This window comes from Rhizobium sp. BK008 (assembly GCF_014197345.1).
GTDB classification, from domain to species: Bacteria; Pseudomonadota; Alphaproteobacteria; order Rhizobiales; family Rhizobiaceae; genus Rhizobium; species Rhizobium anhuiense.
On record NZ_JACIFK010000006.1, the window covers coordinates 32,730 to 90,400 of the forward strand.

Sequence of the window (57,671 nt, forward strand, 5' to 3'; positions counted from 1 at the left end):
CGTGGATGGTGACGGTCAGGTTGGCCGTGGCGGTGGCGCCGCCAGTGTCCCGCATCGTATAGCTGAAGACATCGCTCAGCGTGTTGGTCGACTGGCGCAATGCCTGGACGGCCGCATTGGTCTCGTTGACGGTATAGCTATAGACGCCCGATGCGTTGAGCACGAGACTGCCATAGGTGCCGTTCAGCGCCGAACCAAGCGTGCCTGATGTCGCGCCGAAAACGACCGCCGTGACCGTCTTGGTATCACCGGCATCCGGATCGGTGTCGTTGGTCAGCACGTTGCCGCTCGCAACCACACCACCCGAACCATTGGCGACACCACCCTTCTCGGTCGCATCCCCCGCATCGGCAACCGCCGTCGGCGCCCTGTTGCCAGCCGTCGATACGGCGATGCTGAAGGTCTCGTTGGCAGCAAGGCCGCCGAGGTCGGTTGCCGTCACCCTGACGCCGTAGGTGCCGGTTGCCGTCGGCGTGCCGGAGAAGGTCCGCGTCGAGGCGTTGAAGGCCAACCAGGCGGGCAGCGCCGTGCCATCGGCAGCCGTTGCCGTATAGGCCAGCGTCTCGGTGCTGTCGACATCGGTGAAGGTGGTGGTCGGCAGCACGAAGGAGAAGGCCGAGCCGACGGTGGCGTTCTGGGCCACCGTCTGGACGGCCAGCACCGGCGCGTCGTTGGCGCCATGGATGGTGACGGTGAGGTTGGCCGTGGCCGTGGCGCCGGCAGTGTCGCGCATCGTGTAGCTGAAGACATCGCTCAGCGTGTTGGTCGACTGGCGCAGCGCCTGCACGGCGGCATTGCTCTCGTTGACGGCATAGCTATAGGCGCCCGATGCGTTGAGCACGAGACTGCCATAGGTGCCGTTCAGCGCCGAACCAAGCGTGCCTGATGTCGCGCCGAAAACGACCGCCGTGACCGTCTTGGTATCACCGGCATCCGGATCGGTGTCGTTGGTCAGCACGTTGCCGCTCGCAACCACACCACTCGAACCATTGGCGACACCACCCTTCTCCGTCGCGTCCCCCGCATCGGCAACTGCCGTCGGCGTCGTGTTCGAGCTCGGCGTGGTAAACATCACATCGACCCAATAGTTCGTCGACTGGAACGTGCTCGTGGGGAATAGGCTGTTGCTGCCATAGCGGTAGACGCCGTTGCCGCTGGCCGGCGCCGTGAGCGACCCGCTCGTTACGTTCGAGGTGAAGTAGCCGGTGGTCGTGGAATAATGACCGCTATTCGTGTGATAAGACGCCGTATAGGTTTGTCCGACTGTCAGTGACACCGGGCTGGTGAAATAGGCAGTCTGCCAACCGCTGACCGACTCATTCGTGAAGGTGAGGGTCGCAAGCCGCGTGCCGGTGCTCGACCATAATGAACCGGTATGCGTGCCAGTATCCAGGTCGCCCTTGTAGAAACGAATGCCGGTGACGGTGCCTGCCACGGAGGTCTGGAATTTGACGCCGAGTTCAACGGCTGAGCTATCGTTGGTGTTGACGACCGCCGGCGTCGCGGCGCCGAAGAGAGAGGTGTAACTCGGCCCGCTGACGGTGACCGTGCGTCCCGCCGAGGGTGTTTCCAGGTTGATGTTATCGTCGACGGCGCGAGATCGGATGGTGTATGTGCCCGCTGTCTGCGGCGACCAGGTATAAGTCCAGTTCTCATCGCCCGTCGCCGGATGCCAGCTTGCCCCGTTGTCCGTGGAAACCTCGACGCCGGCGATGACCCCGCCGCCCGTATCGGTGGCGGTACCTGTAATCGTGACTGCGGAGCCAACGGTCGCCGTTGACGGCGCCGTGATGATGGAAGTCGGTGCAACATTGTCCGACGAAGCGGTTGCCGCGACGAGCCCGGATTGCAGCGTCCCGGGCTGAATGCCCATATCGGCAAGCAAGTTGACCATTGCCTGCTGCACGCGCGGGTCCGTCGGCGTCGCCGTGAGATCGTGGTTGTCGCTCAGGCCCCATGTCCAGTAGACCGTGCCGGCGCCGAACACCAATGCACCGCTGGGCGCGCGATAGAGCGTCAGATTGTGGGTCGAGGTCGCATTGCCGGTCGTGTTTCCGTAATCGAGCAAGTAAGTGCTGACCGGAAGCGTCGTCGACGACAGCTTCACGAGGCCGGCCGGATCAAAGCCGTTGTCTACAGCTTCGTCCCATTCGTAACCAAGATAGTTCTTGGTGAGCGTCGCCGTCTGGCCAGGCTGAAGATTGGCGACGCTGGTATTGCGCCAGAAACGCAGATTGGCGTCGTCATAGGGAATAGTGATCGCCTGGAGATTGCTGCCGACATCGTCGACCTTGAACAACTGTCCGGTCAGTGAGTTTTCCGGGTTTCCGCCGCCGATAGCGGGTGGGCTGAGACGCGGATCCCGGAATGTGCCCGTCCATTCGTTGGAAGGGTCGATGCTGGCGGTGGGCGACCAGGTCTCCTTATAGGAGATCAGCGTGCGATAGGGCGTGCCGTCGGCGCTGTAGGCATTGCCCCAACGGGTGCGCCAATAAACCTCGTTGCCGCTCCAGAACATCAGGTTGACGCCCGCATCGCGCGCGGCTTCGACATTGGTTCGCTGCTGTCCAGACCAGTATTCGTCGTGCCCGGCATCAACATAGGTTTTGTGATTGAGCAACAGGCTGCCATAACGGTCGACGTCGACACCCGACAGGTAGGAGACGTCATAGCCGTTCTGTTCCAGCCAGTAGATGCCTGCATATTCGGCGCCGAACAGATAGTCCTGCGGACCGGCATAGGTGCCGACCCCGCCGCGGGTCGCAATCGGCCTGTTGTAGCTGACCGCATAGGCACGACCCGCCCCCTGGCCTGTCGCCGGACCATTGCCGCCATAGAAGTTAGCGCCACCCCAGCCGTTATAAGCTTGCCATGTCTCGTCTGCAGTCTGGAAGACGATGTCGCTGTGGCTGTCGTCATCCCGCACGATGAACGGGATTTGATTTTCGCCAAAGGTGCCATCCTGTCGCACGAGCTTGGCGATGTAGACGCCCGAGACGGCATCATTGGGTACGGTCCACGACGCCGAGACTGCCCAGTTGCCGGCATCCACCGTGCCGGTCGAGGCGTTGCGCAACGGATTGGGCTGCGTCTGCAAACCGGTATGCTGCATGGTCGCGACCTTGCGCGCGCCCATGCCGCCATAATAGCCGAGCCGATAGATGTCGATCCGATAATTGGTGGAATTGGTATTGATCTTGAAGCTGACCGTCTTGCCGTTGTCGACGCTGATGTCGGTCGCAAACCCCTCGATGTTGGAGCTACCGGCACCGTCGATGCCCCACTCACTCTCCGGGTTACCCTGCTTCTGGTTTTCCAGCACGATCGCGTTGCTGGCCGCCGCCGCCGCGGCCGCCAGATTTTGCGTTGCCAACGACCGCTGTGTAGAAGGTGGCGTTGTCACCGAGCCGGAAAGGATGCCGATACCCTTGGATGTGGACGTGCCCGTTCCGATTTCTCCGCCACCGGGCAACGATCCGTTCAAGATCGTCGAATCCGTCCACGTTGCGGTCCCGCGCCAGCCCGAGAGCGGGGACAAATCACGGTCGAGAAGCGGATCGCTGACCGAGGCGCCTATGGCCCGTTTGATCGTCTGCACATAGTCCGGGCCCTCGGTCAGCTTGGTTCCCGACAATTGACCGTCCTGTTGAAGCAAGGCGCCGCCATGCGCCCAATCGAGAATCCGCGTGGGGGAGGTAAAGTAGCCGCATCCGCACACACCAAAGGGCATGCCAAATGCCAGCGAATTAGCGCCGGCATGCTGGGCTGTCGCCTGCGCTGACGGGCTCGATTCGAGAATGACGACCTTGCCCGAGTGCGCACGCTCAGCCGCCACCGCAGCAGAACCCTGCCCGGAAACCGTCGGTGCAGGGCTTTGCGGCAGATACGGAGCCAGAGGATCGTCGCCTATGGAGCTCATTCCAGCATAGGTGCGATAAAAGGGCGATGCGGCCCCGAATGCAACTCCGTTCGCGTCCCGCTCGAAACGCGCAAAACCAAGCGTGTAGGCGGGCAACCGTGACGCGGCAGTATCAGCGCTTCGCCCCCCCGTTTCGAGATTTGTCGCGACTGTGTTGGCCATGGGCGGCTGCGCGCGGGGGATATCAGCTCGACCGTCCGCGTCGCCGATCACGCCCTCTCTCCGTCCAACGTCATGCTCATTGAGCTCCACGTTGTTGTCGGGATTGTCGACAAGCGTTCCATCATGCTTGCTTCCATCCGCGGTTTGCACGGATGTCGCAAGTTGAGCACTATCCTCGCGCCTTTCGGCAGGCTTGCGCGGCTTTCCCTCTCCGCCGACGGCCAACCATCGGGGAACCAGCGAATCCAACAGGAGGGAGCGCGAGCTCCAGCGGCGAGCGTTGCGATACATGGCGGGCACCTCTCGCGTGATTTTCAGGATCGAATCTATGAGGATCGTTTGATACGAGACCCTGAATTATAGCCGAAAAATGAGAGGGTATATCCTACGCCTTTCGCTCTACATGCGGCATCCTTTGGGCAAACGGCCGCGTTGCGTCGCCCACGTGATGGATGGGACGCGTGAGGTCGCGAAGATTCGCCCTTCCTGTGCAAGGCTCGAAGCCGCGGCGGTGGTTTCACCATCGCCGCATGGTGGCGCCAATGCTGGCCCTCCAAGCAGGAGACCACGTACCGGACCGTTCGTGCGATAGCATAGGCCGTTGGGCCTGTTGATTTTTTCGAGGCGATGCCTCTGTGTCGCGCAGAAGATATGTGCTTCTGCTCGATTTAGGCTTATGCACCCTCCCCACCCTATCAATTGTGATTAGGCAAAGTAAACGACCTCCACCTTCCTCAAGGCTTCGCCACACTGCACACTAGCGATGTGGTTTCGGGCTTGGCGTCCGGCGTTCGAACAGCGCTTAAGGCATCGGACCAGCGTCCGTTGAAGGATGTTTTGAAGGCGAGACATGTACATGAATCTATCGCACCGCGTCCCTCACCTGTTCTTTCGAGCAACGTCTGTCATCAGTGCACTCGTCTTTCTTGCCGGAGCTGCGTCACCGGCTCTCGCCGATAGCGCCCCTTTGGCTCCACAAACGAAAATCCGCCTGACGGTCGTCCAATGGATGCCGTCCAAGGGCCAGTTTGAGCGATGGGATGCGATTGGCGGCGAATATACGGTTTCGGATGCAGGTGAAGTCTCCCTGCCCTTTCTAGGGTCGCTGCCGGTTGGAAATCTGGACAGTGCCAGCCTGACCAGCGAGATTGGCAAGCGCCTTCAGGCAAAGATGGGTTTGGCCCAGACACCTGCGGTGACCATCGACGTTCTCGACTATCCGGCCATTTACGTCGTCGGAGACGTGATGGCGCCGGGAGAATACAAGTTTCACTCCGGCCTCAGCGTCCTGCAATCCCTGGCCATGAGCGGCGGCCCGTTGCGGGCTGCGGCACAGCAGCAAACGGAGACGATCAAGCTTGCCGGCGAGCTACGAGAAATCGACCATTCGCTGCTACGCAGTTCGGCAAAGCTCGCGCGGCTGCAAGCGGAGATGGCCGGCGCGAAAGAGATCGTCTTCGATCCGCCGCCCGCTGCCGATCGGCAATATGCCGAGAGTATCCATCAGGAGGAGCAGGTCATTTTTCAGGCCCGTGCAAACGCGCTCGCCAAGCAGTCGGTGGCCCTCGTCGAATTGCGCAATCTCTTGAATGCGGAAATCGATACATTGGAAGAAAAGCTGAAAGGCTCGGATGACAATATCCAGTCGGTCGAGGAGCAACTGACGAGCGTGAAGACGCTTGTCCAGAAGGGCCTCACGATCACCTCACGACAGATGGATCTGGAACGATTGCTCACCAACTATCGCTCCGACCGGCTCGATCTGGTCACCGCCATCATGCGGGGCCGCCAGGCGATCAACGAGACGACGCGCAATCTCGAGGGACTTTCCGACACTCGTCGGAGCGAGGTCGCTTCCGAAGTGCAGGCGGAAAAGGCCACTCTCGATCAGCTCAAATTGAAGCGCGACACCACGCAACAACTGCTTCTCGGAGAGCTGTCGACCGGCATCAACGTGAATAACCGCGATGAGGAACTCCCGCTGACCTTCATCGTGAGCCGGCGGGACAAGGGACAAGTCAATCAATTCCAGGCATCCGAAACGACGGAATTGGCGCCGGGCGACGTGGTCAGGGTAACCAAGCCCCGTATCACGGATGCGCCGTCCGAAGACGCCGCTGCGCTGCCTGTTCAGACAGAGGCTAATATCAGTCAGGTAAGCCGGTGATCCGCGAAAGGCATGTGCCGCAATCGGCCCTGCGGCGGGCGATTGAACGCCGGCACCGGATAACGGGCATGGGCATCCGATGACTTTGCGCATGACCCCACCCAGCAGCCAGACCTACACCCAGATCCTCAAATCGACGATGCTGATGGGCGGCTCTTCGCTCGTCAATGTCGCACTCAGCATTATCAGAAACAAAGCCATGGCTGTTCTGCTCGGGCCGGAAGGCGTGGGACTGATGGGCCTCTATGGATCGATCCTCGATATCGCGCAGGCGATTGCCGGGCTTGGCGTGGGCAGCAGCGGCGTGCGCCAGATTGCCGAAGCTGCGGGCACCGATGACGCAGAAATGATCGCACGATCAGCAACAGTGCTGAGACGCATATCGATGGTGCTCGGATTGTTTGGTGCGCTCCTTCTCGCCGCATTGGCATTCCCGGTTTCAAATTTCACTTTCGGCGGCTACCAGCATGCCGGTGGCATTGCATTGCTGTCGCTGGCAATCTTCTTTCGACTGGTCTCCGCAGGGCAGACTGCATTGATCCAGGGCCTGCGCGGCATTGCCGATCTTGCCCGTATCAACGTGCTTGCCGGGCTTATCGGCACAGCTGTCAGCATCCCGCTGATCTATCTGTTCGGCCTGCAGGCGATCGCACCGTCCCTCGTGGTCATTGCGGCTGCCTCGATCCTTCCGACCTGGTGGTACAGCCGGCGGATCTGCCCTCATCCCTCGCCAATGCCCACGCGCCAGTTCGGTCGGGAAGTGTCGGCACTGCTCAGGCTCGGCTTCGTCTTCATGGCAAGCGGGCTTCTGACCTTCGGCGCGGCTTATGCCATCCGCCTCATCGTGCTGAAGGAGGGCGGTGTCATGGCGGCTGGATTGTACCAGGCGGCCTGGGGCCTTGGCGGTCTCTATGCCGGCTTCATCCTGCAGGCGATGGGAACGGATTTTTATCCGCGCCTGACCGCGGCGGCCGACAACAATGCCGAATGCAATCGGCTGGTCAATGAACAGGCGGAAATCAGCATGCTGCTCGCTGGCCCCGGCCTGCTCGCCACCCTGACGCTTGCGCCGCTCATGATGAGCCTGTTCTATTCGGCGGAATTTCAGGGGGCAGTCGATCTTCTGCGCTGGATCTGCCTTGGAATGATGCTGCGGATTATTTCCTGGCCGATGGGTTTCATCGTCGTGGCAAAGCGTACCCAGGCGATTTTCTTCTGGACGGAGGTTGCGGCGGCGGTCGTGCATGTGGGGCTTGCCTGGCTCTTCGTATCGCTGCTCGGCACGCAGGGAGCCGGTATGGCGTTTTTCGGCCTCTATGTCTGGCACAGCATGCTGATCTATGTGATCGTGCGGAAGCTGACCGGTTTTCGCTGGTCCGCCGCCAATCGCAGACACGGGCTGCTTTTCTTGCCCGCATCGGGACTGGTATTCCTGATGTTCTCGATTTTGCCGCTATGGCCGGCGACGGCGATTGGCTTCGTCGCCGTCGCTCTCTGCGGGCTCTACTCGCTGCGCATGCTGATCGACCTGCTTCCGCCGGAGTCCGTGCCCGCAACCATCCGCGGATGGATCACGAAATCTGCATAACGAAACAATGCGCGTATCCGGAGATACGCGCATTGTTTCGTTATGCAGATTGTTTTTACCTCAGGCAAATGCGGGTTCAGGCGACAGCGACATCCATGGCACGTTGCACGCTGGCGGCTCCGACGGTCGCTTCCGCAAGGGCTGCGCGCAAGGCTTCGACGACCCGGTCCATGTCAGACACGGTCATCTGGGCATAAAGCGGCAGGATTATCGTTTGCTGCTGCGCAGATACGCTTCGCGTCAGGCTCGTGGCAACGCGGTGGGAGGTCTCACCGGAATAGGCTCCCTCCAGATGAATGTTCATCACACCACGCCGAGTCGAGATACCCTGATCGAGCAGGGTCTGCATGACGGCCCGCTGGTCGACCGTATCGGGCAACCTCACACAGAAGCTCTGCCAATTGCTGCGAGCCCAGCGCGGCTCGGCCGGCAGCGAAAGCCCGACAATCGTCGACAGACGCTCGCAATATTGCTCGGCAAGCAGCCTGCGCTGGGCAACCAATTCCGGCAGCCGCCGCAATTGCTCGCGTCCGACGGCCGCCTGAAGATCGGTCATCCGGTAGTTGTAGCCCAACTCATCATAGTCTTCGAAGATGACTTGTTTGGAGCCGTGACGAACGGCATCGGTGACGCTCATGCCATGCTGGCGCCAGAGCCGGAACTTCCGGTCATATTCGGGATTGGCCGTCGTCAACATGCCGCCATCGCCTGTCGTGACGACCTTCCTGGGGTGGAAGGAGAAGCAGGCAATGTCGCCATGCGCTTTGCCGATCTTTTCCCAACGACCGTCCCACAGGATTTCGCTTCCGGACGCACAGGCTGCATCTTCGATAACCGGTATCGAGTGGCGCTTGCCGATCTCCACGATGGCGCGGAGATCGCAAGGCATGCCGAGCTGATGCACGCAGAGAATTGCCCTGGTGCGAGGCGTGATTGCTGTTTCGATCAGGCTGGGGTCGATGTTGTAACCATCCGCTTCGATGTCGACGAAGACCGGCACTGCATCACAGTATCGAATCGCGTTCGCCGTTGCGATGAACGAATGGCTGACTGTGACGACTTCATCGCCGGTGGATATGCCAACAGCCTTCAGGGCCAGATGCAACGCGGTCGTGCAATTGGACATGGCGCAAGCATGCGCGGCGCCCACAAAGGCAGCGAATTCACGCTCGAAAGCCGCGACTTCCGGCCCCTGCGTCACCCATCCCGACAGAATAACGCGGCGCGCAGCCTCAGCCTCTTCTTCCCCGAGGACGGGTTTGGCAACCGGAATTATGGATTGAGATGAGCTCATGCAGCCTGCCCTCCTGCGCTTGTCTGCTTTTGCCACCAGGCAACGAGATCGCGAAGCCCTTGCTCCATGGAGATCTCCGCCTTGAAGCCGAGGAGCCGTTCGGCCTTGCTGATATCGGCAAGGCGACGGGTCACGCCGTTGACCGTGCGGGCCTCTTTGTGCTGCGGTTCGAGCGAGGAACCCATGATGTCGCTCAGCATCTTCGCGAGTTCCAGTAGACTTATTTCCTTGCCGCTCGCGACGTTGAACACTTCGTCCGTGACATCGCTTTTCGCGGCCAGAATGTTTGCCCGGGCGATGTCGCGTGCATCGACGAAGTCCATCGTCTGGCTACCATCCCCATAGATGAGGGGCGGCATCCCGGCCACCAGGCGTTCCATCCAACGGATCAGAACTTCCGTATAGGCGCCGTAAACGTCCATGCGCGGCCCATAGACGTTGAAATAACGGAGCGCGACATAGCGCAGGCCGTACATCTCCGCAAAACTACGCAGCAGCCCCTCGTTGAATGTTTTCGCCGCGCCGTAGATCGTCCGGTTATTGTACGGATGGTGCTCTTCGGTCGTTGGAAAACTCTCGGCAAGCCCCAGAACGGAGGCGGAAGAGGCAGCAACTACTTTCGATACGCCCGCCTTGACGGCGGTTTCGAGAACGTTGAACGTCCCCTCCGCAAGGACATCGAAAGCCAGTCGAGGCTCTTCGGCGCATTGCGTGATGCGGATGGCGGCCTGATGAAAGACGATGTCGACGCCTTCGAAGACTTTTGCCAGAAGCGCTCTGTCGCGGATATCCCCGTCGATGATCTTAACAGGCGCGCTTGTTATCGCCGAGCTGAGATTGTCCCGGCGCCCGCGCACGAAATTGTCGAGGACGATGATCTCGCGAGGTTTTTCCAATGCGACAAGATCGGCAATATGCGAGCCGATCAGACCGGCCCCGCCGGTAATGAGCACCCGTTTGTCTCTCATGATCTTCCCTCACGCGACATGTTCGTCATCGGATCATTATCCGAACGCCAACGTATGAATTTCGCAGGTACACCTGCGGCGACCGAGAACGGTTCGACGTCGGAAACGACAACTGCCCCCGCTCCAATGATCGCCCCCTTCCCGATGGTCACGCCGGGAAGAATGGTCGCGTTCGTTCCGATATCGGCCTCTGCGCAGATGCGTACCGGCTTGATTTCAAGATCCGTGCGAATGATCGGCACATCCAAGGGCAGTGCCGTGTGGGTCGAGCCAAGCACCTTGGCGCCAGGTCCCCACCCGACAGAATCCTCGATCACGAGATCGCGAGCGTCGAAATAGGCCATCGGCCCGATCCAGACATTATCGCCGATCTTGCACCGGCCGTCGAAACGACCCTGGATATAGGCCTGAGCCCCGATGAACACCCCATTGCCGATGTCGAACGTCTCGGGATGTTTGAAACCGGCACCGCCTGCAACTTGCAATCCTGTGCCACAGCTCCGCGCGATGGCTTGCCAGATGGCTTTTCGCATCAGAGTATCGATGACACCGTCACCGGCCGCGAAACGACCGTAGAGCTCAATCAGGCCGGCGCGCCCGTATGACTGCCTCAGTTCTTCGGCCAGCCCGGCCTGATAGGCAGGGTCCGCCGGCCTTTCATGACGGCCGTGGACCGCCTGCACGATCCGGGCCTCGCCCGCACGATCAACTGACATAGGCGTTCTCCAGCGCGGCGGCCACCTGGTCGACGTGCCACGCCGGCATCTCCGGATAGATCGGCAGCGAGAGGACCTCCCGTGCGGCGGCTTCCGAGTTTGGGAAATCGCCGGCCTTGTAACCAAGGTCGGCATGGGCCTTCTGCAGATGCACTGGGATCGGATAGTGCAGCCCGGACTGAATGCCCTCCGCGCTCAATACGCGCTGAAGCTGGTCACGATCGCGGCTTCTGATAGCATAGACGTGATAGACGTGGCGCCGGTCGGAGATTTCGACAGGAGTCCTCAAATTCGCCGAACCGCCAAGCAGCAACGAGTAGCGGCGTCCATGGGCGCGCCGCGCTTCGGTCCAGGCTTCGAGATGCCGGAGCTTGATGCGCAGGATCGCACCTTGAATGGCATCCATGCGGTAGTTGAAGCCCTTCAGCAGATGGTGATAGCGCTGTTCCTGACCCCAGTCGCGCAGCATCCGCATCGTCTTGGCCTGATCGTCGCTGTTGGTGACGACGATACCCCCCTCGCCGCAGGCGCCGAGATTTTTGCCGGGATAGAAGCTGAAGCAGCCGGATGTGCCGATACTGCCGGCGCGCGCGCCTTTGTATTGCGCTCCGTGCGCCTGGCAGGCGTCCTCGATGACCGGGATCCGGTAGTGGTCGGCAATCGCTTTGATCGCGTCCATATCGGCCATCTGACCGTAGAGATGGACGGGAATAATGGCCTTGGTTCGGGCCGTAATCTTAGCCTCGAGTTGCGCCGGATCCATCGTCAGCGTCACGGGCTCGACATCGACGAATACCGGTCGTGCACCTGCGTAGCAGATCGCCGATACGGTCGCGACGAAGGTAAATGGCACGGTGATGACTTCATCGCCGGGGCCGACGCCTGCCGCGAGAAGCGACAGATGCAGGGCACTCGTCCCAGTGTTGACGGCTATCGCATGTTTGACGTTGCAATAGTCCGCGAATTCCTGCTCGAGGCGGGCGACCTCCTCGCCCAATATGTATTGCCCCGAGGCCAGGACACCGAGCACGGCGGTGTCGATTTCGCTCTTGATGGATTGATATTGTGCTTTGAGATCGAGGAACGGGATCATGCAATGCGCCTCGCCTCTTCGAGCTCGATGATACGACCGCGCTGGGCGAGCGACCGGCTTGCGGCTTCAAGGATGCGAACGACCCGCAGCCCGGCTTGGCCATCCGTAATGGGCCGCGAATTTTGCTCGATGCACTCGACGAACTGATCCAGTTCGCGTTTTAATGCCTCGGTCATATCGAGCTTGGGCGCCCACATGTCGCCGCTGCGGTACCCGACCATCATCTGATGCACCTTCTCGCCGTAGGCCTGAGAATTTGGGTTCAGCGTGATGCCCTTGTCGTAAACCTTGATCTTTTCGCTGGGCTCCAGATCGTCGTAGACGACCATCTTGTTGCTGCCGCCGATCAGGGTGCGGCGCACCTTGACCGGCGCCAGCCAATTGACGTGGATGTGGGCGATCAGCTTGCTTTCGAAGAAGAGCGTCAGATAGGCGATGTTCTCAGGCTCGCCGAGCACATGGCTCATGCCCGTCGCCGAAACCGCCACCGGCCTTTCCTGCACAACATGGTCCAGGATAGAGAGATCATGCACCGCGAGGTCCCAGATAACGCTGACATCGTGCTGGAAGAGCCCCAGATTGACCCGGACCGAGTCGTAATAATACATGTCGCCCAAGCCGCTTTCGACGAGTTCGCACATCTTGCGGACGGCGCCGGTGTGGACGAAGGTATGATCCACGGCCAGCACGAGGCGTCTGCGCGCCGCTTCTTCGACCATCCGTGCGGCTTCCTCCGTCGTCGATGCCATCGGCTTTTCGACGAAGACATGCTTTCCGGCCATCATCGCCTGCATTGCGAGCTTGAAATGGGTCGAGACCGGCGTTGCGATGGCGATTGCATCCACCTTTGGATCGCGCAGAACTTCCTCGAACTTGTCGGTGATCGTTACTGCTGGATACCGGCTTTTAACAGCCGCCAACCGTTCGACATTCAGATCACAAACTGAAACGAGGTGCGCGCCGGCCGCTTCCGAGATGTTACGAACCAGATTCGGACCCCAATACCCATACCCGACAACAGCGATGCCGATCATTTCATTCCTCCCAACGCATACATGTCGACTGCCCCGTCATTGACGCGACCGATCACCCTGGCTGGAACGCCCGCGACAATGGCGCCATCAGGCACGTCCTTTGTTACAACCGCACCGGCGCCGACCTGGGCAGCCTCTCCGATGGTCACGCCAGGCAGAATGGTGGCGTTGCTGCCAATCGATGCGTGGCGCTTGACCAACGTCGGGATGAGGATCCAATCGGCCTCCGTCTGCAGGCTGCCATCCGGATTGACGGCGCGCGGGTACATGTCGTTCGTAAACATCACCCCGTGGCCTATGAACACGCCGTCCTCCAGCGTCACGCCCTCACAGAGGAAGGAATGGCTGGAGATCTTGCAGTCTTTTCCGACGATGACGTTCTTCTGAATCTCGACGAAGGTGCCGATGCGCGTTCCTGCGCCGATCGTGCAGCCGTATAGATTCACCAGATCTGGATGGTGGATGATGCTGCCGTCACCCAGCTTGACGTTTGATGCAATCATCCCTGCAAAACCCCTACTCCTGAACAAGCCCAGATTCTCAGTTGAAACAACAATCGCTTGATTGCACCCAAGGTTTCATACCGACAGGACAAATACTTCTCTTCACTTCAAAGAGAATTGTTTTCTTCATCTGAGTAAAGAAACAAAACGTTTAAGGTTATTCACCTAAAGGCGTATCTACTTATGACGACTTACGCCCTTATTCACGCATCGACCGACATTGGTGGTGGGGCCACCTCCCACACCCGTTACCGGACCCATGCCGGAGACGACGATTGTTTCCATGCATTTAGTGGCCCGCCCAAAATGCGGTGTAACGGCGCAGACTATTCTACAAACCGCCTAGTAATATATAAGTCTACCTTAGATTTATCATTCTATTTCCGCCTTACGATGGTAGTTGTGCGCTACTTAGCCTATATTAGCTACTGTAACGTTCCGCGAATTGTGGTATTCGATTCCTACTTTAGAGTTTCCTAAACCCCCGTATTGAGAGGGGTTGGTACTCGAAGCCGTAGTGAGAGCGTAAACGTGTTAGGGGAGGGTGAAGCTGTGAATTCAGCACTTATACCGAATTTAGACTCCAGGCAGGAGAACCTAGCATTTCCCCTTACGATAGAAAGTAATTCGACGGCACTTGCCTTGTCGACAAGACAAACGCATTCGCTTGTCATTCTCGATAATCGTGAACTCGATCGGCAATGCTTGGCGCAATGCATGGCTGCCCAAAAGACGGATTTGCAGATTCTGGCATTTGGATCAATTGAGGAGTGGAAGCAGAAGCGGGACGACTATCCTCCGCTTTCGGCAATCCTCTTGAACGTCGGCGGCAAAAAGATCGATGAACCGGCCGTTTCGGAGCAAATCCGGAAGCTCTCGTCGGAATTTGCATCAACGCCACTCATCGTATTGGCCGATAGCGACGATTTCGGCCAAATCGTCAGGGCGCTCGAGTACGGAGCCAAGGGGTTCATACCCGCCTCGGTCAGCGTCAGTGTGTGCATGGAGCTGATCGCGCTGTCGGTGGCGGGAGGAATTTTTGTACCTGCAAGCGCCCTGTTCGCCATGCGTCACTTGCTGGACTCGAGCAATTCGACCGCGCGCCCGCTAGCCGGCATATTCACGGATCGTCAGGTGGAAGTCGTTGAAGCGCTCCGACGCGGAAAGGCGAATAAAATTATCGCCTATGAGCTCAATCTGCGAGAAAGCACTGTAAAGGTGCATGTTCGTAACATTATGAAAAAGGTCAAAGCAACGAACAGGACGGAAGTCGTGTTCAAGCTCAACGACTTGTTCCAAACCAGTATTCCGGCATGAGCGTGGATAAGGCGTTGTACTGATCGTTGTTGAGGCAAACCTCTTCGTATCTTGGAACCACGGTCTTGCTCAAAAAACCCGATGGCGCGAATGCGTCACCGGGTTTTTTGATGCCGGGGTTCGTCTCCATCCCGTCTCCCGCGATCTTGGCATAATAGCGATCGAGCGCTCGACCACCTGACTGTTGTTTGCGTACTTGCGGATGAACGGCCCCCTCCTGCCCATTCATCCTGCAACGCGTCGCCCGATAGAATTCAGGGCGTACCAGTATTTTGGCCCGATTGTTTGCTTGCAGACCAATTTGATCCAGGGCAATGAATTTCGCACTTCGGGCGAAACTTCAAGAGCAAAGCGCTGAATAGCCATGGCTGTGGCAATATCGAAATTATTGAATGCCATGCCTGCCAGCCGAAGCGCCTCTTTCCCGAGATCCCTGGCAAGAAAACGTCTGAGTTTCTCATCTTTCCTGAGGCTTTCCGCGCCTTGACGAAACAGAATATCGAAAGCCTGTTTTCTTTGCCGGAGGTCGGGAAGGATACTTTGTCCATAGTATTGTAGCGACATGTTCGAAGCATGTCTGCGGTATACGGCTTGGTCTTGGTTGATGTAGCCCACTCCGGCATGTGATGCGAGCCGCAGCCACATCTCCATATCACCGGTATGCGGCAGTTCCTTATGATAGCCGCCGACCTGTTTTTGCAGCGTCGTTCTGATGACGGCCGTCGGTGTCGGAACCAGGTTGTTTGCTCCACTCAACCGTATGAATTGCGGGCCCGACAAGACCTGCATGGGAGCCACACCATTGTCCCCGAGAGGATCGACGCGCTTACTGACGCCGCTCGGCTCAGCTATGAGCGCGTTCCCGAAGGTGAACCCCACATTCGGATGATTGCGCATCAACTCCGAAGCGCGACCCAGCGCGCCCGGCAAGAGATAATCATCCGCGGAGAGAAGCAGGAATAAGTCGCCGCCCGCCCACTCGATTCCGCCATTATAGGTGGCGATGTGGCCCTTGTTTGCCGTGTGCCGCCGATAGGTGACCCGTTTGTCCCGGGATGCCAGAGCCTTTCCGACTTCCGGCGTATTGTCTGGCGAGCAGTCATCCAGAATAAGCACGCGTACATCGACGCCTGCCTGTGACAGAACACTTCCAACACATTCCTCAAGGAAATGAGCGTAGTTGTAGCAGGGAATGACGACATCAACGCGTTGCAAACTTAATCCTCCGCAGGCAATCGTTACGTTCGGGAGTATTTCATGGAACCCGAACCCGGCTTCGTTTCGCTCTGACGCGTTCGTCGCTCCCGATTCATTGGCGCGACGTCGATGCGTGTGCCCGCATCGCTGATTTCGTGCAGGACCATGCAGCTCTCAACAAGGAGGATCGGGCAAGCAGCCGCGAGCCTACACGCTTCAAGCCACTCCGAGCGCGCTCCCACCGGGTAAGCGCAAAACGGGTCCGGGACCGAAATGCATCGTAGAAGGCGACGTTCGGGCTCAAGCTTCCTGATTTCCAGGGCTTCACGTTGGTCACGAAATGAACGATCGCGAGCTTCTGCTCGAGCGCGATGCGGGCGATCGCCTGCGTTGGCTCGAACTGAAAATTCCAGGCGCGGTTCAGGATCTTCCACTTTCCGTCGCAGGCAAAGTTAAGGGCGTCCTGATCCGAATATTCCGTCGTCGGAAAGCGGTCGAGATACTCCAGCGAACGTTCCGTTATTCGCTCGTTTCGCCATTTTTCAAGGTCGATGAGAAGAATGCCGGCGTTGAAATAACGTTCGACCCGAGGGCCGCCTGTCGCACTTGGTCCGATGCTTACAACATTGTCCAGCCAGTAATCCGGTACGGCGCCGATCACTGCCTCGCCGAGATCGATATTCCACAACTGTTCAAGCGCAGTCAGGACCAGGATGTCGCCATCCAGATACAGAGCCCGATTGCAGGTCTGCGGAAGGAACTGCGGCAGAAGGATCCTTGCGAAGGTCATCCTCGATACGCCAGGGCGAGTGGAAAATCCATTTGCGAAGGACAATGTGGCGATGGGATGCCACTGAATGACTGCAGAATTTGCGGGCAGAGAGTCAAAGATCAGTCGCTTTATTTCTTCGCCTATTCCCTCATGAATGACATGGATATTCAAGGGCCATGCGCTTTGGTTATTCTCGGCGATCGATCTAAGGGCGGTCGCCAAGGGAACGGCGTAGGCCGCATCGACTGCAAAGACGATGGGGCCTAACCGCTGTTTTGCACCCGCAAGGGCGGCTCCTGTTGGTATGCTATGCACATTCATGTTTCCGGCACCATCCCATCGAAAGAACACGAGCTTGCAATGATCGATCTTTCTGTTCACGGCCCGATTGGTACGGCTTCCTGAACGGGAAGGCCGACGGCCGGGGTAGGCAGATGGGTGTAGGCCATTCGCGAGGACTGGACGCCAAGCGTGCTCTTGGTTCCGCCAGACAGCTTCCACTCGAAATACGCGATCGTTTTCTCAAGCCCCTGTCGCAGGTTTACGGTCGGCTGCCAGCCCAGGTCCTGCTTTGCGTGGGTGATGTCGGGCTTGCGCTGCGTCGGATCGTCAATCGGCAGAGGCTTGTAAACAATGCTTGATTTCGATCCCGTCATCTCGATGACCATTTCGGCCAGTTCCCGGACCTGGAATTCTCCTGGATTACCGAGATTGATCGGACCCGTAACGCCGGCCGGCGCCCCCATCAGGCGGATAAAGCCCTCAATCAGATCGTCTACATAGCAGAAGGAGCGCGTTTGCTTACCGTTGCCGAAGATGGTGATCGGCTCGTTTTGAAGCGCCTGAACGATGAAATTGGAGACGACGCGGCCATCATTGGTTTGCATGCGAGGCCCGTATGTATTGAAGATCCGTGCCACGCGGATCTCCACGCCATATTGGCGATGGTAATCGAAGAACAATGTTTCGGCACACCGTTTGCCTTCGTCATAACATGCGCGCGGCCCTATGGGATTGACGCTGCCTCGATACTCCTCGGGCTGAGGGTGGACTGCCGGATCGCCATAGACTTCGCTCGTGGATGCCTGGAAGATCTTCGCCTTGGTGCGTTTTGCCAGGCCGAGCATATTGATGGCCCCGTGCACATTGGTCTTCACGGTCTGCACGGGGTCGTGCTGATAGTGAACCGGAGATGCCGGACAGGCGAGATTGTAGATCTCGTCGACCTCCACATAGAGCGGGAAGGTAATGTCATGACGGAGCACCTCAAAGCGAGGATCGTCAAGAAGATGCAGCACATTGTCGCGCGAACCGGTGTAGTAATTGTCCACGCAGAGGACATCATTGCCCTCTCGCAAAAGCCTTTCGCACAGGAATGACCCCAGAAACCCGGTGCCGCCGGTTACCATAATTCGCTTTTGTCCGTGCATTGGTGTGCTCCGTTGTTGTGATGATTGCCGAAGGACGAGGAACAGGTCAGCAAGCTCCCTTGCCCTTTAAGACCGCAGGAATTGTGCTCAGAAGGATGTGCAAGTCGAACCACAAGGACCGGTTGTCGATGTAGAACTCATCGAGTTGCTGCTGCAGCTCGATATCCGCATTGCTTCGCTCGGATATTTGCCAGAGACCCGTCAGCCCCGGCGTGACGGAACGGCGTTTGGCCCGAAATTCGCCGTCCATCGCCGAAAGGTGGTACTCGGGAAACGGGCGTGGTCCCACGAAGGCCATCTCGCCCGCAATGATGTTTGCCAATTGCGGGAGCTCGTCGATGCTCGAAGAGCGCAGCATATGTCCGATGACCGGAAGGATGCGCGGATCGTCCTTGAGCTTGAAGTGGCTCAACCACTCGGCGCGCATGCTGGGGTTGTCTCGGAATAATGCTTCAAGGCGCTGTTCTGCATCTTGGTACATCGTCCTTAATTTCAGGACGTGCACCGGCTTGCCGGACCGCCCTTCCCTTGTATGCCGGAAGAAGACGGGACCTGGATCGATGGCATAGACTGCAGCCGCTGCGAACGCGATGAATGGCGCAACCACGATCGTTGCAGGGATGGCGATCGCGAGATCGAGGATTCGGCGAACCAGATCCGAGTTGACCCAACTCCCACCAGTGGTGAGGCGAATGCCGATCTCTCCGCCGACATCTGCAGGTCGCAATCCGCTTACCTTGAGGCTCGGCGTGTCGGACAGCAAAATGACTTCCACGAACTTCCGACGCATCGCCGCCAAGTCGGGTCCAAGCGAGCCTGTGTCGCCGGCAATCACGGCAATGGATGGCCCGCCATCGGGCAATGCCTCCAAAGTATCGGGGGAAAAGGGCTCCGGCCTGATACCATACTGCCAGTGGTCCTCGAAATGTGCCACAAGCGCGGGAGTAAGGTTGCGCGCCCCTATGACAACCGCGCGCTCCCCCCAGATTCCAAGTCTCCGGCACAGGCCTCGTGCAAGCCAATGCGCAAGTGGCTGGACAATCAGCCCGAGAGCGAGGAACCCAATAACGGCAAGCAGCAGTCGTTCCCCCTCCGGCAGGACAATTGCTCCGAATGCCGTCAGGACAGCCACCTTGACGGTAGCTATGGTGCGCCGCCGGAGATGTTCGTGGTCATACAACCGATATCCAGGATAGAGGCCGGCCGACGCGTAAAGGATCATCGCAGCGAATGCTGCGATCGTGAACGTACGCTCCACCATTGTGCCCTCCGAACCCATGGGGAGAACGGACAGGAGAACAAAGTAGGCAATCAAATAGCTTGCAATGTCGCCGGCGACCAGGAAAGACGATGTTGCAAGCCGAGCAAGCTGGCGCCCTAGTGCGACTGATATATTCAACGCTGCCTGTGCAAAGGGATCGGCGGTCTTAGCTGCTATGGGCGGCACGGAACCTGCCGGAATCGCCCGCGACGTCATGTCATTTGATGTGGATGCCTTCGGACCTGGTCTCATTGCTGACGAAGCAAATAGGGACATGATGGCTACACCTTTACAGCTGCCGCTTTTGGCACGCTTGATCCAAAAACCTTGTCTTCGATTGGAAACTTCCGAAGCCCCAGTCTCTGGAATGCCGTCAGTGAGATGAAGGTCGGCACGACGAGCGCATAGCGCCGCCACAGCCGTCGCGGCTCGCACAAGAGCCGAAACGCCCATTCGAAGCCGCTTCTTTGAATGAACCTTGGAGCCTGCCGCTTGAGGCCGGCGTGGAAATCGAATGCGGCTCCGACACCGATGAGCATCGATGCTTCCAGACGATCGCGCATGCGCGCCATCCAGAGTTCCTGCTTGGGACTGCTCAGCCCGACCCAGATGATATCGGCACCCGACCGATTGAGCCGGTCAGCAATATCCGTTTCCTCCCGCGTCGACAGGTTGCGAAAAGGTGGCGCATAGGAGCCGACGATCCGTGCTTGCGGAAATTTTGCCAGAAGGCGCGCCTGCAGTTGCTCGAGTGTTTCGGCCGTTGCGCCATAAAGGAAATGGCGCAAGCCCTTGGAGCTGCCGGCATCGAAGACGGATAACATCAGATCCGGTCCATAGACCCTGTCGCTTTCCACATGACCAGCATGTCTCAGCGCCCAAACAAGCGGCATGCCGTCGGGGGTTACGAGGAACGCCCGGTTGTGGATCGACCGGAGCTCGGGATCATCTTGGCAGCGGACGATGCCGTGTGCGTCGCGAACGCACACATATTCGTTTCTGCCGTCTTCGATCGCTTCTTGAATAAATCCCGTCGCGCTTTTGAGATTGACTGCCGAAACGCGAACACCAAGGACATTCGTCCATTCTAGGGAACCCTTTGGATGAAGAACTGAAGTTTGGCTGCTGCCTGCTGATTGATTTCCCATGACCTACGCTTTCGCGATCGAAACTGTCATCAGAATATCCCGGCAGGCCGATTGCCTCCATACTTGCCGCTCCAGCTATTGGACGTAGAAGAGATTTCATATTTACGTCTTATGCCGCGACGACGTACAATATTCGAAGTAAGTCCATGTACCCCACCGCTTGCCATATTGCTCTTTTTGATGACCGTTGGCCCGAAATGGCGCTTCGACCCGCGCAGAGCCGCAGAAGCTATTCACTCTAGCGTGATCAACGCTCGTGAGGTTTGAGCGCGAACAAAGTCGGGAAGAGAGACATGCTCAACCCGATAGGCGAGATGAAGACCCCGGCCGGCGAGCGTTCGGAGACGTCCGACACAACCAACCAGCTGCGGACAGATCTAAGTTCCAGCGGCGATGTGCCGTATGGTTATAGTCATCAGGGAATTCCTGACCCCTATGCCGGGAAGGCTGCAATCGCGATCTTGACGTTCGCGGAACGCTCAGTGCAGAGATGCTGAGACAGCTCGCTGCCAATAATATTGCCCCGCCCACTATGGGAAACCTGCCTCACCCTACCAGATCTCTAGGTCCCCGATTTTGATGCGCATGCCTGCATGCGCTATACCCGCAAGCCTCGCACAGCGCGGGCACGCCGTGGTTGAAGGGCGTTATAGGTCGCCATAGCTGCGGACTTTATCGCCGCATAACACCCCTCGTCGCGGCGCCTTTTGTTACTCGGGCGGCGCGACTACGCTTCCGGTGTCCTCTCCAGCCTTCTGAAGATCTCCTAGGCCGCCGAATTCTCCCGAAAGCATGATCTCCGGATGGACCCTGAAGCTCTTGTCGTTCAAGTTACCGCTGTAGCGGTTGCGCGCGAATTGCACAAATCCAAGCCCAAGATCGGGAGCGTTGACATAGGCCACAATGCCACTGTCACTGTCGACAGATACAACATTCTCCTCAATGCGATTGGGGCGTGCCCATGGCGGACGCCAACCCTTGCCGGTACCCTCATCGACCCGAAAAGCCGCGCCCGATCCGTGTGTGATGACGTTTCCCGCCACCAGGTTGCTCCAACCGCCATTGATACCGATCGCCGCGATGTTGCCCGAGAGCGTATTTCCCTCGATACGCAGTCCGCTCGCCTTCCCATCCGTATAGATCGCCCAGCTGATAGGAGACGGCCATTCGCTGGTATTCTCGTATCCGGGAGGCCAGAACGTTCCATCGACCCTGTTCATGAGATGACCGGTCCCGGTCACCAGATTGGAGCGGATGACGCTGTTAAGCGAGTCGGCTTGCTCCCCCATCATCTTGATGGCGCCGCCATCTGCCGTCTGCTGGTTGGCGTTATGGATCACGTTGTGCTCGATGACGGCGTTATAGACGGCGTCGTTGGAACCCCACAGCGAACCGCCGGCGATTCCGAACTGCGCCGTGTTTTCAATCAGATTGTTGGCGATCCTGACATTGTCAGCCGCCTGGAACCATATTCCGGCGGTTTCAATGTAAACCTTTCCGATGTCATGGATATGGTTTGAGAGGATTCTGGAGCCGTTCGACTTGCCGAACGTGCCATAATTTGTGCCGACGTAAATCCCGTTGCCAGCCACATCGGCAATCACATTGCCGGCAATCAACGCATCCTTGCTTTCCGTCACATGGACCCCGACGCCGACATTTTCGATGCTGTTGCCGAGAATCTTGACGCCATCAGCGTGTTCGATCCGCATGGCGCCAAATCCTCTGGTTTCCGTATAGAACTTGCCGCTGCCTTCAGGAGCGCCGTCTCTAAACTCGAGCCCTGATACAACCATCCCATTGGCCCCATCCAATTTGAACAAGGTCGGCAAAATGCCTGCAACGACTACGGAACTGGGTAACGACTGATCGACGGGGATATAATGAAGCTCGCCCGCGACAAGGTCGTACCACCACTCTCCGGGAGCATCGAGCAAGGCCTTGGCTCCGGTTAGGAAATAGCGGCTGCCTTCTGCGGTAAAGAAATAGTCTGTGCCTTTGGTATAGACAGTCCGGCCGGCGCCATCGATCGATACAACTGGGAGCGTATCATTGCCCCACTGGCTTCCGGGTTGATAACCCCCAACGATGTCCACGACCAGTCCACTTGTATCACCCACTGCCGGAAGGTCGCCGGCATGGAAACAAAAGCGCGTGTTTCCTTCCCGTACGTCGATGGCAGGCCGGCACTTTGCGGCAAACAACCATCCTTTGCGTGGATCGCCATCAGCGGGAGCGTTGGGAAATCGAGCCCGAGTTTGGCGTATCCCATTGACGAAAAGGTCGCCGACCCCCTCATCCGGTGGCAATTTCAGCGGCGCCGTCCAGCGACCATCGGCCTGCTGCGTCCAGTTGAACACGCTTTGCCCCCCATGCAAAATCGGCGCTTCATTGCATCTTGCCGTAACGATCAAGCCCTTATCGCGGGAGTCAAAGACGATCGGCTGAGCAAGGAAGTAATCGCCTTTGCCCAGCGCGATTGTGTTGTTGCCGCCCTTCTCTCGGGCAGCATCACGGGCTCTTTCAATGCTGGCGAAAGGGCCGTCGCCGCCCTGCTGATCTGCGGTCGGAAGGAGGCCACTCCAGCTGTCTTTGCCGTCGGGAGAAACGTAAAATATCGTCCGTGCCCCGGTGCTGCTGCTCAATACCTCGCTTAATGAAGTCCCATTCAACTTGGCGGACAAAGTCGGCGAAGCTTCCGCGCAAGTCGCCTCCCTGACGAGCATCTGCAAGCGCTCGGGCGCATCTATCTCTGTCCCGACCGGAGCCGGATTGCCGGACTGCGGAAACAGCATGACAGGCAACATGCTCAGCGTCAGTCCAAAGCGCCGCCTCATGATATCTGCAACCCGCTCGCAAGGCCGCGCGAGGGCGCCTGCCAAGGTGGCGCACGGCTGATCGAAACGACGGGCGCATATAGCGAAAACATGATGATGGCTGCGGTAAACAGGATGAAGATGGCGTCATTCTGAGTGAAAAAAATACTCTCGGTCAGATTCATCACCAGAATCATGATCGTAAAAACATTGAGCCAGAGCCACCCGTAGTGCGGATCATTGCAGTGAAGGGTCGCGCCTTGGCGGATTGCATGGAGAAGCAACAGAACAAACGGAATCATTCCCATTATTCCAAAGCTCAACAAGATATCGCGGTATCCATTATGCGCGTGGGGTGCCGCCCATCCGATCTTCAACCACATGCGCGTCGCTTCGGGGTTCACGGTTGTCCAGAATGCCTGGTAACCGTAGCCAACCATCCAACGATCGGATATTTCGCGATCAACCAGCTCCCACAATGGCACCCGACCGGTCAGAGTCGCGTCCTTGCCGAGCGCTTCAAGGGCCGGAACCAGGAATTCGTGAAGCGAAATCAGAATGCCGAGCGACAGCTGAACGAAAAGCAGGACGATGACCACGCGGCCAATGCTGCTGCTTCTTTTCAGGAGGGTATAAAAGCCGATCAGGCAATACGCCACTGACGTTGCAATGATCGCGGTCATCGATCCGGAGCTTGCAAGGCAGATCACACCAGCGGCCAACAAGATGAACGCGGTTCGCCGCAGGCCGAGCGTCCCGTCGATCAGCACAGCCGTCGCCGCCAAGATCATCAGAGACGCGTACCAGCCCAGGACATTCTTGTGAATGAAAATGCCCCGCATAGTGCCATCCGGCATACTGGCGAGGCTTGGTGACACCACTGACATAACCACACTGAGAACGATACAGGCTCCGAGGGTCACAAATAACAGGAACAGCAGTTGCCTTGGGGTGAAACGTATCGCGAGCACATAGGAAAGAAGCACGCAAAACAAAAGACCGATTGCGCGCCTCAAGGTCGTTTGAGGCCCTATTGACCACAGGGTAGACAAAAACGGCAGGATAAGGATCGAGGGAACGATCAGATTTCGCCTGAGCGCTGTTAGAAATTGCGGAAAATTGCGTATCAGGATCACGATTGTAAAGACATATACAGGAAAGCAAGGAAGACGCAGTATAGATTTGGCGGATTCGCTGAGCGTTCCGTCCGCATCTGCCAGGATAAGCGGCAGAAGGGCGCCTGCCTGAAAAAAAAGGGATATGCCGGCACCCCAGCATTCTATAGCCCGCCAACTGATGGTTGGTCCGCTGGCAGTTCCGAGGCTATCTACTCTCATTGTCCGTCCCGACTGACTTGAAAAGACAAGCGACTGTTGATCGCGGCAGATCAAAAAACAGGTGTCGGCCTCCGCGCTGCGCTGCTCTCAAGCAATCATTCAGCCACAGCCGCAGTCAATCTGTCCTAGTGAAGGGCGGGCTACGCCTAATGCACCTTCGCTCCACCCAAAGACGGTGTTGGGCGTAAGCTTTCAGCCGGTCTTTACCCAAAAGACGGGTCTTCATGTCCGCGGATTGCCCTTAAGAGCAGGTGTTGCGCATGTCCGTTCGCCGGTACCGTGGCGATGAGTGTCTTGTGAAGCGTGGCGGGTAAGCCGCGGTTCTACTGGAATGAGGCAACAATTCTGACAGAGGCTCTCTCTGCAGTCGAAGCCTGGAAGGTTTAGGATTACTATGTTCCTGCGTCATGATCCTAGTTCTCTATGCAACACGACGGGCGCTCTATTCGTCGCGGCGACCTCACCGGTTCTGTGCGAGATGCTGTTCGGCCGACAAGCTATTATGGATATCACCATCGCCGAGGCTCCAAACCTCGATGGCTGCGTAAAGGTCGACCTCTCAAGCAACTTTGCGCTGCTGTACGGCGGTGCATCGCCGCAACCCGTCTGAGACGCGTCATGGAACGGCCGGCCCTCAGTGTCCTCATCAATAATTACAACTACGCTCGCTTCGTTGGGCGGGCGATAGACAGCGTGTTGAGCCAAGACGCCCGCAACGTCGAGATAATCGTCGTCGATGACGGCTCCACCGACCAGTCGCGGTCCGTTCTGGAAGCGTATGGCAGCCGAGTGAAGGTGATCTTCCAGGAGAACGCAGGACAGGCCGCTGCGATCAACGCCGCTGTGGGATTAAGCATGGGCGAGATCCTCTGCTTTCTGGACGCCGACGACTGGTGGGCGCCGAGCAAGCTGTCGGCGACGGCTGCAGCATTCCGCGCCAACCCTCAGGCATCGCTCGTCTATCACCGGCTGCAGCCAACGCTTGTCGATGGCACGCCGACTTCCAAGCCGATCCCTCGAAGCCTGTGTTCGGGCGCGTTGTCGGCGCTGCTCACCAGATCGGCTGGTTGGTGGCCTTTTCCGATGACGTCAGCCATCGCGGTACGACGTAGCGCATGGAATGCTGCGGGCAGCATTCCCGAACAATTCCGCATTTCAGCCGACGCCTGGCTCGTGGGCATCTACCCGTTTCTGGGGGACGTCATTGCCCTGCCGGATCCGCTTGGATTCTACCGCATCCACAATAACAACTGGTATCGCTCGACCGAGGATGCGAGCACGCTGAGGAGGCGGATGACGCACTGGCAGCATACCGTTGAAGCGACGAACCTGTTTCTCTCGACCCATCAACTGCCGGCAAGACTACATCTGACGGATCACTATCCCTATCGCATCGCGTCGGCAAAGCTGCAGGGAGCCGATGCGCGCACCCGGTTCAAGCTTGCCGTCGAAGGCCTCTTCTTTGCCGGCGAACCAAACCTTCTCAGGCGGACGCGCGATAGTTTGCGCTCGGTGCGCGGCCTGTCACGGCTCGGTCTGGACGTCGGCTTGTCGGAGGCAGCAAAATGAAGGCGCTGCTGTTAGTTTCCGAACTGGAAGACTATACCATCTCATTTGCCAGCGGCGTTGCCCAACACCTAAACGTTGTGCTTGCCGTACCGCGCCGGCGCTATGCACATCTCGCCTCTTCCATTGATCCGGCTGTCGACCTGCACCTTCTGGACTGGCCGAGACACCGTTCTCTCTCCAATCCATGGTTTCTGTACCAGCTTACGCGTCTGATCCGGCGGGAACGGCCGAACCTCATTCATCTCCTCAGCAATTCTACACTTTGGCTGAACCTCGCCGTGCCGTTCTGGCGCCCGATCCCGCTCGTGACCACCGTTCATGACGTGCAAATCCATCCCGGCGATTCCGATACGCGAACGCTGCCCGGGTGGGCCCCCGAATTGATGGTGAAACAATCCGGACATCTTGTCGTCCACGGCGAGGGACTGAAGCGGTTGGTCCTCGATCGATATTCAAAATCGCCGGACTGCGTCCATGTCCTGTCGCATCCTTCCATCCTTCGCTATGCGGAACTCGCCCGGCAACAGAAGATGGCGCCGCGCGAAGCGGATGGAACTATACGCGTCCTGCTCTTCGGACGGATTTTTGCCTACAAGGGCCTGGAACATCTGGTCCGGGCCGAGGCGATGCTCAAGGACGCACTTCCCAACCTGCGCATCACTGTCGCAGGCCGTGGCGACAATCCGATGATATTCCAGCCGCTCATGGGGGATGCCGGCCGCTACGATATTCGCAATCGTTTTATCGAGGATGCAGAGGTCGCCCAGCTTTTCCTGGACGCCGACATCGTCGTGCTTCCCTATACGGAAGCATCCCAAAGCGGTGTGCTCAACCTTGCCGCCGCATTTGGCAAACCGGTCATCGTGACTGATGTCGGCGAGTTGCGGGGCACTGTTCAGCCCAATGGGTTGGGAATGGTGGTCCCTACCGGGGATCCCAAAGAGCTCGCGGCAGCTATCAGGACATTGGCAGACAACGGCGAGCTTAGAAACAATTTCGGTGCCAATGCACTCGAATGGGCCAAAGGGCCGAATTCGCCTGAACGCGTCGGCGCCCAGGCCGCGGCCGTTTATCGGGAGGTGGTCGGGTCATGCTGACAGAGGCCCTCACGGACAGAATTCGAATGGCGGCACGGAGCGCGGCTAGCGTCCGCCACTATGTTCCGGGCGGCTGCGAGAACGGTGGCGGCATTGGCAGGCTGGTCGGCTATATAACAGAAACAGCCAAAGAGACCGGCACGAAACATTTCGTCACCGATACCAGAGGGGCTCGATGGTCCAAGGTGACGTCACCCGCACGGCTGCTCGGGGCCATCCTGACGATGGCAAAGGACCGGATTGTTGCGCCAGCCCGCATTCACCATATCCATATCGCCGGCCGCGGCAGCACCTCCCGAAAGCTGATCCTGACCGAGGCTGCCCGTTTGTTCGGGTGCTGCCATATATTGCACCTGCACGACTACGACTACGCCGGCGACTTCGAGAAACGCTCGCCGCGCCAACAACGGCTCATCCGTCGGATGTTTCAGAATGCCGATTGCGTTGTGGCGCTCGGCCGGCGCGATCGCATGACGCTGACGACACTTTTGGGCGTTGACGAGCGCCGCACGGTCGTTGCTCACAATTGCGTCCCCGATCCCGGGGCGCACGATATTCGCGTCGGTCAGACGCCGTTGATCGTATTCCTTGGCCGGCTGAGCGAACGCAAGGGGGTCACGGAGCTTCTGTTGGCCCTGAGCCACCCGATCATGAAAGAACTCCAGTGGCGGGCTGTACTGGCAGGCGACGGACCTGTCGAGGAATATCGCCGTCAGGCTGACGCCATGGCGCTTTCAAACCTGGTAGAGATGCCCGGCTGGCTTGACGCCGGAGAGGCGCGAGCCCTGTGTGCGCATGCAGATATCCTGGTCTTGCCTTCGCACGCCGAAGGTCTGGCAATGGCCGTGCTCGAAGGGCTGTCCCACGGCCTCGCCGTCGTCACCACGCGTGTTGGGGCCCATGACGAAGTCATTACCGACGGCGAAACCGGCATCTTCGTCCCAGTCGGAGACCAGGATGCCCTGGCTGCAGCCCTGGCGAAGCTGGTGTCCGATCCGGAAATCTGCATCCGCCTCTCGGTCCAGGGGCGCGCACATTATCTCAACCATTTCAGCATGATGGCCTATATGCGATCGCTCGAGAACCTCTACGAGACCGTTTCCGCGAAACCTCAAGCAATGGTTGGCGCACGATGACGATTTCCACTGTTCCGCCGGACCGCAACCTTCCCATCTCGCCGATGCGCTATGACCCTCGCTTTCAGGTGGAGACCAAGGCGGACAACTTCGATCTGGCATCCGCCTTCCGTCTCGTCCGGCGAAGAATGATTATGATCATCGCGATAACCGTGCTGCTGATGACGCCCACGGTGATTATTATCGCTGGGTTGAAGCCCACGTATCAGGCCTGGGCCCGATTGATCGTCCACCAGCCTCTCGCAACATCACTTGGTGCCGACGACAGCAGCCGCAGTGATCTACTTGACGCAAAATCGGAGACTGAGCGGCTTCTATCCAGAAGCATCGCAGAGCGAGTCGTCCGCGAACTGCGGTTTAACCTGCGGCCGGAATTCAATCCAGCGCTGCGCGAGGTCTCGCTCGTTGACAATATCCGGGCAAAGTTGCGCGGCCTGTTCGACACGGAAAAACCCACCTCGCCGTCACGGGACAGCGTCGACGCCATCATCCCGGAATATTATAGGGCGCTCGGCGTGTGGCACGAAGATAAGAGTGACGTTATCCAGGTCAGCTTCACTTCCTATGATCCTCAACTCGCAGCCGCAGTCCCGAACCGGGTCATCAGCGTTTACCTCGATGAACGGAAGTTCAGTGTCAGTGGCCGCCTGGATTCAGCGCAAGAATGGATCCGACAGCGCATCACCGAACAGCAGGCCCGCGCGGATATTGCTCGCGAAGCTGCGCGCAACTATCAAGAATCGATGGACGTCGTCTCGAAAGAGGATGCTCAGGATGAACGGATCAAGTCACTCATAGAAGTCACTGGCCGCGAAGGGAAAATCGAAGAAAGCCGGCTTGAGGTAAAGGCGACGATATCCACGCTGGAAGCAACGGATAACGCTTCGGTCGCCGCGGAGAATATCGCCGTCCCCGACAACATTGCCACAAAACAACGCGATCTTCGCGCACAGGAGCAAGATCTCGCCCGTCTTCTTCAGACATATGACGGCAATGCCGAGGCCGTGGTGGATCTGCGTGGGAAGATCGAGCAATCCCGTGCCGATCTCAACCTTGCGACCAAGCAATATCTCCGAACAATGCGTGCCAAGCTCGCCGCACTCGATCACGAAGCGGAGGCAATACAATCCATCTTGGCTGAGGCTCATGAAAAACGCACACGCGATGCCATGGTGCAGACGGAATTGACGCGGCTGCAGCATATCGCCGACAAGGAACAAACGGCACTCGACAAGCTTGAGGACCAGCGCCGCGACCTCGCCGCGAAGGCCATGCTGCCGGGGGCGGAATTGGAAGTTTTGTCACCGGCTTCAGTGCCGCTCGCGTCACAGGGACGTGGACGGCTTTTCTATCTGGTGGGCGCCCTCCTGGCCGCAATCTCGGGAGCCGTAACGGCCGCTTTCGTGATCGAAATGTCGGACCGGACGGTCCGGAGTTTCGACCAGATAGCTGCGATGGCGCGTACGATACCGGCTGGACTTATCCCGCGTCTGGCGCGGTGGGAAAATTCGAAAACGATGTTCGAACATATGCCGGTCCCGATGTTTGACGAAGCAATCCGTACCGTGGTGCTTTCACTCAAGCAGTCCAATGGCGGCAAGTTGCCGAACAGTATCGTCGTTACGTCGGCTCACAGCGGAGAAGGCAAGTCGCTGGTCGCGAGATCGCTGGCTATCGAACTTGCCGCCGCCGCAATTCCGGTGCTGCTGGTTGACGGCGACCTCAAACGGGGAAAACTCAATTCGTTTTTCAGGTCGGGTCTAGTGCACGGACTGAACGAATTCCTGAATGGTCGGGCCGATGTCCGCGACATCGTCTACCGCCACCCAAGCGGTATCGATTTCATTCCATCTGGCAAATTCAGTCTTCAGCGGCGCGTCCGTTCGAACGGCCTGGCAGAAATCATCGAGATGGCGGGCGCGGCCGGCCAGATTGTCATCTTCGACAGCGCGCCTGTGCTCGCCTCGACAGATACCGTGCATTTGACCGCCCTGGCGGAAAGAACACTGGCAGTTGTTAGATGGGGAAAGACGAGCCGCCGCGCGGTCGAGTTCAGCCTGCAGCAAATGAAAAGCTCGCGAAACTCGGAAATTGTTGTCGCAATCAACAATGTAAATCCCAAAAACCACGCGCTTTATAATTTCAGTGACTCGGAATTATTTTCGAAATCTTTGATGAAATACTATAGCTTCAAGGCATGAATACTTAATATATTAGGAGATGCGCTTTCATTTTTGTGATACCGTACGACATGAACAGCATCATATACTTCTGCATTGGTATTCGAGTTGGAGGGCAACCATGGATATGGGAATGACAAAGAACCGAAAAGTCGCGCTAATTACCGGCATAACAGGCCAAGACGGTGCGTATTTGGCCGAGTTGCTCTTGGAGAAGGGCTATATTGTTCACGGCCTCAAGCGACGCTCATCGTCCTTCAACACCAGCCGCATCGAGCATCTATACGAGGATCCCCATGTCGAGAATCCTCGGTTTATTCTGCATTTCGGCGACATGACGGATTCAACGAATCTCATCCGTGTCGTTCAGGAAACGCAGCCGGACGAGATCTATAATCTCGCCGCACAGAGCCACGTTCAAGTCTCTTTCGAGACGCCGGAATATACGGCCAACGCCGATGGAACCGGCACCCTTCGGCTACTTGAAGCTATTCGACTCCTGGGGTTGACCAAGAAGACCCGCTTCTATCAGGCGTCCACCTCAGAACTCTACGGCAAAGTCCAGGAAGTCCCGCAGAGTGAAACGACACCGTTCTACCCTCGATCACCCTACGCGGCGGCCAAGCTCTACGCCTATTGGATAGTGGTCAATTATCGCGAGGCATACGGCATGCACGCCTCGAACGGCATTCTGTTCAATCATGAAAGCCCGATCCGCGGCGAAACATTCGTGACGCGTAAAATCACCCGGGCGGCGGCGGCGATCCATCTTGGACTGCAGGAAAGGCTCTATCTCGGCAATTTGGATGCCAAGCGCGACTGGGGACACGCACGAGAATATGTTCGCGGCATGTGGCTGATGCTGCAACAGGACGAACCGGAGGACTATGTGCTTGCGACCGGCGAAACGCACTCGGTTCGTTCCTTTGTCGACAAGGCCTTTGCCAAGGTGGGCATGCCGATTGATTGGCGTGGGAACGGGGTTGAAGAAAAGGGATACGACAAGACATCGGGTCAGTGTGTGGTGGAGATCGATCCAGCTTACTTCCGTCCGACTGAGGTTGATCTTCTGATTGGCGATCCGACGAAGGCGCACACGAAGCTTGGCTGGAAACATGAGACCAGTCTTGATCAGCTGGTGACGGAGATGGTTCGCGAAGATTTGAAAGTCATGGCACGAAATGTCCCGTCGGTCGGTGTCACGAAAGGTTTTGCCTATGCCTGAGGTGATCTACGGCCTTGCCGGAAAAAGGGTCTATGTCGCGGGCCACCGCGGCATGGTGGGCTCTGCGATCGTGCGGCGTCTCGCTTCCGAGGGCTGCGAGATTTTGACGGCCACCCGCGCCGAGGTCGATCTCAGACGGCAAGAGCAGGTGGAGACCTGGATGAGTAAGAATCGTCCCGACGCTGTCTTCCTGGCTGCTGCGAGGGTCGGCGGCATTCTCGCGAACGCCACCTATCCGGCCGACTTCCTTTACGACAACTTGATTCTCCAGGCGAACATCATCCACGCAGCCCATAAGGCTCAGGTCGAAAAACTGATGTTTCTGGGATCGTCCTGCATCTATCCGAAATTCGCCGATCAGCCGATCGTTGAGGACTCACTTCTGACAGGATCGCTCGAGCCCACGAATGAATGGTATGCGATCGCCAAAATTGCCGGATTAAAACTCTGCCAGGCCTATCGCAACCAGCACGGTAGAGATTTCATCTCGGCCATGCCTACCAATCTTTATGGTCCAGAGGACAATTTTGACCTGGGGTCAAGCCATGTCATGCCGGCGCTCATACGCAAGGCGCATGAGGCCAAGATCAACCAGCAGCAAGAGATATGCATCTGGGGTACTGGCACGCCGCGGCGCGAATTCCTGCATGTTGACGATTGCGCCGACGCCTGCGTCCATCTCATGAAGACCTATTCCGCCGAAAGTCATGTGAACGTAGGTTCTGGCGAAGACATTACCATCCTCGAATTGGGATATCTCGTCTCCAAGGTCGTCGGTTTCGAAGGCAAGATCACGTGTGATCTCACCAAGCCAGATGGCACGCCACGTAAACTCTTGAACGTCGACAAGCTTCGCGCTCTCGGCTGGTTTCCTAAGATAGGCCTTGAGGAGGGTATCGCAGACGCCTACCGCTCCTTCCTTGCTGGCCATTATCTCGAACGCAGCAACAGCGCTGCGTCCGGCGACTTGATCGGTCAAAGCGACATCAGCTTTGAGAAAGCCAAGACTTCGGCGCTGCACGCGCCCACGCTCTCCACGGTCGCACATCATCCCTCGCGCTAGCGGATTTGCGCGAGGGATAACAAGGTTTTGTCTCGGGGGAGGCATATGCTGGGGCGGAACGAATAGTGCAACCAGTAGAAATCAGGATCGCAGCGCTCATTTTCCTGATGGTCGTGTGGGCGGTGATTATCGGTGCGGTGATGGATTTTTTCGCGGTCGAGATGCCGACATCGCTGGTCGCGCTATTGCGCAGATAGTCCCACGTCGGATCGCGCCGCGAGATTGCCTTCAGCTGGACTGTCGAACGACACTCGCTGCGGTAAAGTCGGCAGGCCTGGCCACAGCCGCGCCGTTCAGCTGCCCGGTGCAGATCCCCGCGCTTTAGTTCTTTATCGTGCCGCCGGCAGCCCCGATATCGTCCGGCGTGTCGACGTCGAGGCAAGCTGCGTCGCCAACTTCGACATCGAGCACGGGCAGGCCTGACGTGGCGATGATACCGCGCGCACCGACGTCGCCTTCAAGTCGCAGGATCGCGGGATGGAGAGAACGCGGCAGAATGACAGGATTGCCGGGCTTGCCGCGCGAGACGGCGCGCACGACGGCTTGGCCGCCCGCATTGCGAAAGGCGACAATCAAGGCATCGAGGTGGGCGGTCGAAATGCCGGGCATATCGGCCAGCATGACGAGAATGCCGTCGGCACTGTGAGCGTGCCTTGATGACACCCCCGCGACGAGCGAGCTCGCCATGCCTTCCGCATAATCGGGATTATCGACGAGAGTGAGATCAATCCCAGCGAGCGCGGCCTCGATCTCGCGCCGGCGATGGCCCGTGACAACGACGACAGAGGCTGCGTCCGACCCGAACGCGGTCATTGCTGTCCGCCGCACGAGCGAAACGCCGTCGAACTCGGCCAGCAGCTTGTGTTTTCCGCCCTCGCCCATCCGGCTTGCCCGGCCGGCGGCGAGAATGACGATCGCCACCGACGCCTTAAGCAAAAGCCACCAGTCTTGCCGCAGCGATATCCGCCAGCACCGATAGCGCCAGCGACGTTGCATCCCGTGTCGGGCCGAACAGTCCGATCGGCGCTTTGATACGGCGGATGTCGTCCTCTGCGAAAGCCATGGCCGTCAACCGCTCGATGCGCCGGCGATGCGTCCGGGTGCTCCCGAGCGCGCCGATGTAGAAGCCGGGCGAGGCAAGCGCGGTCTCGAGAATGGCGGCTTCGGCGTCGAGGTCATGATGCAGGAGTACAACGGCCGTGAAAGGATCGATGGTGTCGGCTGCGACCCTGCCCTTCTCGCCCTGCTCCCGGACGATTACGTCGTAGCTGGAAGCCTCGGCCAGTCGCGCGACGGCCTGTGCTTCGATCGTCTGCCCGGAAAGAACGACGCGGGTGCGCGGACGATAGACGCCCACGAATTCTCGCCCGAGCCAGCATGCCCGTGGCGGTGGGCCGACCGGTTCGATCGTCTGCCGCGCCGGCGAATATACAAGGCCGGCGGCCCGCCTTCGTCGAAGACGATCCAGAACATGCTGCAAAGCGGCGACTTCCCTTAGAACATGGATCGCAATGGAGATTCCTCCGCCGCAAGGAAGGACGATGTCGAAGAAGGGCGAGCCTTCGCCGAACTTCACCGTACGGTCGTGTCCTTCCGCCATTGCCAGAAGCGCTTCGGAAGCGACTGCGGCTTCGACGCATCCGCCGGAGACATAGCCGCAGAAGCGCCCGTCTGCGGCAACCGCCACATGCGCGCCGAGCGCGCGCGCGGCCCCGCCCCGGATTTCGACCAGGGTGGCGAGTGCTGCCGCACCAACACCATGGGCGTCTATTGCGAAGCGAAGCAGTTCCGCAGGATCGTCGCTGGACGAGGCTCTGACGGGAATTGGCGCCATTATCGGCGCGATTATCTGATTCATGGACAATCCTACAGGAAGCGACGGCGAGCCCACTTCGAGACCGCCGTCGAAATCATCAGGCCACGTCCGGCAGGCCGCCGATCAGCTTGTCGAGCGTGAGCGGATAATGCCGGACCCTCACGCCGGTCGCGTTGTAGACGGCGTTGGCGATCGCTGCCGCGACGCCGCAAAGGCCAAGCTCGCCGACGCCCTTGGCTTTCATCGGCGACGACATCGGATCGGTCTCGTCCATGAAGATCACCTCCTGGTGCGGAATATCGGCATGCACCGCCACTTCGTAGCTGGCGAGATCGTGGTTGACGAAGAAGCCGCGACGGGTATCGACCACGAGTTCCTCGGAGAGCGCTCCGCCGGCCCCCATCGTCATTGCGCCGATGACCTGGCTGCGGGCGGTGATCGGGTTGAGGATGCGGCCCGCCGCGCAGACTGCGAGCATCCTGCGAATGCGGCTTTCACCGGTGGCGATGTCGACGCCAACCTCCACGAAATGCGCTCCGAACGTCGATTGCTGATGCGTGTCGGTGAGATCGCCCCATGTGATCGTGTCCTCGCCGACAAGACCATCTGGACCGGCGGCCTCGGCAAGAGGCACTGAACGATCGCCCGAGCGGACCTCTCCATTCTCGAAGACGATGTCTCCTGAGTTGAAGCCGAGCTTTTTGGCGACGGCCTCACGCAGCTTGACACAGGCTGCGTAGACGCCCGAGGTGGAAGAATTGGCGCCGAACTGTCCGCCGGAGCCCGCCGAAACAGGAAAACGCGAGTCGCCCAATTGGACAGCGACCTTGTCGATCGTAACCCCCATCATTTCGGCGGCCGTCTGCGCGATGATCGTATAGCTGCCCGTCCCGATGTCGGTCATGTCGGTTTCAACCGTCACGACGCCTTCCCGGTCGAGCTTTACCCGAGCGCCGGAGGGAAGCACGAGGTTGTTGCGGAAGGCAGCGGCAACACCCATGCCGACCAGCCAGTTGCCGTCCCGTTTGGAACCCACCCTTCCCCGTTCACTCCAACCAAACCGCTCCGCACCGAGCCTGAGGCAGCCGATGAGATTGCGCTGGGAAAAAGGCCGCTGCGGTTTCTCGGGATCGATCTGCGTGTCGTTGACGATCCGGAACTGAACAGGATCCATACCAACTTTTTCGGCAATCTCGTCGATGGCGATTTCGAGCGCCATCAGTCCCGGCGCCTCGCCGGGAGCGCGCATGGCGTTGCCCTCGGGGAGGTGAAGCGTCGCCAGCCGCATCGCCGTCATCCGGTTCGCGCCGGCGTAGAGAAGACGGGTCTGGTTGACGGCGGTCTCCAGGCCTCCGCCGGGAAGGTCCCCGGACCAGCTTTCGTGGGCAATGGCGGTTATCTTGCCGTCACGCTCGGTTCCAATGCGAATTCGCTGGATCGTCGCCGGCCGGTGGGTCGTGTTGTTCATCATGAACGGGCGCGGCAAGGCAACCTTGACGGGGCGTCGAATCGCACGCGCGCCGACAACGGCAAGCACGGCATCCGCCCGCAGAAACAGCTTGCCACCGAAGCCGCCGCCGATGAAGGGCGACATCAGGTGGATCTTCTCCTTGTCGATGTCGAGTGTCGTTGCAAGATCGGACCGCCACCAATCGATCATCTGGCTTGATGTCCAGACCGTCACCTCATCGCCGTTCCAGGCGGCGATCGATGCATGCGGCTCCATCATCGCATGCGATTGGTCGGGCGTGGTGTAAGTCTCGTCCAGAGTGACGGGAGCTGCGCTGAAGGCAGTCTCGAAATCGCCGGTCGCGGTATCGGGCTGCTGCGATTCATCCGGCTTGACCGCTGAGACCTTTGCCTCACCGAGGTCGAATACACCCTTTTCCTCGGCATAGTCGACCTTGACCAGCGCGGCTGCGGCGCGCGCCTGTTCGAAGGTTTCGGCGACGACGACCGCGATTGCCTGGTGATAGTGCTGAACCTCGTCGCCGCCGAAAAGCTTGGCGGTGTTGAACTTGCCCTTCTTCCGCTCGCCGATGTCGAGCGTCGTCACGACAGCAAGCACCCCGGGAGACCTCTTGGCGGCGGAGACATCCATCGACGTGATGCGGCCCTTGGCGATGGCCGAGCCGACGGGATAGCCATAGGCGTAGCGCATGTTCGGGTCATGCCACTCATAGGCGTACATCGCCCGGCCGGTCGTCTTGAGCTGACCGTCGATGCGGTGGATCGGCTGGCCGACGACCTTCAGATTGTCGATCGGGTTGGTTGTCGCTGGTGTGTCGAACTGCATGGCTCACCCCCTTGCTTCGGCGATGACCGCGCCGAGCGTGCGCTCGACCAGGTCGACCTTGAAACGGTTCTGTTCTGTAGGATGGGCATCGGCAAGAAGAACGCCCGCCGCCGCCCGCGCACCTTTCGGCAATTCAGCTTCAGCTGCCTCGATGCGCCACGGCTTGTGAGCGACGCCACCGACGGCGATGCGTCCTGTGCCGTCCGACTGGATAACGGCGCCGACCGAGACCAGCGCGAAGGCATAGGAGGCGCGGTCGCGGACCTTGCGATAGATGTGCTTGCCGCCGATCGGCGGCGGCAGCAGGACCGCGGTGATGAATTCGCCACGCTCGAGAACAGTCTCGATATCAGGCGTGTCGCCGGGCAGCCGATGAAAGTCGGCAATAGGTACCGAGCGGCGGCTGCCGTCCGCCTTTACCGTCTCGATGACGGCATCGAGCGCCCGCATCGCGATGGCCATGTCGCTCGGATGCGTGGCGATACAGCTCTCGCTCACGCCGATCACCGCATGCTGACGGCTGAAACCGCCGATAGCGGAACAGCCGCTGCCCGGCTGCCGCTTGTTGCACGGCTGGTTCGGGTCATAAAAATAGGGACAGCGCGTGCGCTGCAGGAGGTTGCCGGCCGTCGTCGCCTTGTTGCGCAACTGCCCGGAGGCGCCCGCAACGAGCGCCCTGGAGAGCAAGCCATAGTCACGGCGAACGGTCTCATGGGCGGCAAGGTCGGTGTTGCGGACCAAGGCTCCGATGCGCAGCCCGCCCTCAGGGGTGGATTCGATCCTGTCGAGGCCGAGACCGTTGATGTCGATCAGATGCGTCGGTGTCTCGATCTCGAGCTTCATCAGGTCGAGGAGGTTGGTGCCGCCGGCGATGAATTTTGTTTCGGCATTGGAGGCGACCGCCTTGGCCGCGGCCTCGACCGACGAGGCGCGTTCATAGGTGAAGGCTCTCATGCTTTTATCCCCGCGACTTCCGAAATGGCATCGAGAATGTTGGAGTAGGCGCCGCATCGACAGATATTGCCGCTCATGCGTTCGCGGATCTCGACGGGAGTGACGACCGCCTGTGCCGTAAGGTCGCCGGTGACGTGGCTTGGTATGTTGGCCTTGATCTCCTCGAGCACCGCCACGGAGGAACAGATCTGTCCTGGCGTGCAGTAGCCGCACTGAAACCCGTCATGCTTCACGAACGCAACCTGCATCGGATGAAGATTTCCGGGTTGGCCGAGACCTTCGATGGTAGTGATCCGATCGCCTTCGTGCATGACCGCCAACGTCAGACAGGAGTTGATCCGGTGGCCGTCGACCATGACGGTGCAGGCGCCGCATTGACCGTGATCGCATCCCTTTTTCGTGCCTGTGAGATGCAGGTGCTCGCGCAGCGCATCGAGCAGCGAAGTTCTGTTGTCGACCTCAAGATCACGTCTTTCGCCGTTGACCGTGAAGGAAACTTTCGATGTATGCGCCATTTCATTTCCTGGGGACTGTGCCGCCGCGGGAGTGACGGCTCCGGTGACCGCGACCGTTGCGGCCGACGAGATAAGCAAATCTCGACGGGAAAGTTCCAGTTGTGTCTGGCTTGGCATGAACTGTTCCACCTTGCTCGTTGGACATAGGCGCGGGTCGACGCCGTCAGCAGAGGTAGTGCAACTCCGTCCTTTGATTAGGCCCTTTCCGTTGCATACGGTTATCAATCTGGTTCATGAATGCGTGAGCCATAGTCACCCAAAGCCCAGTCCATGGTCATCTTCAAATCAGCTTCGAATGTGATTTGCGGGGTTACCGACCATGCCCTCGCCCTTATTCGTCGCATTACGTCACGCAGGCGTATGGATGACGCATTCCGCCTGCTGTTCGACGCATATGCCATCATCTTTCCCAGGCGTTCGCTTCATTATCGGCACCATGCCCCGCCTCAAGCACAGATAGGCAAACAATGATGAATATCGCGCAGATGCAGGAACAGCGACTGAAGGCGCTCGAATTGACCGGATCGGGCGCACCGAAGCGGCCTTCCAACCCGTTCTTCGGCGTCGGTCCGATCACGGATGCGACCACCGACGAAGTGGACAGCCGTCTTCGGAGCGCGGCCTTCGACGCGTGGATCGAGAAGACCTATCGCAAGTTCGATGACAGGGGTAACGACATCGGCGGCTTTACGACCGCCGAGATTTCCCGGAGCATGCATCGCGGCTATCCCGCAGACAAAATCCTGACCGACATGATGCGGGCGATCCATCGCTATTTCGGCTTTCCGAAGACGAACCGCATGGCAGTGGGACTCGGCGGCGGCCACAGCGGCTATACGGTCTGCATCCAGCATCTGATGAACGCCAACGACGCGACCCAGCATGTCTATGTCGATACGCCGCGGCCAGAGAGCGATCCCTCCAGGGCCGCCGGTTTCTTCCGCCAGTCTTGGGCCACGCAGTTGATCGAGATGCAGCGCTTCGCCGAAAAGGGCTGCGAGAGCCGCATTCATTTTGCCGCCTCCGAAGGCGTGATCCCGACGGCAGCGGAGCTGTCAGCCCTGGGCGTTTCGATCTTCGTCGGCGTCGGTCACGAAACGACCGGCGCCAATGCCTATACCAGCCGTGAGATCCGCGAACTTTTGAACTGGCTCGACGGCGATCCGGCAAATCGCCATGCGGTGTTCGATGCCACCTCGATGCTCGGCGCCATGCCGTGGGAGCCCGAACTGGTCAGCGCCGTCATGGCGAAGTGCTGCCTGTTCATGCCCTTCCAGAAGGCGATCGGCGGGGTTTCCGGCTATTTCGTCGCCTCCTTCACGCCGCATGCTTTGGCATTGATCGAGAAGAACCAGCAGGATCCGGCCTGGGCGATCCCACGCCAGTTGAAGATCGCACCGCCGATCGATCCGAGGCGGCCGTTTTCGGCGAAGCGCTCCGTCGATGCAGGGCCGTTCTACGATGCTGCCGAAGACCGCATGCTCGGCGGCGTCATCAACACCTACAGCGCGCTCGCTTTTGCCGAGACCACCTTCGGCCTGTTGCAGTCGGAGGCCCGGGTCGGCTCCGTCGTCGAGCTCAATCGCCGCTCTGCCGCCAATCGCAACGTGATCGACGACTGGGTCAAGTCGCATCCGCTTCTGTCGCTAACCGTCACCGATGCCGAGCGCCGCGGCGCGGCGGTGACGCTTCTGAAGGTCGAGGATGACGGCATCGCCGATGCCGACATCCATGCCCGCATCATCGCGCGATCGAAACAACTGCTCGGCTATGAGGGCATGACCCATCCGAACGGCGAATACGAGCCCGGCCTCGACGCGGCCCGCTACGTCAATGCTTTCCCGGGTACACCCGGCGACTACCGCGCCTGGGTTGGCGGCATCCGCGAGCCGGAAGATGTCGTCGCACTGCTGGAGAATCTGCAATACGCCTATCTGCGCGCCAAGATCGTCGTTCTCGAAGAGGAATTGGCGAAGGAGGGCGTCACGTTCGAGGCGCCTGCCGGCGCTGGTGCAACGGCCCGCAAGGACGATCCGGCGCGCGCCTATACCGTGCTGATCGCCGACCTGGTCGGCCTGCGCTTCGACGCCGGGGGGCAGCCGGATCACAGCGAGATCAAGGCCTATATCGAGGAAAAGGGTGGAGTCTTCCACCTCGGGGCGCTGGGCGACCGATCGACGCTCGAGAAGGGCCGCGTCCATTTCTTCTATCAGCCAAACCTGAGCACGGAGGCAGAGATCCTGCCGCAAACCGACAGGGGCCAGTACGACGCGCTGATCGCGGCGGCGACCTTCATCCCAAAAGCCTCCGTATTTCCGCTCGGCGGCGTGCGCATCGGTGCAGGCACCGGCAATATGGGCTCGGCCTCCTGGGGTGGCGGCAATGGCGAGGGCGGCAACGCGCCGCTGATGAATACGCCGGGCATCAACAGCCGGGCGACTGCTCAGATGGCGATCAAGGCGATCCTGAAGGTCGTGCCCGATCTGCCGGTCGACAGGCTGCATCGGATGGTCGCCGGGGGCGACTTCGATACAGGCCGCCAGCTCAAGGATTTTCCGACCGCCAAGCTCGAAGGCCGGAAAATCGCCATTCTCGGCTATGGCAATATCGGCCGCGAAGTCGCCAAGCTCGCCAAGGCTTTCGGCATGAAGGTGGCGATCTACGCCCGCCAGCATCACCAGCGCTGGATTGAGGCGGAAGGCTTCGACTACGCCAAGACTCCGGTTGAAGCGGCGAGCGGCGCCGACATACTCTCCGTCCATATCGGTCTCGGCCGCCTGGACGGGTCAACCGGCGTCTATTCCAACGCCGGCACTGTCGATGCGAAGGTGCTCGGCGCTATGAAGGATGGCGCGGTGCTGGTCAACTACGATCGGGGCGAGGTCGTCGATGTCGCCGCGCTCGACGAGGCCCTGTCGTCGGGCAAGATCGCTCATGCGGCGATCGACGCCGACCTCTTCAAGGACGCCGCGACCGGCAAGCTCAGCGGGCCGATACTTCCTTACCTGCCACTCGAAGAGCGCCATAAGGGCAAGCTGGAACTGCTGCCGCACGCCGCCGCCGACACCGACCATCCCTCACGGGTGAACGGCGCCAAGCAGGCGGTCGACCAGATCTTCGACGTCATCCGCTTCAAATCGGTCACCAATCTCAAGGGCGACCTGCCGGAGGGTTACGTGTCGGCCGGCAGCCGCACGCCGGCAGGCATCGGCCGGGTATCGAAGCAGGCAGTCGCGGAGGCCGGCGGCAAGACGGAGATCCTCAACGAGTTGCAGCAGACCTCGATGAAGGTCGCGGCGATCCTGGGCGGGCTCTCGGCCGTTTCGGATCCCTGCCATCGCAGCCGGCTCATCGATCGCTACACCGCCCTGCTCGTCGAAAGCGCCGACCGGCAGCGGGCGCTGCTCGACCAACTCGGGCTCTACGGTCCGGCGGAGGACTAACTTGCTGGCGGCCAACCAGCGCCGCCGGTCTTTGATGTCGCTCTGATGCCGCCGTGTTGCCATGGCGGCATGATTTCGGTCCTTTGACGCTCCACATTTGAGGATCGACAGCTATCGCGCAGCCCGAAAACAGTCAGTCGGGCCAAACGCCGTCGAATGCATCCGTCAACAGCGCGCGAATGGCCGGTTCGGTGACGGGCGCCGGGTTCCAATAGGGATTGGAAGTTGCCTCGATGGCCGCCGTCCCTATGCCTTCGGCCGGCATTCCGATCTGCGCAAGTGACAGGGGTGCCCCGATCTCCTGTGCGAGGTTGCGAAGCCCGGTTGCGGCATTGTCCGCTCGGAGTGCCCGCGCGACCTTCTGGGCCGCATCGGGAGCGGCCTGCATATTATACCGCATCACGTAAGGCAGGATCACGCTGTGGGTTTCGGCATGCGGCAGGTCGAACATGCCGCCCAGCGTGTGGCAAAGCTTGTGATGGAGCGCCATGCCGACGCAACCCAGGCTGATGCCGCAGAGCCATGCGCCGTAGAGAGCATCCGAGCGGGCTTCCACATCCAGGCCATCGCGGCCGATGCGCGGCAATGCCCGCGCCAGGGCGCGGATCCCGTCCTCGGCCATCAGATCGGTCACCGGATTGCGGTCGCGAGCATAGAGCGCTTCAACCGCATGCGCGATCGCGTTGAGGCCGCTGACCGCAGATAGACCCACTGGCAGCCCCAATGTCAGCGAGACATCATAGATCACCGTTTCCGGCAGCACGCGATTGCCCCGAAGCGTTGTCTTGCTGCCATTTTCGGTCTGTCCGAGAATGGGTGTCATTTCCGACCCTGCATAGGTCGTGGGCACGATGAGCTGCGGCAAATCCGTGCGCAGCGCGATCGCTTTGGAAAGACCGGTGGTCGAGCCGCCGCCAATCGCGATCACGCCGTCGGCACCGGCTTCAGCAGCGACCTTCATCGCCTCCATCGTCACCTCGACGGGAGTATGCATGACGGCGCCGGAAAAGACCGCGGCCTGGGGTCCGATCAGGCCCGCCACTCTTTCCGCTTCGCTCCGCTGATGCGGCGTCGAGAGAACCAGCGGCCGGGACATGCCGAGCCGCTTTGCCTCATCGGCAAGCTGTTTGAGCGTGCCGGTGCCGAAAATCACGCGCGTTGCCAATCCGGTATAGACGAAGTCCTCCATCTCAGATCTTAGCCCTTTTTGTCAGCACGAAATCCCAGTCCACCTGCCAATAAGGCGCCTTGAGGCCCTCGTCCTCGCCCACCGCATCCTCCTGCTGCGTCCGGAAATCGGCGATGAGACTCTCCTTCACTCCGAACACCGCATCCTGATCCAGATATTGGCAATCAGGGGGGAAGATATGGGTGACAACGGGATCATACTCCTCGGCGCTGACGATGAAATGGATATGCGCCGCGCGGTTCGGATGCCGGCCCAGGCGGCCCAGAAGCTTGCCCACCGGCCCGTCGTCGGGGATGGGATAATAGCGCGGCTTGACGGAGCGGAACCGATAGCTGCCCTCGCCGTCCGTCGTGAAGACACCACGCAGGTTCCAGTCCGGCTGCGTGCCCTTTTGCTGGACGTCATAGAAGCCGTCGTCATTGGTCTGCCAGACGTCGATCAATGCGTGCTCGATCGGATTGCCAGCGGTATCCCTGACGAAGCCGCCGACCACGAGCGGCTCGCCCTTGCCGTCGAGGCAGATATTCGCTCCCCGTGCATAACGCGGTGCTTCCGGCACGTAGAACGGACCGAGAATGGTGTTTTCCGTCGCGCCGGAAGGCCGACGATGGTTGATCGCATCGACCAGCATCGAAACGCCCAGCACATCCGAGAGCAGAATGTATTCCTGCCGCCATTCATTGCACATCTGGCCAGTTCTGGTGAGAAAGTCGATCGCCGTCAGCCATTCCTCATGCGTCGGCTCGATCTCTTTCACTGCGGCATGGAGATGCCGCACGAGAACCGACATGATCTCACGCAGGCGGGGATCGATATCCCCGCCCATGCGCGCATTGACGGCCTCGACCGAGTTTTCTTCGGTGAAAAGCGGGTACTTCGTCGCAGCCATCTCACCCTCCATCAAATGCCGAAGAGCAGTTTGGCATTTGTCCGGCCGATTTTCACCCTGTCCGCCTCCGCAATCGTCGTGGTGTCGAACCAATCGGCGGCATGATCGATATTCTCGAACGGCCAATCGGTCGAAAACAGGATCCGGTCGGCGCCGATTTCCAGCATGGCATCGATCAGCGTCTGGGTGCGGAAATTGCCTGAAGTCGTGATGTAGAAATTCTCGTTGAAATAGTCGGCGATGCGGCGTTTGGCCGGATATTTCGGCGGCACCTTGACCCAGGCGTTACGATTGTCGATGCGCCACATCATGTAGGGCAGACCTTCGCCCATATGGCCGAGGATGATACGGAGGTTCGGGTGTTCGTCGAAAAGTCCCGATCCCATGAGGCGCAACGCGTGGACCGCCGTCTCCTGGGCGAAGGCCCAGGTCGGCCCCATCAGCCAGGGGTGGCCCTCATAGATGCGGCTGTCCTCAGCCAGCGGATTGCGCGGGTGCAGATAGAAGGGCACATCGAGCGCGGCGACCGTCGCCCAGAAGCCGCGATATTGCGGCAGGTCGTAATAGAGCAGCGCATTGGTATCGGCGCGCTGGCTGAAGCCGTTGACCAGGGCTCCGACGAAGCCCATGTCCTTCACGCACCGTTCCAGCTCCCGTGCGGCGGCCTCGGGATCCTGGAGCGGCAGGGCCGCAAAGGCGCGAAAGCGGTCGGGACGTTTGGCGCATTCTTCGGCCAGCGCATCGTTGGCGCGGCGGGCAATATCTATGGCCCGTCCGGTTTCGGCGATTGCCTGGACGGCCGGTGCGTTGAGCGACAGGATCATGGTCTCGATCCCGTGCGCATCCATCAGCTTCAGTCGCTTGTCCTGAATGTCGAGCAATCGGGACTGAAGCTCTGTCCAGTAGTCTCCCGGGACGAAACCCGCCGAATCCATCAGCGTCTCGGGAATGGCGAAATGCTCTTCGAGCGCGATCTTGCCTTGCATGTTTCTCCTCCAACTTTCTCGTTTCAATATTGACCCTTGGGCTCGAGGCCGAGCATGTGCTGGCCGACCATCGTGCCGACGGCGTCCCAGTTCATGCTGATATGACGGCCGACGGCGTTGGCGTCGCGCCAGGCGCGCTGAACCGGATTGTCCATGTTGAGGCCAAGTCCGCCGGTGGAAGCGTTCAGGGCTTCGACGGCCCGGAGCGCCAGGGTGACGGCAAAGGACTGGCCGCGCCGGCTGAGCAATCTGTCCTCGATGGTGAATTCTCGTCCTGAACCCGCCAGCTCCTCGGCGCGCGCCACATCCCGGAGCAGGATCTCGCGGGCTGCGTCGACGCTGGCAGCGGCATCCGCCACCCTGAGCTGGATTGTCGCAAATTCTGCCATGCGGCTGTTGCCGCCCGCGACCGCCCCCCGGGTCACACGGCTACCTGTTGATGCGACATAGCTTTCCAACGCGCCTTTCGCGGCGCCGACAGCGGCGGAAGCGAGGCAGGACGGAATGCCGGTGAGAAGCGGCATGTTGAAAAGGCCCTTGTCGGCATAGAGGCCGGCGCCCGGCGTCCGGCCGCTGGTGGCCTCCGGGAAAGTGAGCACGCGATGCTTCGGCACAACGACATTGGCGAGAATGAGGGTCTTGGAGCCGGTGCCCGCCAGTCCCGCGACATCCCATGTGTCTTCGATTTCATACTGCGTCGCAGGCACCAGCAGGAAGGCCGGAACCGGCTTGCTGTCACCTTCAGCGGGCAGGACGGCGGCGCAGAGCGACCAGTCGGCATTCTCGCAGCCGCTGGCAAAAGCCCAGCGGCCGTTCAGCCGATAACCGTCTTCGGTGGCCTCGGCCAAGGAGGCGGGCGCATAGGAGCCGCAGAGAAGCGCATCCGGATTTTTGCCCCAGACGTCATCCTGCGCGGCCTTCGGAAACATTGCGAGCAGCCATTGATGAGCGGCAAGAAGACCCGCGACCCAGCCGGTTGAGGCACAGGCCGAGGCCAGTTCGAGATTGGCGTCGACGAGATCGGCGAAGGGCCCGGGCGCGCCACCATAAGCGGCCGGCTTGACCGCATCGAAATAACCGGCAGCGCGAAGAGCTGCGATGTTTTCCGCCGGTACCCGGCGTGCCTTTTCGGTTGCCTGCGCACGGTCCTTGAAGGCCGGCAGGAGCGGCAGGATGCGGTCCTTCAGCACAGCGCCGCGAATGGGGCGTGCGATATTATCGGCCCCGCCTTCGATGATCTCAAGCTTCATATTCTCCTCCTTGGCGGGATCAAGCCGCCGGCTGCGAGACGCAGTAGCGGGCGTCCTCGTAGATGAGCGGTATGGTGTTGGGGTCGACGGTCGCGTGAACGACCTGCCCAATGAAAAGTGTGTGAGTGCCGTAGGGCACGGCCGCCATGCGGCGGCAGACGACATTGGCGTTGGCGCCGTCGAGGAGCTGCATTCCGGCTTCGTGCCGCCGCCAGTTCGCCAGTCCGAAGCGCGCATGCGGCTCGACTTTGCCGGCGAATGCCTCAGACAGCGGCCGCTGCGCGTGACTGAGGACATTCACCGCGAAATCCGGCTGACAAAGCAGCATTTCGTGCAGCAGGGTCCTGTTGTTAAGGCAGACCACAAGCGAGGGCGGATCCATGGAAACGGAGGTGACCGCCGTGACCGTCATGCCATGGTCGATACCGTCCTTCACCGCCGTGATCACGGTCACTGTCGCTGGAAATTTGCGCATTGCGGCACGAAAATTCGCGCCGACCACTCCATCGGATAAAATCTGCATGATCTCTCTCCCATTCCGATTTCCAACATTTATTTGCATTTGCAATTATTGTCAACGCAAATAGTTTCCTATTCGTGATGACGAGACCTGCGATTGGATAACCTGCAGATGCGTTCCCACCGCCTGCCGGAAGATAATTTTGATCGCACCATATTTTCTATTGCAATATTTGCATTTGCAATATTCTATAGTCTTACGCGTCGGGTGGGAGAGGATTATCGGGCAGCGTGCCAAGCGCGCCGTTCAGAAGCCCGATGACGACGGAGGTAATCTTTGATTTTCTAGGCTCCAGGACAGCTGAAGCCTTTTTCAAAGCGAGATCACGGAGGAGGAGCCATGTCTTCGCAGGAAATGAGCGCCATGGTGGCGCAGACCAAAACGACGGCAAGTGTCATTGCCATGTGCGGCTTCATGATATTGTTCGACGGCTATGACCTGGTCGTCTACGGGGTGATCGCACCAGCGCTACTCAAACAGGCGGAATGGGCGCTGGATCCATCCCTCGTCGGCCGTGCCGCCGCCTTGACCCTGTTCGGCATGCTGCTGGGCGCGGCAATCGCCGGGACGCTCGCCGATCGCATCGGCCGGAAGAAAGTCGTTCTCGGCAGCCTCGCCAGTTTTTCCTTCATGATGATCGCCAGCGGGCTTGCTCCGAACTTCCCGGTCTTCGCGGCCACGCGTTTCCTGAGCGGGCTCGGGCTCGGCGCACTTTTGCCGACCGTGACCGCGCTCATTCTCGAATTTTCGCCCACCAAACGGAAGGCGCTGGCCAACTCCCTGTCCTTCATGGGCTATCTGCTGGGCGGCATCCTTTCCGGCATTCTCGGCATGCTTCTTCTTGAGCATTACGGCTGGCGCCCCCTGATGATCATTGGCGGCGCGCCTTTGCTGGCACTGCCGTTCCTGATCAAATCACTGCCCGAATCGCCCGACTGGCTCGCCGCCAAGGGCCGCCGCGCCGAGGCCGACGCCGTTTGCGACAGCTTCGGCCTGGAACGGGTTCCGCACCAGCCGACAACTTCGGAAAAACAGGGCGTACGGGCGCTGTTTGCGGAAGGGCGGCTTGCGCTGACGCTGAATGCCTGGGCGATTCACTTCTGCTCTCTGTTGCTGACTTTCGGCATGGTGAACTGGCTGCCGACCATCATGAACAAAATGGGCTACGACATCAGTTCGGCGCTGCTGTTTGCGATCATGCTCAATGTCGGCGCCGCCATCGGTATCGTCATTGCCGGCCGGATTGCCGATAGGGGCCATGTGAAGATGACTGTCGCCGTGCTGTTCGCCATCGGCGCGGGGGCGATCTACATGCTCACACTGAAGCAGGGTGTTTTCATGTACGCGCTTGTCGCTCTTGCCGGCGCTGGAACGATCGGAACCCAGATCCTCTCGAATGTTCTGGTTGGCCGCTTCTATCCAGTCCAGATCCGCGGAACCGGGCTCGGATTTTCGCTTGCGGTCGGCCGCCTTGGTGGCATGGCCGGGCCGCTGATCGGCGGCGCAGTGCTGCAGCGGGGCCTCGCACCGGAGTGGAACTTCTACATCTTCGCCATAGCGGCCGTGGTCGGCTGCGCTTTGACGGCCCTCACCTTCCTCCATGGCACGACCGAAAAGGGAGACGTCGTCGTGCACTGACTAGCTAAGGCAAGCACGCCCGCGACCATGGCCGGCCTCGATGAGGCCGGCTTTCATTTGTCCTGACGAACGCGACTTTTGATTGCACATGCCCTCGCCTAACGCTATTCAGTGCGGATGCAATAGTTGTGAGCGAAAATGTCCTATCGATTTACCGGATCCTTTCCCTATCTTCTCAATCGCGTCGGCGTGCGCATGGGGGAGCTTTTTTCGGAGCGGCTGGGCGATTTTGACGTTACCTTGCCCATGTACCGCGTCCTTGCGATCCTGAAGCAGGAGGGACCGCAAAGGCTGACAGATCTGAGCCCCATGGTTACGGTCGAGCTCTCCACCCTGTCGCGCCTGGTCACTGTGATGAAGAAGAAGGAACTGGTGTCGCGCACCCGGCCCGACGACGGCCGCACGGTTTCGATTGCGCTGACCCCCTCGGGCGATGCGCTGGTGCAGAAATTGATGCCGCTCGCAGCAGAATTCGAGGCGGTCGGCGTCGAGACGTTCAGCGAGGCGGAGGTGGCCTGGCTGAAATCGGCGCTGAAGATCATCCATACCAACCTGGACAAGCTCGAAGCACGCTGATCTGCTGATGTGGACGCTATCTCAGGCCCGTCCCGATGGCGCAAAGGAGCGCGGGGACGGCCCCGCACCAAGTTCGACACGCCATCTTGATGACTATCCGAAGAGCAGCAGACCCGTCCGCGATTCTCCTGAAATCTCCGTGCAATGTGGCTTTGATGCAGATAGGTAGCTGCCCACATGTTCGCGGTCCATCGGCTTGTTAAACAAATAGCCCTGGAGGGTAGTACAGCCCATTTCCAGCAAGCACATTGCCTGCCGATGGCTTTCGACACCTTCCGCCGTGACCTTCATATCGAGCTTCCGCGCCAGGTTGAGCACCAGTTCTACGATTGCGAGGCTCGATTCATCCACGAGCATGGTGTCGATGAAGCTCTTGTCGATTTTGATGATATCGACGGGCAGGCTCCGCAAATGTGTCAGCGATGCATAGCCCGTCCCGAAATCATCGAGCGCCACGGCCAAGCCTCTTTTCCGCAAACGTTGCAGCGTTGTTGCAACAGTGTCTTCCAAGCCCTGCAGGAAGACGGTTTCCGTCACTTCGAGCACGAGCTTATCGAGCGGAATGCCTCTCGACGCGAACGCACCAACGATGCGGCTTTCCAGGTCACCCCTCATGAAATCAGAGGCGCTGACATTGATGCCAACCCGTCCGAAACTCAGCCCCCGGTCCATCCATTTGCAGATATCGGTCGCGACATGATCGAGCATGCATGTCGTAATGTGATGGGAAACACTCGAGTCCGTGAAGGCTTCATGAAATTGCGCCGCCGATACGACTGATCCATCGGGACGTTGCATTCTCACCAGCGCTTCAAACGCCCATACCTGACCGTCGGCGCAGCTCACGATTGGCTGATAATGCGGCACCATTCGATGCTCGGTAAGCGCCAACTCCACCTCTCGGACGATCTGAATGCGATGGGCTATCCTCGAACGCAGGCTGGGCTCATATTGAACGTAGCTTCCACGCCGTGTTTCCTTGGCGTGATACAGGGCGAAGTCTGCGTTTTGCGAAAGCGTCGCCGCATCCATTTCACCTTCCGAAATCGCGCCTCCCACGGTTATCGTGGGATTTATCGTTGATCCCGCGACCTCCAGAGGGCGGCCGATATATTCAATCAGGTGTCGCGCGAGTGAACGCATTACCCGCGCGTTTGCGGGTGCGTCCAGAACAACCGAGAATTCGTCGCCGCCGAGGCGAAAGACCTTTCCGCGCTTTCCCAAGCGCTCGTCCAGACGGGATGCCACGCCTTTCAGCAGCAGGTCACCGGTCGCATGGCCCAGGATATCGTTCACCTGCTTCAGACGATCGACGTCGACCAGCAGCAAACCGATGGAGGCGGCGTCCGTCGCTGTGAGCCTCTCCATATGAGCATTGTATGCCGCCCGGTTGGCAAGCCCGGTCAGGGGATCGGCATTTGCCGCCTGGAGCAAACGTTGCTCGTAGCGCACTTTTTCGGAAACATCCTGAACGATGCCGAACAATCGTTTTGGCTCACCGTGCAGGTGTTCGATATCGCTGACCACGCGAATCCATCGTTCTTCGCCTTCTGGCGTTATGATGCGATACTCTTTGTCAACGCCGATCTCCGAGCCATTCAGGAGACCGCGAATCCTGCGCCTGACGCCGTCGCGCTCTTCCGGAGCATAGCAGCCGATCACCTCCTCCGAGGTCATTCGTTTACCGACCGGCAATCCGACAGTGCGATAAATCTGGTCCGACCAGATGATCGTGCCGGTGCTGAGATCCATCTCAAAGCCACCGACTTTGGCAGAGCGCTCGGTCTGTTCGAACCGAGCCTGCTTCAACTCCAGTTCACGTTGCTGCTCTTTCAGCTGGCTTTGCTGACGATGCTCCCGAATCAGGCCCACGACGACGCTTGCCAGGTTCCGGAGCTGTTCGAGATCCCGATCGCCGAAACGGCGGGTCTTCGTATCGAGGACACAAAAACTGCCGTAGCAGGTCTCCCCTTCCAAAAGCGGAACGCCCGCGTAGAATTGGACGGAACACTCGTTCACGAACGTGTTTTCCCAAAAGCGGGAATCTTTGCCGGCATCTTCAACGACGAGCGGCAACCCTGTTTCCACAACATGGCCGCAAAAGGAATGCTCGCGTGACGTCTCTTTCAAAGTGAAGCCTTGCTGGGCCTTGAACCACTGCCGCTGCTCGTCGACGAACGAAACCAATGCCATCGGCATGTTGAATATATTGCAGGCCAGACGGACGATAGCGTCGAACTCTGTCGTCGGCGGTGTATCGAGAATGCTTGCCTCGTAGAGAAGGTTTAATCTTTCATCTTCGGTAAGGGACATGCGACCTTACTCCTCGCAGTGCTGCGTGACGCGGAGTGAGACCCTTCATGGATCATGGAAGCGGACGAACTTGCCGCCGACAGCAATTTCTGGGTTGATCAGAATTCTTCCCAATCAGACTTCAGCGCGGCGGCGGCCGACCCGCGCTGGACGGACGCGGCGGGCGACGTACGAACAACTTTCAAAGCCGTCGGTGCGGGCACATGACGATCCGCCTGCGTGGATGAAAGTCTCGATATCGGAGCATCGTCGAAACGGAACTGTTCAAGAAGCTTGAAAAGTGCGGCGGCCTCGCGTGCGAGGCCATGGCTCGCAGCCGTCTGTTCCTCGACCATCGCGGCATTCTGCTGCGTTCCCTGGTCGACGGTGTTGATGGCCTGGTTGATCTCGCCGAGCGCCGTCGATTGCTCGCGCGCCGCCTCCACGATCGCCGTGACATTGGTGTTGATGTCGTGAACCTGACTGGCGATTTCCTGAAGCGCGGATCCGGCATTCGTGACGAGGGCGACGCCCTTTGCGACGTGAGAACCGGAGGCTGTAATCAGGCTCTTTATCTCCTTTGCAGCTTTCGCCGACCGCTGCGCCAACTCCCGGACCTCCTGAGCAACGACCGCAAAACCCTTGCCGGCCTCCCCTGCCCGTGCCGCCTCTACGCCGGCATTGAGCGCCAAGAGGTTCGTCTGGAAGGCAATCTCATCGATGACGCCGATGATATTGGAAATTTCGCGCGACGAGGTTTCGATCTGGTCCATCGCTCCGATCGCATCACGAACCACCTGGCCGGAATGTTCCGCATGGTCTTTGGTGCGGGAGACGAGTTGACCGGCCTCCTCGGCGCGGCGGCTCGAATCCTTGACCGTCGTCGTGATTTCCTCAAGGGCGGCCGCCGTCTCTTCGACGGATGCCGCCTGCTGCTCGGTACGCTTTGCCAGGTCGTCGGCGGCGGTGCGGATTTCGTTGGAACCGGCCGAGATCGCCTTGGCATTTTCGGCCACCGTTGCCATCGCGTCCTTCAACTTTTCCGAAGCGCTGTTGAAGTCGGTGCGCAGCCGTTCCAGCGAAGGAATGAAAGGCTTCTGGATCGTCTGCGACAGGTCGCCATCTGCAAAATTCGTCAGGCAACGGGCGAGCTGTTCAACATTCTCGACACGCGCCGTGACATCGGTTGCGAACTTCACGACTTTGAACACTTTGCCGTTCAGGTCGAAGATCGGATTATAGGAAGCCTGGATGTAAACCTTCCGTCCGCCCTTGCCCACACGCATGAATTCGTCGGCAACCAGTTGGCCGCCCGCAAGTTTCCGCCAGAATTCCTTGTAGGCCTCCGACTTGGAATAGTCGCTTTCGCAGAACATCGAGTGATGCTTGCCCTGGATTTCGGCAAGCGAATAACCAAGCGCGGTCAGGAAATTGTCGTTTGCGGTCAGGATTTCGCCGGCCGGCGTGAATTCGATGATCGCCTGAGCCCGGGACAATGCGTCGATCTTGCCCGCATGCTCGGCAGATTTCAGCTTCTGCGCGGTGATATCGGTTGCAATCTTGATGACCTTGACCGGCTTCCCGCGACGGAACACCGGATTGTAGGATGCTTCGATCCAGACCTCGCGCCCGCCTTTGCCGAGACGTTTGTATTGCTGTTGATCGAATTTTCCGGCTGACAGCTTCGTCCAGAAGGCCTTGTATTCTGCCGAGGATGCATAGGAAGGTTCGATAAACATGCTGTGATGTTTTCCGACGATCTCCCTCAACTCGTAACCAAGCGCCCTGCAGAAGTTTTCGTTTGCGGTGAGGATCTTGCCCGACAAATCAAACTCGATCATGGCTTGCGAATTCGATAGAGCCGCAAGAACAGCGACAGCATTTGCACCACGATCAAGAATATTCACTCGCAAATCCTCCTAGATTCATCGCTGTCGATCCAGCCATTTTGCGAATATTCGCTTATGCTCATTAACGGGGATTTAATTATGAATGTGACGTGCAGTATATTTTATTTTCAACCAGCGCTGCATTCATCAGGCGCATCCGGGCAAAGACAGCCGGCGGCCGGCCCTGCCGCGGGCAGCGATGCAGCCTCCCCGGGAACGGCGCACTGCAGGCCGCTCAGCTGCTTTTCAACTGCGCCACCGCAAGCAGCGTATCTGCGCTTATTGTCGACGAGCCGGTCAGGATCGAAAGGGCGGACGACGTGGTGCCCGTACCGTTGGCCATGTCATACATGGCGGTGAAGCGTTGGATCAGATCGTCGACTTTGTCAGGATCCGACAGATCCTCCATGTCGATGAAATTGTTGACCATCTCGGCTTGCTTCTCGACGTCCATATTCGAGACGTAACTGGACAGGTTGAAGGTCGTCGTAAAGAACTCGAAGAGCGCGCTGTCGCCCAGAATGTCATAGGCGTTCGAGATCTCCGGCGCCTTGCGTTCGAAATAGAGGGCAAGGCGCACGCCGGTGTTACTGTCGCCCTGATCGTCTTCGAGCGTCAGCCTGACATAGGAGTCGATCGTTTCCAGCACGTCGCCGCGCTGCTGCACGGTCCCGGTCGGATCGGCGGAAATATTGCCGTCCTGATCGAAATTGAACGAGCCGACGAGTTCGGCGAAACGACTGTCGTCCAGCTTGTTGACATAACTATCTTCGTCGTCGAGATCGGAAGAGAACATCTTCTTCAGTTCGTCCGACGTGACATCGTCCGGGTCGAGCCCCTTCGCCTCAAGCGCGAAGCTAACCAGGCGATCGTCGGCCAGAAATTCACTGGCCGTCGTGATCGTCGCCATCTGCTCGCGAAAATAGGTGATCTCGTCATTCGCCGCGTCGGTCGCCTCGGTCAGCTCGTCGCCTTCGAGGTATCGGATCTTGTTCTGCTTGTAATAGGCGGCGTAGTCGTCGACGACGGATTCCGACATGGCCTGCAAGGGAACGGTGACGTCACCATTGTCGTCGAAGTTGAATGCTTTGCGAAAGGCTACGAACCGGTCGTCGTTCAGGCTGTTGACATAGCTTTTCGAGTCCGTGGGATCGCTTTCGAGAATTTTCCGGACCTCGCTTCTCGAAACGCTGTCGGGATCTATGTCATAGGCGCGCAACGCCATTTCCCACAGCTCGGGGAGATCGTCGTTGTCGTCATCGTCGTCATCGGCATTCGACACGAGGAAATCATCGATCGAGGTGACGCTGGCGATGCGCGTCGTATAGTTGTCGGTGGCGTCTTCCGTGCTGGTATTGGCGACCAGCACTTCATAATTTTCATCGAAGGCTGCCGTGGTCGTGGCGGTCTGGTCCGAGGTCTGGGCGGTGTCGCCATCGGCAAGCGCGCCGTCCTCGTCGAAATTGAAGGCCGCGTGCAGGTCGGACAAACCGATCGCTTCGGCGATGTCGGCGCTTTTCAGCGCCGCCGAAATGTAGCTGTCGGATTCGTCGTCGGAAAGGCCGTAGGCAATCCTGAGATAGCCGACCAGCTTGTCGTCGCTCATCAATTGGTCGACGGAGGTGATGTTGCCAATTTCAGCAGCGAAATAGGTGTCGTAGGCCTCCCCGGTTTCCGTGGACGCGATCGTCGACGAGGCCACCGCATAACCGCTCGTCACCAGCGAGATCTGGTCTTCCGACATCACATCGCCGTCGGTCGAGCCATCCTCGTTGAAGTTGAAGGCCTTTGCCAGGCTGACATAGACGTCGTCGCCGAGCTGGTTGACGAAACTGTCGGCATCATCCAGATCGCTCGTCAAAACCTGCTTCAGGAAGCTGCTGGACGTGTATTCGGTGCTGAGGCCGAAGGCCGTCAGCGCATAGTTCTTCAGTCTGGAGCTCGACAGGAAATCATCGACCGAGGTGATCGACGAGATATTCTCTTCGAAATAATCCGTCTCATCCGTGATGTCGTCCGCCTCGGTGTCGAAGGATTCCTCATAGGCATCGAGCAGATTGTCCCGCTGCACGTCTGACTGCGCCGTCTTCGTCTCGCCCCCGAATTTGAAGGCGGCGGCGAATTCGGCATAGCGGCTATCGCTCAAAGTGTTGGCGAAACTCGATGAATCGCTGAGGTCGCTTTCCAGCACCTTCTTCATGAAGGCCTTGGCATAGGTCATGTCCTCTAGCCCGTATGCCTTCATGGCATAGGAGTAGAGTTTGTAATCGCCCATGAATTCATCGACCGTCGTGACCTTGTCGATGTTTTCCTTGTAGTAGTCACTGTCGCGGGAAACCGTTGCCTGTGAAGCCACACTCGAGAGACTGGCGCTCAGATTTCTGGCGACCGAGAGGTAGCTCACATAGGTGGAAACCAACGCCTGTCCCTTTCATGAGCATGCGCGCGCGAAAGCCTGCCGGCCGCCACGGTTGAAACTTTTCATGTTTGCTGAGATGTTGCCGCCGTTCATGGCGCTGACGGACCGCATTCATGCGGCCGAATCAATTTAATAGAACCACATGGTACTATAATTCTTCGAAAATGCAACAGGACGTCGAAAGCCGAGGGATCGCGGCTTTATCGGGTCACGCGGCGCCGACGCCCGCGGCAAAGATTGCAATGCAGCGCCGGAGATGGGCAAGCAGTGCCGCCCGGTCGGGCCAGGCCTGAGCACGCCCTTCCGGCGGCCCCATGCCACCGAAGATCATATCCATCAGCATGCGGGCTCCGCTGGTCGGATCATCAAGCGACAGCCTGCCTTCGGCCCTGCGGTCGCTCAGCCAGTCGGCAAGCTGCTGCCGGCTGGCACGCATGCCTTCGCGCTGCAGAATGTCGACGAGTTCGGGAAACTGCCCCGCTTCGCGAAAGACGAGTTGCAGGAAACCGGCACGATCGGCATCCTTGTCCTCATCCATGTCGATCATGAAGATGCGTTCAAGGCTCTCGGCGATCGAGAGATCTTCCGGAGGCCGAGGCAGGTCGAGCATCATGCGCCGATGAGCACCGACCACGGCGGCAAACAGCTCTTCCTTGCTCTGAAACAGCTTGTAGAGCGTCTGTTTCGAAACACCCGCCTCGGTGGCGACGACCGCGGTCGTGCTTCCGGCGTAGCCGTATTTTACAAAAACGCGGCGGGCAATCTCGACGATATGCACGCGCTTGTCATCGTCGCTGGAGACTTTCGGCCGGCCCCGTTTGCGCGGCTCATCTGCGGCATCGTCGGCAACATCCATGATGATCTAGACCGCCTCATCGAAGCACAAGCCGACGCCCGCAGAAAGGAGACTGCGATTTCTGAGGGACGATTTTTTCGGTTGTGGCATTAGTAATTTCGATTTAGAGAACTCATAAGTTCTGTAATGCGTTGCATCCCCACCCTCTAGCGATGGAGCGCTTATGACGACCATTTCCGCCGCAACGTCAATGTCTTCCTATTCCTATAGCAAGAGTTCGACGTCAGCGTCCCAGGACGTCCTATCCTGTAATACGGTTTCGGCAAAAAAATCAACCACAACCCAGCAGCTCAGCGAAGACGCGGCCAACAGCGCTGAGAAACTCATGTCGCAGTTGATGTCGCTGACGATGAACGGCCTCGCCGATCAGTCCGCTTCCAGCGAGCAGCAGGACGGCGGCGCAGACATGGACGTTGCGCAGCTGGACAGCGACGGCGACGGCTACGTCAGCAAGGCCGAGTTCGTCGCAGCCCGGCCGTCCGATGTGTCGGAGGATCAAGCCGGCACGCTGTTCGACAGCTTCGACAGCGAAGGTGCCGGCTCGCTATCGGTCGATGCGCTGACCGAAGCCATGTCCGCCCAGCAGTCGGAACGTGCCGAGGGGCCGCCACCCCCGCCACCTTCCGACGATGACGATCTTGCATCCCTGCTCTCCGATCTCGATACCGACGGCGACAGGCAGGTAAGCAAAGCCGAATTCGTTGCAGGTCGGCCGTCCGATGTGAGCGAGGAGCAGGCCGGCACGCTGTTCGACAGCTTCGACAGCGAAGGTGCCGGCTCGCTATCGGTCGATACGCTGACCGAGGCCATGTCCGCTCAGCAGTCGGAACGCCCCGAAGGACCGCCGCCGTCGTCCAGTGACGATGACGACGACCAGTTTGCATCCCTGCTCTCCGATCTCGATACGGACGGCGACGGGCTCGTGACATTGGACGAATTCATGGCGGGTAAGCCGGATGACGTCACCGAAAGCCAGGCGAGCCAGCTCTTTAGTCTGCTCGACACGTCAGGCGCCGGTTCATTGTCTGCACAGTCCACGAGCTGACGGTCGTTAAGCCGTCGCCATTGCGGTCGCTGGAGGATCTGCAATGAGACGGTTTTAAGCGACCCGGCAGTTGAGCCGGCAGAGCCTTCAGTCGGGTCGCTTCCGA

General features: G+C 59.2%; 43 protein-coding genes. 15 read left to right on the plus strand and 28 right to left on the minus strand.

All coding sequences use genetic code 11. The annotated features are described in order from the left end of the window. Positions 1-4,372 (minus strand): N,N-dimethylformamidase beta subunit family domain-containing protein (locus tag FHT69_RS22495; protein ID WP_246780750.1); only part of this gene is annotated, 4,372 nt, incomplete at its 3' end. 565 nt (positions 4,373-4,937) lie between these two features. Here FHT69_RS22495 and FHT69_RS22500 point away from each other — a divergent pair. Continuing rightward, positions 4,938-6,248: a polysaccharide biosynthesis/export family protein gene (locus tag FHT69_RS22500; RefSeq protein WP_174824524.1), complete on the plus strand. Its 1,311-nt coding sequence runs from the start codon at positions 4,938-4,940 to the stop codon at positions 6,246-6,248. Between the two features lie 79 nt (positions 6,249-6,327). Then, a complete protein-coding gene (locus FHT69_RS22505) occupies positions 6,328-7,836 on the plus strand; it encodes an O-antigen translocase (protein ID WP_097545106.1) in 1,509 nt (502 codons plus the stop codon). Positions 7,837-7,912: 76 nt separating this feature from the next. Here FHT69_RS22505 and FHT69_RS22510 read toward each other — a convergent pair whose 3' ends face one another. Genes FHT69_RS22510 through FHT69_RS22535 form a run of 6 tightly spaced genes read right to left on the minus strand, consistent with a single transcriptional unit; the run spans position 7,913 to position 13,444 of the window. Further along, a complete protein-coding gene (locus tag FHT69_RS22510; RefSeq protein WP_047619769.1) occupies positions 7,913-9,130 on the minus strand; it encodes a DegT/DnrJ/EryC1/StrS family aminotransferase in 1,218 nt (405 codons plus the stop codon). Beyond that, entirely contained in the window at positions 9,127-10,098 is a 972-nt protein-coding gene (locus tag FHT69_RS22515) for an NAD-dependent epimerase/dehydratase family protein (RefSeq protein WP_029868052.1), read from the minus strand. The genes FHT69_RS22510 and FHT69_RS22515 overlap by 4 nt, the downstream gene beginning before the upstream one ends. Further along, the gene (locus FHT69_RS22520; RefSeq protein WP_097545104.1) at positions 10,095-10,814 is read right to left on the minus strand and encodes an acyltransferase; all 720 of its coding nucleotides are present in this window, start codon (positions 10,812-10,814) and stop codon (positions 10,095-10,097) included. The genes FHT69_RS22515 and FHT69_RS22520 overlap by 4 nt, the downstream gene beginning before the upstream one ends. Further along, positions 10,804-11,907, minus strand: a complete 1,104-nt coding sequence (locus FHT69_RS22525; protein ID WP_029868054.1) for a DegT/DnrJ/EryC1/StrS family aminotransferase — start codon at positions 11,905-11,907, stop codon at positions 10,804-10,806. The genes FHT69_RS22520 and FHT69_RS22525 overlap by 11 nt, the downstream gene beginning before the upstream one ends. Then, on the minus strand, positions 11,904-12,941 hold the full coding sequence (locus FHT69_RS22530; protein WP_029733100.1) for a Gfo/Idh/MocA family protein: 1,038 nt from the start codon (positions 12,939-12,941) through the stop codon (positions 11,904-11,906). Before FHT69_RS22530 ends, FHT69_RS22525 begins: the two co-directional genes overlap by 4 nt. Continuing rightward, entirely contained in the window at positions 12,938-13,444 is a 507-nt protein-coding gene (locus FHT69_RS22535; protein WP_047619763.1) for an acyltransferase, read from the minus strand. The genes FHT69_RS22530 and FHT69_RS22535 overlap by 4 nt, the downstream gene beginning before the upstream one ends. Before the next feature lie 552 nt (positions 13,445-13,996). Here FHT69_RS22535 and FHT69_RS22540 point away from each other — a divergent pair. Then, positions 13,997-14,761 (plus strand): response regulator transcription factor, encoded by a 765-nt coding sequence (locus FHT69_RS22540; RefSeq protein WP_029733098.1) that lies wholly within the window; start codon positions 13,997-13,999, stop codon positions 14,759-14,761. Positions 14,762-14,986: 225 nt separating this feature from the next. Here FHT69_RS22540 and FHT69_RS22545 read toward each other — a convergent pair whose 3' ends face one another. From FHT69_RS22545 to FHT69_RS22575, 7 genes are all read right to left on the minus strand, one after another. Then, a complete protein-coding gene (locus FHT69_RS22545; protein WP_028757615.1) occupies positions 14,987-15,976 on the minus strand; it encodes a glycosyltransferase family 2 protein in 990 nt (329 codons plus the stop codon). Between the two features lie 94 nt (positions 15,977-16,070). After that, the gene (locus FHT69_RS22550) at positions 16,071-17,051 is read right to left on the minus strand and encodes a glycosyltransferase family 8 protein (RefSeq protein ID WP_048338511.1); all 981 of its coding nucleotides are present in this window, start codon (positions 17,049-17,051) and stop codon (positions 16,071-16,073) included. Positions 17,052-17,107: 56 nt separating this feature from the next. Continuing rightward, complete coding sequence (locus FHT69_RS22555; protein ID WP_029733095.1) at positions 17,108-18,160, minus strand: UDP-glucuronic acid decarboxylase family protein; 1,053 nt, start codon at positions 18,158-18,160, stop codon at positions 17,108-17,110. Positions 18,161-18,206: 46 nt separating this feature from the next. Beyond that, positions 18,207-19,697 (minus strand): sugar transferase, encoded by a 1,491-nt coding sequence (locus FHT69_RS22560; protein WP_183905982.1) that lies wholly within the window; start codon positions 19,695-19,697, stop codon positions 18,207-18,209. 5 nt (positions 19,698-19,702) lie between these two features. Then, entirely contained in the window at positions 19,703-20,569 is an 867-nt protein-coding gene (locus FHT69_RS22565) for a WecB/TagA/CpsF family glycosyltransferase (RefSeq protein ID WP_183905983.1), read from the minus strand. Positions 20,570-21,279: 710 nt separating this feature from the next. Beyond that, positions 21,280-23,406 carry a right-handed parallel beta-helix repeat-containing protein gene (locus tag FHT69_RS22570; RefSeq protein WP_183905984.1) on the minus strand — a complete coding sequence of 709 codons (2,127 nt, stop codon included), beginning with the start codon at positions 23,404-23,406 and terminating at the stop codon, positions 21,280-21,282. Then, on the minus strand, positions 23,403-24,722 hold the full coding sequence (locus FHT69_RS22575; protein WP_183905985.1) for an O-antigen ligase: 1,320 nt from the start codon (positions 24,720-24,722) through the stop codon (positions 23,403-23,405). Before FHT69_RS22575 ends, FHT69_RS22570 begins: the two co-directional genes overlap by 4 nt. A gap of 394 nt (positions 24,723-25,116) precedes the next feature. On the opposite strand from FHT69_RS22575, the gene FHT69_RS22580 reads away from it, so the two are divergent. The 8 genes from FHT69_RS22580 to FHT69_RS34585 all read left to right on the plus strand — a co-directional run bounded on the left by FHT69_RS22580 (position 25,117) and on the right by FHT69_RS34585 (position 33,189). After that, complete coding sequence (locus FHT69_RS22580; protein WP_028757675.1) at positions 25,117-25,332, plus strand: hypothetical protein; 216 nt, start codon at positions 25,117-25,119, stop codon at positions 25,330-25,332. 8 nt (positions 25,333-25,340) lie between these two features. Next, entirely contained in the window at positions 25,341-26,291 is a 951-nt protein-coding gene (locus FHT69_RS22585) for a glycosyltransferase family 2 protein (RefSeq protein WP_183905986.1), read from the plus strand. Continuing rightward, positions 26,288-27,388 carry a glycosyltransferase family 4 protein gene (locus tag FHT69_RS22590; RefSeq protein ID WP_183905987.1) on the plus strand — a complete coding sequence of 367 codons (1,101 nt, stop codon included), beginning with the start codon at positions 26,288-26,290 and terminating at the stop codon, positions 27,386-27,388. Before FHT69_RS22585 ends, FHT69_RS22590 begins: the two co-directional genes overlap by 4 nt. Continuing rightward, positions 27,382-28,524, plus strand: a complete 1,143-nt coding sequence (locus tag FHT69_RS22595) for a glycosyltransferase family 4 protein (protein WP_132575431.1) — start codon at positions 27,382-27,384, stop codon at positions 28,522-28,524. The genes FHT69_RS22590 and FHT69_RS22595 overlap by 7 nt, the downstream gene beginning before the upstream one ends. Continuing rightward, on the plus strand, positions 28,521-30,725 hold the full coding sequence (locus FHT69_RS22600) for a polysaccharide biosynthesis tyrosine autokinase (protein ID WP_183905988.1): 2,205 nt from the start codon (positions 28,521-28,523) through the stop codon (positions 30,723-30,725). The genes FHT69_RS22595 and FHT69_RS22600 overlap by 4 nt, the downstream gene beginning before the upstream one ends. Positions 30,726-30,825: 100 nt before the next feature. Then, positions 30,826-31,929: a GDP-mannose 4,6-dehydratase gene (gene gmd / locus FHT69_RS22605; protein ID WP_047619747.1), complete on the plus strand. Its 1,104-nt coding sequence runs from the start codon at positions 30,826-30,828 to the stop codon at positions 31,927-31,929. Continuing rightward, the gene (locus FHT69_RS22610) at positions 31,922-32,992 is read left to right on the plus strand and encodes a GDP-L-fucose synthase family protein (RefSeq protein WP_183905989.1); all 1,071 of its coding nucleotides are present in this window, start codon (positions 31,922-31,924) and stop codon (positions 32,990-32,992) included. Before gmd ends, FHT69_RS22610 begins: the two co-directional genes overlap by 8 nt. A gap of 65 nt (positions 32,993-33,057) precedes the next feature. Next, positions 33,058-33,189 carry a hypothetical protein gene (locus tag FHT69_RS34585; protein ID WP_254962596.1) on the plus strand — a complete coding sequence of 44 codons (132 nt, stop codon included), beginning with the start codon at positions 33,058-33,060 and terminating at the stop codon, positions 33,187-33,189. 124 nt (positions 33,190-33,313) lie between these two features. Here the strand turns inward: FHT69_RS34585 and FHT69_RS22615 are convergent, their stop codons facing one another. From FHT69_RS22615 to paoA, 5 genes are read right to left on the minus strand one after another with little or no spacing between them, the layout of a single operon-like run. Continuing rightward, entirely contained in the window at positions 33,314-33,928 is a 615-nt protein-coding gene (locus tag FHT69_RS22615) for an NTP transferase domain-containing protein (protein WP_183905990.1), read from the minus strand. Beyond that, on the minus strand, positions 33,921-34,850 hold the full coding sequence (locus FHT69_RS22620) for an XdhC family protein (RefSeq protein WP_183905991.1): 930 nt from the start codon (positions 34,848-34,850) through the stop codon (positions 33,921-33,923). The genes FHT69_RS22615 and FHT69_RS22620 overlap by 8 nt, the downstream gene beginning before the upstream one ends. Positions 34,851-34,905: 55 nt before the next feature. Then, the gene (gene paoC / locus FHT69_RS22625) at positions 34,906-37,104 is read right to left on the minus strand and encodes an aldehyde oxidoreductase molybdenum-binding subunit PaoC (protein WP_183905992.1); all 2,199 of its coding nucleotides are present in this window, start codon (positions 37,102-37,104) and stop codon (positions 34,906-34,908) included. Positions 37,105-37,107: 3 nt separating this feature from the next. Then, on the minus strand, positions 37,108-38,058 hold the full coding sequence (locus FHT69_RS22630; RefSeq protein ID WP_183905993.1) for an FAD binding domain-containing protein: 951 nt from the start codon (positions 38,056-38,058) through the stop codon (positions 37,108-37,110). Beyond that, positions 38,055-38,702 (minus strand): aldehyde dehydrogenase iron-sulfur subunit PaoA, encoded by a 648-nt coding sequence (gene paoA / locus FHT69_RS22635; protein ID WP_088930320.1) that lies wholly within the window; start codon positions 38,700-38,702, stop codon positions 38,055-38,057. Before paoA ends, FHT69_RS22630 begins: the two co-directional genes overlap by 4 nt. A 338-nt stretch (positions 38,703-39,040) precedes the next feature. On the opposite strand from paoA, the gene FHT69_RS22640 reads away from it, so the two are divergent. Beyond that, on the plus strand, positions 39,041-42,016 hold the full coding sequence (locus tag FHT69_RS22640) for an NAD(P)-dependent oxidoreductase (RefSeq protein WP_183905994.1): 2,976 nt from the start codon (positions 39,041-39,043) through the stop codon (positions 42,014-42,016). 133 nt (positions 42,017-42,149) lie between these two features. Here FHT69_RS22640 and FHT69_RS22645 read toward each other — a convergent pair whose 3' ends face one another. The 5 genes from FHT69_RS22645 to FHT69_RS22665 are packed head-to-tail and all read right to left on the minus strand — an operon-like array spanning position 42,150 to position 46,853. Beyond that, a complete protein-coding gene (locus tag FHT69_RS22645) occupies positions 42,150-43,205 on the minus strand; it encodes a maleylacetate reductase (RefSeq protein ID WP_183905995.1) in 1,056 nt (351 codons plus the stop codon). 1 nt (position 43,206) lies between these two features. Next, complete coding sequence (locus tag FHT69_RS22650) at positions 43,207-44,094, minus strand: intradiol ring-cleavage dioxygenase (protein ID WP_183905996.1); 888 nt, start codon at positions 44,092-44,094, stop codon at positions 43,207-43,209. 11 nt (positions 44,095-44,105) lie between these two features. After that, a complete protein-coding gene (gene tsdA, locus FHT69_RS22655; RefSeq protein ID WP_047619739.1) occupies positions 44,106-45,080 on the minus strand; it encodes a gamma-resorcylate decarboxylase in 975 nt (324 codons plus the stop codon). Between the two features lie 23 nt (positions 45,081-45,103). After that, entirely contained in the window at positions 45,104-46,330 is a 1,227-nt protein-coding gene (locus FHT69_RS22660; RefSeq protein ID WP_097545071.1) for an acyl-CoA dehydrogenase family protein, read from the minus strand. A 19-nt stretch (positions 46,331-46,349) separates the two neighbouring features. After that, positions 46,350-46,853 (minus strand): flavin reductase family protein, encoded by a 504-nt coding sequence (locus FHT69_RS22665; protein ID WP_183905997.1) that lies wholly within the window; start codon positions 46,851-46,853, stop codon positions 46,350-46,352. Between the two features lie 336 nt (positions 46,854-47,189). Here FHT69_RS22665 and FHT69_RS22670 point away from each other — a divergent pair, with 336 nt between their 5' ends. Both FHT69_RS22670 and FHT69_RS22675 read left to right on the plus strand, forming a co-directional pair. Beyond that, entirely contained in the window at positions 47,190-48,488 is a 1,299-nt protein-coding gene (locus FHT69_RS22670) for an aromatic acid/H+ symport family MFS transporter (protein WP_183905998.1), read from the plus strand. Between the two features lie 138 nt (positions 48,489-48,626). Further along, complete coding sequence (locus FHT69_RS22675; RefSeq protein WP_183905999.1) at positions 48,627-49,064, plus strand: MarR family winged helix-turn-helix transcriptional regulator; 438 nt, start codon at positions 48,627-48,629, stop codon at positions 49,062-49,064. Between the two features lie 93 nt (positions 49,065-49,157). Here FHT69_RS22675 and FHT69_RS22680 read toward each other — a convergent pair whose 3' ends face one another. The 4 genes from FHT69_RS22680 to FHT69_RS22695 form a co-directional block, all read right to left on the minus strand. Next, the gene (locus tag FHT69_RS22680) at positions 49,158-51,377 is read right to left on the minus strand and encodes an EAL domain-containing protein (protein ID WP_183906000.1); all 2,220 of its coding nucleotides are present in this window, start codon (positions 51,375-51,377) and stop codon (positions 49,158-49,160) included. A 98-nt stretch (positions 51,378-51,475) separates the two neighbouring features. Continuing rightward, positions 51,476-53,263: a methyl-accepting chemotaxis protein gene (locus FHT69_RS22685; RefSeq protein ID WP_183906001.1), complete on the minus strand. Its 1,788-nt coding sequence runs from the start codon at positions 53,261-53,263 to the stop codon at positions 51,476-51,478. A gap of 217 nt (positions 53,264-53,480) precedes the next feature. Beyond that, entirely contained in the window at positions 53,481-55,664 is a 2,184-nt protein-coding gene (locus FHT69_RS22690; protein WP_183906002.1) for a DUF1217 domain-containing protein, read from the minus strand. A 208-nt stretch (positions 55,665-55,872) separates the two neighbouring features. Beyond that, on the minus strand, positions 55,873-56,520 hold the full coding sequence (locus FHT69_RS22695) for a TetR/AcrR family transcriptional regulator (protein ID WP_183906003.1): 648 nt from the start codon (positions 56,518-56,520) through the stop codon (positions 55,873-55,875). Positions 56,521-56,683: 163 nt separating this feature from the next. Between FHT69_RS22695 and FHT69_RS22700 the strand changes: the two genes are divergently transcribed. Beyond that, positions 56,684-57,565: an EF-hand domain-containing protein gene (locus FHT69_RS22700; protein WP_183906004.1), complete on the plus strand. Its 882-nt coding sequence runs from the start codon at positions 56,684-56,686 to the stop codon at positions 57,563-57,565. Positions 57,566-57,671: the final 106 nt, after the last annotated feature.

What these genes read in the sequence shown, in the direction of transcription:
- FHT69_RS22525 (WP_029868054.1), bottom strand. Translation starts at nt 11,907, where the DNA reads ATGATCCCGTTCCTCGATCTCAAAGCACAATATCAATCCATCAAGAGC.
- FHT69_RS22560 (WP_183905982.1), bottom strand. Translation starts at nt 19,697, where the DNA reads ATGTCCCTATTTGCTTCGTCAGCAATGAGACCAGGTCCGAAGGCATCC.
- FHT69_RS22535 (WP_047619763.1), bottom strand. Translation starts at nt 13,444, where the DNA reads ATGATTGCATCAAACGTCAAGCTGGGTGACGGCAGCATCATCCACCAT.
- FHT69_RS22680 (WP_183906000.1), bottom strand. Translation starts at nt 51,377, where the DNA reads ATGTCCCTTACCGAAGATGAAAGATTAAACCTTCTCTACGAGGCAAGC.
- FHT69_RS22530 (WP_029733100.1), bottom strand. Translation starts at nt 12,941, where the DNA reads ATGATCGGCATCGCTGTTGTCGGGTATGGGTATTGGGGTCCGAATCTG.
- FHT69_RS22570 (WP_183905984.1), bottom strand. Translation starts at nt 23,406, where the DNA reads ATGAGGCGGCGCTTTGGACTGACGCTGAGCATGTTGCCTGTCATGCTG.
- FHT69_RS22660 (WP_097545071.1), bottom strand. Translation starts at nt 46,330, where the DNA reads ATGAAGCTTGAGATCATCGAAGGCGGGGCCGATAATATCGCACGCCCC.
- FHT69_RS22505 (WP_097545106.1), top strand. Translation starts at nt 6,328, where the DNA reads ATGACTTTGCGCATGACCCCACCCAGCAGCCAGACCTACACCCAGATC.
- FHT69_RS22695 (WP_183906003.1), bottom strand. Translation starts at nt 56,520, where the DNA reads ATGGATGTTGCCGACGATGCCGCAGATGAGCCGCGCAAACGGGGCCGG.
- FHT69_RS22595 (WP_132575431.1), top strand. Translation starts at nt 27,382, where the DNA reads ATGCTGACAGAGGCCCTCACGGACAGAATTCGAATGGCGGCACGGAGC.
- FHT69_RS22515 (WP_029868052.1), bottom strand. Translation starts at nt 10,098, where the DNA reads ATGAGAGACAAACGGGTGCTCATTACCGGCGGGGCCGGTCTGATCGGC.
- FHT69_RS22670 (WP_183905998.1), top strand. Translation starts at nt 47,190, where the DNA reads ATGTCTTCGCAGGAAATGAGCGCCATGGTGGCGCAGACCAAAACGACG.
- FHT69_RS22550 (WP_048338511.1), bottom strand. Translation starts at nt 17,051, where the DNA reads ATGAATGTGCATAGCATACCAACAGGAGCCGCCCTTGCGGGTGCAAAA.
- FHT69_RS22575 (WP_183905985.1), bottom strand. Translation starts at nt 24,722, where the DNA reads ATGAGAGTAGATAGCCTCGGAACTGCCAGCGGACCAACCATCAGTTGG.
- FHT69_RS22510 (WP_047619769.1), bottom strand. Translation starts at nt 9,130, where the DNA reads ATGAGCTCATCTCAATCCATAATTCCGGTTGCCAAACCCGTCCTCGGG.
- FHT69_RS22645 (WP_183905995.1), bottom strand. Translation starts at nt 43,205, where the DNA reads ATGGAGGACTTCGTCTATACCGGATTGGCAACGCGCGTGATTTTCGGC.
- FHT69_RS22700 (WP_183906004.1), top strand. Translation starts at nt 56,684, where the DNA reads ATGACGACCATTTCCGCCGCAACGTCAATGTCTTCCTATTCCTATAGC.
- gmd (WP_047619747.1), top strand. Translation starts at nt 30,826, where the DNA reads ATGGATATGGGAATGACAAAGAACCGAAAAGTCGCGCTAATTACCGGC.
- FHT69_RS22610 (WP_183905989.1), top strand. Translation starts at nt 31,922, where the DNA reads ATGCCTGAGGTGATCTACGGCCTTGCCGGAAAAAGGGTCTATGTCGCG.
- tsdA (WP_047619739.1), bottom strand. Translation starts at nt 45,080, where the DNA reads ATGCAAGGCAAGATCGCGCTCGAAGAGCATTTCGCCATTCCCGAGACG.
- FHT69_RS22665 (WP_183905997.1), bottom strand. Translation starts at nt 46,853, where the DNA reads ATGCAGATTTTATCCGATGGAGTGGTCGGCGCGAATTTTCGTGCCGCA.
- FHT69_RS22520 (WP_097545104.1), bottom strand. Translation starts at nt 10,814, where the DNA reads ATGTCAGTTGATCGTGCGGGCGAGGCCCGGATCGTGCAGGCGGTCCAC.
- FHT69_RS22500 (WP_174824524.1), top strand. Translation starts at nt 4,938, where the DNA reads ATGAATCTATCGCACCGCGTCCCTCACCTGTTCTTTCGAGCAACGTCT.
- FHT69_RS22600 (WP_183905988.1), top strand. Translation starts at nt 28,521, where the DNA reads ATGACGATTTCCACTGTTCCGCCGGACCGCAACCTTCCCATCTCGCCG.
- FHT69_RS22590 (WP_183905987.1), top strand. Translation starts at nt 26,288, where the DNA reads ATGAAGGCGCTGCTGTTAGTTTCCGAACTGGAAGACTATACCATCTCA.
- FHT69_RS22585 (WP_183905986.1), top strand. Translation starts at nt 25,341, where the DNA reads ATGGAACGGCCGGCCCTCAGTGTCCTCATCAATAATTACAACTACGCT.
- FHT69_RS22555 (WP_029733095.1), bottom strand. Translation starts at nt 18,160, where the DNA reads ATGCACGGACAAAAGCGAATTATGGTAACCGGCGGCACCGGGTTTCTG.
- FHT69_RS22675 (WP_183905999.1), top strand. Translation starts at nt 48,627, where the DNA reads ATGTCCTATCGATTTACCGGATCCTTTCCCTATCTTCTCAATCGCGTC.
- FHT69_RS22630 (WP_183905993.1), bottom strand. Translation starts at nt 38,058, where the DNA reads ATGAGAGCCTTCACCTATGAACGCGCCTCGTCGGTCGAGGCCGCGGCC.
- FHT69_RS22640 (WP_183905994.1), top strand. Translation starts at nt 39,041, where the DNA reads ATGATGAATATCGCGCAGATGCAGGAACAGCGACTGAAGGCGCTCGAA.
- FHT69_RS22565 (WP_183905983.1), bottom strand. Translation starts at nt 20,569, where the DNA reads ATGGGAAATCAATCAGCAGGCAGCAGCCAAACTTCAGTTCTTCATCCA.
- paoC (WP_183905992.1), bottom strand. Translation starts at nt 37,104, where the DNA reads ATGCAGTTCGACACACCAGCGACAACCAACCCGATCGACAATCTGAAG.
- FHT69_RS22620 (WP_183905991.1), bottom strand. Translation starts at nt 34,850, where the DNA reads ATGAATCAGATAATCGCGCCGATAATGGCGCCAATTCCCGTCAGAGCC.
- FHT69_RS22580 (WP_028757675.1), top strand. Translation starts at nt 25,117, where the DNA reads ATGTTCCTGCGTCATGATCCTAGTTCTCTATGCAACACGACGGGCGCT.
- FHT69_RS22650 (WP_183905996.1), bottom strand. Translation starts at nt 44,094, where the DNA reads ATGGCTGCGACGAAGTACCCGCTTTTCACCGAAGAAAACTCGGTCGAG.